The organism is Actinomycetospora sp. 2LY8.5, assembly GCF_057180585.1.
This window is the reverse complement of the sequence record NZ_JBXUHE010000028.1, coordinates 1-56,615: the sequence shown is the minus strand read 5'-3', so window position 1 is coordinate 56,615 and position 56,615 is coordinate 1. Positions and strand designations below refer to the sequence as shown.

Annotated in this window: 54 protein-coding genes and 1 pseudogene (1 of these 55 running past the window's edge); 15 read left to right on the top strand and 40 right to left on the bottom strand. The window is 72.4% G+C overall.

The window, feature by feature from the left end:
• Positions 1–1,153: the 3' portion of a TetR/AcrR family transcriptional regulator gene (locus tag AC2A1K_RS24700; RefSeq protein ID WP_483898988.1), read on the top strand. It extends 149 nt beyond the left edge of the window; 1,153 of the gene's 1,302 nt are visible here — the last part of the coding sequence; its start codon lies beyond the left edge, outside the window; the stop codon is at positions 1,151–1,153.
• Positions 1,154–1,162: 9 nt separating this feature from the next.
• A complete protein-coding gene (locus AC2A1K_RS24695; RefSeq protein WP_483898987.1) occupies positions 1,163–1,609 on the top strand; it encodes a hypothetical protein in 447 nt (148 codons plus the stop codon).
• 7 nt (positions 1,610–1,616) lie between these two features.
• Here the strand turns inward: AC2A1K_RS24695 and AC2A1K_RS24690 are convergent, their stop codons facing one another.
• The 10 genes from AC2A1K_RS24690 to AC2A1K_RS24645 form a co-directional block, all read right to left on the bottom strand.
• Entirely contained in the window at positions 1,617–1,829 is a 213-nt protein-coding gene (locus AC2A1K_RS24690; RefSeq protein WP_483898986.1) for a ferredoxin, read from the bottom strand.
• Positions 1,826–3,136 carry an NADH-ubiquinone oxidoreductase-F iron-sulfur binding region domain-containing protein gene (locus AC2A1K_RS24685; protein ID WP_483898985.1) on the bottom strand — a complete coding sequence of 437 codons (1,311 nt, stop codon included), beginning with the start codon at positions 3,134–3,136 and terminating at the stop codon, positions 1,826–1,828. Before AC2A1K_RS24685 ends, AC2A1K_RS24690 begins: the two co-directional genes overlap by 4 nt.
• 27 nt (positions 3,137–3,163) lie before the next feature.
• Positions 3,164–3,592, bottom strand: a complete 429-nt coding sequence (locus AC2A1K_RS24680) for a Rieske (2Fe-2S) protein (protein WP_483898984.1) — start codon at positions 3,590–3,592, stop codon at positions 3,164–3,166.
• Positions 3,582–4,730, bottom strand: a complete 1,149-nt coding sequence (locus AC2A1K_RS24675; RefSeq protein ID WP_483898983.1) for an amidohydrolase family protein — start codon at positions 4,728–4,730, stop codon at positions 3,582–3,584. The genes AC2A1K_RS24680 and AC2A1K_RS24675 overlap by 11 nt, the downstream gene beginning before the upstream one ends.
• Before the next feature lie 49 nt (positions 4,731–4,779).
• On the bottom strand, positions 4,780–5,883 hold the full coding sequence (locus AC2A1K_RS24670; RefSeq protein ID WP_483898982.1) for an amidohydrolase family protein: 1,104 nt from the start codon (positions 5,881–5,883) through the stop codon (positions 4,780–4,782).
• An 81-nt stretch (positions 5,884–5,964) separates the two neighbouring features.
• Positions 5,965–6,837 carry an alpha/beta fold hydrolase gene (locus AC2A1K_RS24665; protein WP_483898981.1) on the bottom strand — a complete coding sequence of 291 codons (873 nt, stop codon included), beginning with the start codon at positions 6,835–6,837 and terminating at the stop codon, positions 5,965–5,967.
• Positions 6,838–6,910: 73 nt separating this feature from the next.
• Positions 6,911–8,278, bottom strand: coding sequence for an MFS transporter (locus AC2A1K_RS24660; protein WP_483898980.1), 1,368 nt, complete (start codon positions 8,276–8,278; stop codon positions 6,911–6,913).
• Positions 8,279–8,505: 227 nt separating this feature from the next.
• Positions 8,506–10,116, bottom strand: coding sequence for a class I adenylate-forming enzyme family protein (locus tag AC2A1K_RS24655; RefSeq protein WP_483898979.1), 1,611 nt, complete (start codon positions 10,114–10,116; stop codon positions 8,506–8,508).
• Positions 10,117–10,411: 295 nt separating this feature from the next.
• Positions 10,412–11,563: an acyl-CoA dehydrogenase family protein gene (locus AC2A1K_RS24650; protein WP_483898978.1), complete on the bottom strand. Its 1,152-nt coding sequence runs from the start codon at positions 11,561–11,563 to the stop codon at positions 10,412–10,414.
• Positions 11,563–12,573: an acyl-CoA dehydrogenase family protein gene (locus tag AC2A1K_RS24645; RefSeq protein ID WP_483898977.1), complete on the bottom strand. Its 1,011-nt coding sequence runs from the start codon at positions 12,571–12,573 to the stop codon at positions 11,563–11,565. The genes AC2A1K_RS24650 and AC2A1K_RS24645 overlap by 1 nt, the downstream gene beginning before the upstream one ends.
• Before the next feature lie 90 nt (positions 12,574–12,663).
• On the opposite strand from AC2A1K_RS24645, the gene AC2A1K_RS24640 reads away from it, so the two are divergent.
• Positions 12,664–13,077, top strand: coding sequence for an LLM class flavin-dependent oxidoreductase (locus tag AC2A1K_RS24640; protein ID WP_483898976.1), 414 nt, complete (start codon positions 12,664–12,666; stop codon positions 13,075–13,077).
• 147 nt (positions 13,078–13,224) lie between these two features.
• On the opposite strand, the gene AC2A1K_RS24635 is transcribed toward AC2A1K_RS24640, so the two are convergent.
• From AC2A1K_RS24635 to AC2A1K_RS24610, 6 genes are all read right to left on the bottom strand, one after another.
• Positions 13,225–13,836 carry a TetR/AcrR family transcriptional regulator gene (locus tag AC2A1K_RS24635; RefSeq protein ID WP_483898975.1) on the bottom strand — a complete coding sequence of 204 codons (612 nt, stop codon included), beginning with the start codon at positions 13,834–13,836 and terminating at the stop codon, positions 13,225–13,227.
• Positions 13,837–13,944: 108 nt separating this feature from the next.
• Complete coding sequence (locus tag AC2A1K_RS24630; protein WP_483898974.1) at positions 13,945–14,871, bottom strand: enoyl-CoA hydratase/isomerase family protein; 927 nt, start codon at positions 14,869–14,871, stop codon at positions 13,945–13,947.
• Entirely contained in the window at positions 14,868–16,550 is a 1,683-nt protein-coding gene (locus AC2A1K_RS24625; protein WP_483898973.1) for an AMP-binding protein, read from the bottom strand. The genes AC2A1K_RS24630 and AC2A1K_RS24625 overlap by 4 nt, the downstream gene beginning before the upstream one ends.
• A gap of 23 nt (positions 16,551–16,573) precedes the next feature.
• A complete protein-coding gene (locus tag AC2A1K_RS24620) occupies positions 16,574–17,680 on the bottom strand; it encodes an acyl-CoA dehydrogenase family protein (protein ID WP_483898972.1) in 1,107 nt (368 codons plus the stop codon).
• Positions 17,677–18,846: an acyl-CoA dehydrogenase family protein gene (locus AC2A1K_RS24615; protein WP_483898971.1), complete on the bottom strand. Its 1,170-nt coding sequence runs from the start codon at positions 18,844–18,846 to the stop codon at positions 17,677–17,679. The genes AC2A1K_RS24620 and AC2A1K_RS24615 overlap by 4 nt, the downstream gene beginning before the upstream one ends.
• A 40-nt stretch (positions 18,847–18,886) precedes the next feature.
• Entirely contained in the window at positions 18,887–19,921 is a 1,035-nt protein-coding gene (locus tag AC2A1K_RS24610) for an aromatic ring-hydroxylating oxygenase subunit alpha (RefSeq protein ID WP_483898970.1), read from the bottom strand.
• A 183-nt stretch (positions 19,922–20,104) separates the two neighbouring features.
• On the opposite strand from AC2A1K_RS24610, the gene AC2A1K_RS24605 reads away from it, so the two are divergent.
• On the top strand, positions 20,105–20,947 hold the full coding sequence (locus AC2A1K_RS24605; protein ID WP_483898969.1) for a hypothetical protein: 843 nt from the start codon (positions 20,105–20,107) through the stop codon (positions 20,945–20,947).
• Between the two features lie 237 nt (positions 20,948–21,184).
• On the opposite strand, the gene AC2A1K_RS24600 is transcribed toward AC2A1K_RS24605, so the two are convergent.
• From AC2A1K_RS24600 to AC2A1K_RS24560, 9 genes are all read right to left on the bottom strand, one after another.
• Entirely contained in the window at positions 21,185–21,946 is a 762-nt protein-coding gene (locus AC2A1K_RS24600) for an SDR family NAD(P)-dependent oxidoreductase (protein WP_483898968.1), read from the bottom strand.
• Positions 21,939–22,976, bottom strand: coding sequence for a flavin-containing monooxygenase (locus AC2A1K_RS24595; protein WP_483899023.1), 1,038 nt, complete (start codon positions 22,974–22,976; stop codon positions 21,939–21,941). The genes AC2A1K_RS24600 and AC2A1K_RS24595 overlap by 8 nt, the downstream gene beginning before the upstream one ends.
• A 45-nt stretch (positions 22,977–23,021) precedes the next feature.
• Positions 23,022–24,263, bottom strand: a complete 1,242-nt coding sequence (locus AC2A1K_RS24590; RefSeq protein WP_483898967.1) for an LLM class flavin-dependent oxidoreductase — start codon at positions 24,261–24,263, stop codon at positions 23,022–23,024.
• Between the two features lie 57 nt (positions 24,264–24,320).
• Positions 24,321–25,085, bottom strand: a complete 765-nt coding sequence (locus AC2A1K_RS24585; protein ID WP_483898966.1) for an SDR family NAD(P)-dependent oxidoreductase — start codon at positions 25,083–25,085, stop codon at positions 24,321–24,323.
• Positions 25,082–25,939 (bottom strand): SMP-30/gluconolactonase/LRE family protein, encoded by an 858-nt coding sequence (locus AC2A1K_RS24580; RefSeq protein WP_483898965.1) that lies wholly within the window; start codon positions 25,937–25,939, stop codon positions 25,082–25,084. The genes AC2A1K_RS24585 and AC2A1K_RS24580 overlap by 4 nt, the downstream gene beginning before the upstream one ends.
• A 53-nt stretch (positions 25,940–25,992) precedes the next feature.
• The gene (locus AC2A1K_RS24575) at positions 25,993–26,337 is read right to left on the bottom strand and encodes a hypothetical protein (protein WP_483898964.1); all 345 of its coding nucleotides are present in this window, start codon (positions 26,335–26,337) and stop codon (positions 25,993–25,995) included.
• Between the two features lie 67 nt (positions 26,338–26,404).
• The gene (locus AC2A1K_RS24570) at positions 26,405–28,045 is read right to left on the bottom strand and encodes an AMP-binding protein (protein ID WP_483898963.1); all 1,641 of its coding nucleotides are present in this window, start codon (positions 28,043–28,045) and stop codon (positions 26,405–26,407) included.
• A gap of 24 nt (positions 28,046–28,069) precedes the next feature.
• The gene (locus AC2A1K_RS24565; RefSeq protein ID WP_483898962.1) at positions 28,070–30,193 is read right to left on the bottom strand and encodes a hydantoinase/oxoprolinase family protein; all 2,124 of its coding nucleotides are present in this window, start codon (positions 30,191–30,193) and stop codon (positions 28,070–28,072) included.
• Positions 30,190–32,517 carry a hydantoinase B/oxoprolinase family protein gene (locus AC2A1K_RS24560; RefSeq protein WP_483898961.1) on the bottom strand — a complete coding sequence of 776 codons (2,328 nt, stop codon included), beginning with the start codon at positions 32,515–32,517 and terminating at the stop codon, positions 30,190–30,192. The genes AC2A1K_RS24565 and AC2A1K_RS24560 overlap by 4 nt, the downstream gene beginning before the upstream one ends.
• Positions 32,518–32,942: 425 nt before the next feature.
• On the opposite strand from AC2A1K_RS24560, the gene AC2A1K_RS24555 reads away from it, so the two are divergent.
• Genes AC2A1K_RS24555 through AC2A1K_RS24540 form a run of 4 tightly spaced genes read left to right on the top strand, consistent with a single transcriptional unit; the run spans position 32,943 to position 35,219 of the window.
• Complete coding sequence (locus AC2A1K_RS24555; protein ID WP_483898960.1) at positions 32,943–34,031, top strand: DUF7064 domain-containing protein; 1,089 nt, start codon at positions 32,943–32,945, stop codon at positions 34,029–34,031.
• Complete coding sequence (locus AC2A1K_RS24550; RefSeq protein ID WP_483898959.1) at positions 34,000–34,572, top strand: nuclear transport factor 2 family protein; 573 nt, start codon at positions 34,000–34,002, stop codon at positions 34,570–34,572. The genes AC2A1K_RS24555 and AC2A1K_RS24550 overlap by 32 nt, the downstream gene beginning before the upstream one ends.
• Positions 34,569–34,922, top strand: a complete 354-nt coding sequence (locus tag AC2A1K_RS24545; protein WP_483898958.1) for a hypothetical protein — start codon at positions 34,569–34,571, stop codon at positions 34,920–34,922. Before AC2A1K_RS24550 ends, AC2A1K_RS24545 begins: the two co-directional genes overlap by 4 nt.
• A gap of 33 nt (positions 34,923–34,955) precedes the next feature.
• On the top strand, positions 34,956–35,219 hold the full coding sequence (locus AC2A1K_RS24540; RefSeq protein ID WP_483898957.1) for a PaaI family thioesterase: 264 nt from the start codon (positions 34,956–34,958) through the stop codon (positions 35,217–35,219).
• A 27-nt stretch (positions 35,220–35,246) separates the two neighbouring features.
• On the opposite strand, the gene AC2A1K_RS24535 is transcribed toward AC2A1K_RS24540, so the two are convergent.
• The 5 genes from AC2A1K_RS24535 to AC2A1K_RS24515 form a co-directional block, all read right to left on the bottom strand.
• Entirely contained in the window at positions 35,247–36,086 is an 840-nt protein-coding gene (locus AC2A1K_RS24535) for an SDR family NAD(P)-dependent oxidoreductase (protein ID WP_483898956.1), read from the bottom strand.
• 115 nt (positions 36,087–36,201) lie between these two features.
• Positions 36,202–36,666, bottom strand: a complete 465-nt coding sequence (locus tag AC2A1K_RS24530; protein WP_483898955.1) for a pyridoxamine 5'-phosphate oxidase family protein — start codon at positions 36,664–36,666, stop codon at positions 36,202–36,204.
• A 36-nt stretch (positions 36,667–36,702) separates the two neighbouring features.
• A complete protein-coding gene (locus AC2A1K_RS24525; protein WP_483898954.1) occupies positions 36,703–37,473 on the bottom strand; it encodes an SDR family NAD(P)-dependent oxidoreductase in 771 nt (256 codons plus the stop codon).
• A gap of 118 nt (positions 37,474–37,591) precedes the next feature.
• On the bottom strand, positions 37,592–38,323 hold the full coding sequence (locus AC2A1K_RS24520) for a tyrosine-protein phosphatase (RefSeq protein ID WP_483898953.1): 732 nt from the start codon (positions 38,321–38,323) through the stop codon (positions 37,592–37,594).
• A 153-nt stretch (positions 38,324–38,476) separates the two neighbouring features.
• Positions 38,477–39,490 (bottom strand): AraC family transcriptional regulator, encoded by a 1,014-nt coding sequence (locus AC2A1K_RS24515; protein ID WP_483898952.1) that lies wholly within the window; start codon positions 39,488–39,490, stop codon positions 38,477–38,479.
• A gap of 362 nt (positions 39,491–39,852) precedes the next feature.
• Here AC2A1K_RS24515 and AC2A1K_RS24510 point away from each other — a divergent pair, with 362 nt between their 5' ends.
• Both AC2A1K_RS24510 and AC2A1K_RS24505 read left to right on the top strand, forming a co-directional pair.
• Complete coding sequence (locus AC2A1K_RS24510; protein WP_483898951.1) at positions 39,853–40,926, top strand: TIGR03857 family LLM class F420-dependent oxidoreductase; 1,074 nt, start codon at positions 39,853–39,855, stop codon at positions 40,924–40,926.
• A gap of 4 nt (positions 40,927–40,930) precedes the next feature.
• The gene (locus AC2A1K_RS24505; RefSeq protein ID WP_483898950.1) at positions 40,931–42,514 is read left to right on the top strand and encodes an acyl-CoA synthetase; all 1,584 of its coding nucleotides are present in this window, start codon (positions 40,931–40,933) and stop codon (positions 42,512–42,514) included.
• Positions 42,515–42,613: 99 nt separating this feature from the next.
• On the opposite strand, the gene AC2A1K_RS24500 is transcribed toward AC2A1K_RS24505, so the two are convergent.
• Positions 42,614–43,378, bottom strand: coding sequence for an enoyl-CoA hydratase/isomerase family protein (locus tag AC2A1K_RS24500; protein WP_483898949.1), 765 nt, complete (start codon positions 43,376–43,378; stop codon positions 42,614–42,616).
• Entirely contained in the window at positions 43,375–44,250 is an 876-nt protein-coding gene (locus AC2A1K_RS24495) for a MaoC/PaaZ C-terminal domain-containing protein (protein WP_483898948.1), read from the bottom strand. Before AC2A1K_RS24495 ends, AC2A1K_RS24500 begins: the two co-directional genes overlap by 4 nt.
• Positions 44,251–44,359: 109 nt before the next feature.
• On the opposite strand from AC2A1K_RS24495, the gene AC2A1K_RS24490 reads away from it, so the two are divergent.
• A complete protein-coding gene (locus AC2A1K_RS24490; RefSeq protein WP_483898947.1) occupies positions 44,360–45,052 on the top strand; it encodes an enoyl-CoA hydratase in 693 nt (230 codons plus the stop codon).
• Positions 45,053–45,214: 162 nt separating this feature from the next.
• Here AC2A1K_RS24490 and AC2A1K_RS24485 read toward each other — a convergent pair whose 3' ends face one another.
• Together AC2A1K_RS24485 and AC2A1K_RS24480 are read right to left on the bottom strand one after the other, a co-directional pair.
• Entirely contained in the window at positions 45,215–46,261 is a 1,047-nt protein-coding gene (locus tag AC2A1K_RS24485) for a phosphotransferase family protein (RefSeq protein WP_483898946.1), read from the bottom strand.
• A gap of 118 nt (positions 46,262–46,379) precedes the next feature.
• Positions 46,380–46,958, bottom strand: coding sequence for a cupin domain-containing protein (locus AC2A1K_RS24480; RefSeq protein ID WP_483898945.1), 579 nt, complete (start codon positions 46,956–46,958; stop codon positions 46,380–46,382).
• A gap of 101 nt (positions 46,959–47,059) precedes the next feature.
• Here AC2A1K_RS24480 and AC2A1K_RS24475 point away from each other — a divergent pair, with 101 nt between their 5' ends.
• A complete protein-coding gene (locus tag AC2A1K_RS24475) occupies positions 47,060–47,302 on the top strand; it encodes a hypothetical protein (RefSeq protein ID WP_483898944.1) in 243 nt (80 codons plus the stop codon).
• 3 nt (positions 47,303–47,305) lie between these two features.
• Here the strand turns inward: AC2A1K_RS24475 and AC2A1K_RS24470 are convergent, their stop codons facing one another.
• A complete protein-coding gene (locus tag AC2A1K_RS24470; protein WP_483898943.1) occupies positions 47,306–48,451 on the bottom strand; it encodes a thiolase family protein in 1,146 nt (381 codons plus the stop codon).
• Between the two features lie 178 nt (positions 48,452–48,629).
• Between AC2A1K_RS24470 and AC2A1K_RS24465 the strand changes: the two genes are divergently transcribed.
• On the top strand, positions 48,630–49,733 hold the full coding sequence (locus AC2A1K_RS24465; protein WP_483898942.1) for a CaiB/BaiF CoA transferase family protein: 1,104 nt from the start codon (positions 48,630–48,632) through the stop codon (positions 49,731–49,733).
• A 127-nt stretch (positions 49,734–49,860) separates the two neighbouring features.
• Here AC2A1K_RS24465 and AC2A1K_RS24460 read toward each other — a convergent pair whose 3' ends face one another.
• Entirely contained in the window at positions 49,861–50,493 is a 633-nt protein-coding gene (locus AC2A1K_RS24460; RefSeq protein WP_483898941.1) for a TetR/AcrR family transcriptional regulator, read from the bottom strand.
• A gap of 68 nt (positions 50,494–50,561) precedes the next feature.
• Here AC2A1K_RS24460 and AC2A1K_RS24455 point away from each other — a divergent pair, with 68 nt between their 5' ends.
• Both AC2A1K_RS24455 and AC2A1K_RS24450 read left to right on the top strand, forming a co-directional pair.
• On the top strand, positions 50,562–51,587 hold the full coding sequence (locus AC2A1K_RS24455; RefSeq protein WP_483898940.1) for an aldo/keto reductase: 1,026 nt from the start codon (positions 50,562–50,564) through the stop codon (positions 51,585–51,587).
• Positions 51,584–51,952, top strand: a pseudogene (locus AC2A1K_RS24450) (NAD-dependent epimerase/dehydratase family protein); the annotation flags it as partial. The gene AC2A1K_RS24455 and the pseudogene AC2A1K_RS24450, both read left to right, overlap by 4 nt.
• Positions 51,953–52,276: 324 nt before the next feature.
• On the opposite strand, the gene AC2A1K_RS24445 reads toward AC2A1K_RS24450, so the two are convergent.
• Genes AC2A1K_RS24445 through AC2A1K_RS24430 form a run of 4 tightly spaced genes read right to left on the bottom strand, consistent with a single transcriptional unit; the run spans position 52,277 to position 56,478 of the window.
• Entirely contained in the window at positions 52,277–53,233 is a 957-nt protein-coding gene (locus AC2A1K_RS24445) for an acyl-CoA dehydrogenase family protein (RefSeq protein WP_483898939.1), read from the bottom strand.
• 16 nt (positions 53,234–53,249) lie between these two features.
• Positions 53,250–54,413, bottom strand: coding sequence for an acyl-CoA dehydrogenase family protein (locus tag AC2A1K_RS24440; RefSeq protein ID WP_483898938.1), 1,164 nt, complete (start codon positions 54,411–54,413; stop codon positions 53,250–53,252).
• 47 nt (positions 54,414–54,460) lie between these two features.
• Positions 54,461–55,582 (bottom strand): acyl-CoA dehydrogenase family protein, encoded by a 1,122-nt coding sequence (locus AC2A1K_RS24435; protein ID WP_483898937.1) that lies wholly within the window; start codon positions 55,580–55,582, stop codon positions 54,461–54,463.
• Positions 55,579–56,478: an acyl-CoA dehydrogenase family protein gene (locus AC2A1K_RS24430; protein WP_483898936.1), complete on the bottom strand. Its 900-nt coding sequence runs from the start codon at positions 56,476–56,478 to the stop codon at positions 55,579–55,581. Before AC2A1K_RS24430 ends, AC2A1K_RS24435 begins: the two co-directional genes overlap by 4 nt.
• Positions 56,479–56,615: the final 137 nt, after the last annotated feature.

Sequence of the window (56,615 nt, the reverse complement as noted above, 5' to 3'; positions counted from 1 at the left end):
GAGCCTCTATCACCACTTCCCCTCCAAGGAGGCACTGGCCGCGGAGCTGATCTCGGACTTCCACGCCGACCTCGACGCGCTCGCCCACGCGACCGGCCCGGACACCGGTGACGCCACCGACGACGTCGTCGCCTTCGCGGACGCCGTGGCACGGGTCGCCGAGCGCCACCGCGCGGCGATCCGGATGTCCGCCCTCGACGCCCCGTCGACCGCCGGCCCCGAGCTGCGGGACCTGCTGGGGCACGAACCGGCGGTCCTCGACCGACGCTGGGCCGAGCTGCTCGCGGCGGCCCGAGCCGGCGGACGGATTCGAGCCACCGTCGACGTCGCCGAGCTGGCCACCGTGCTCGGCCGGGCCGTGTTCGACCTCGCGGGCGACATGCAGGTGCAGGAGTTGCGGGCGACGGTCTCGTCGCTGGCTTCGCTGGTGCTCGGCGGGATCGCGAGCGAGCGTTCGGTTCCGACTCGGCTGGACGGTTCGGCGCCGCTGCACCTGGCCGTCGAGATCGCGGCATCGTGGGTGCGCGACGCCGACACACCCCGCGGACGGCGCGCGGAGATCCTCGACGCCGCCCGGGAGGAGTTCGCTCGGCGCGGCTACGCCTCGACCACCATGCGTGACATCGCACACCGGGCCGGGATCCGCCCCAGCAGCCTCTACCGTCACGTCGGGTCGAAGCAGGAGCTGCTCGAGGCGATCATCGACCGCTTCTCGGGTCGGTTGCTCGACGGCTTCGAGACGATCGCGACCGCGCCCGGAGCCGTGCTGGAGCGCATCGACGCGCTGATCAGGTTGATGGCCTCGGCGGGCGAGGTGTTCCGCCCGGAGTTCCTCGTCGTCAAGGACTGGTGGCGCACGCTCGCGCTCACCTCGGCCGACCCGCCGCCGCCGGAGAACGCCGCGCGGCTGCGCCTGGTGGGCGAACTGATCGAGAACGGGGTCCGGGCCGGCGAGCTCGTGCCGCCCCGCGACCCCGCACTGCTGCGCCGGGCCCTGCGCTCGACGCTCTGGGTGCCGCTGGGTGACGGGCCCGAACCCGCCGAGCGTCGACACCTCCTGCTGCGCGAGTGCGTCCTCTTCGGTGCCGCTCCGACCCCGACACCGCGCCCGGAGATCGTCGGCCGACCCGACGGACCGCCACCCGGCTGCTAGCGTCGGCGGGTGCGTCGTGCGGTGGTGCGCCTGGACCCGGATCCCACCGGAGCGCTCGAGGACACCGAGCTCGCCGCGGGAACGGCCGCGCTGGGAACCGTTCCCGACGTCGCTCTGCACGGACGCCGCGGGGCGCGGGATCTGGAGCTGCTGATCCCGGGCGCGGACGCCGCCGAGGTTCGCGCTCTCGCCGTCGGGCACTGCGCCGCCGCCTTCGCCGGGCAGGAGCCGGCGATCCGCTCGGTGACCTTCGTCAGTCGGGGCACCGACGAGGACGCCCTCGGTGTGCTCGCGGCGTTCGGTGTGCGTGCCGGGTTCGAGCGCGTCGAGGAGGCCGGTGAGGAGGTCGCCGTCGTCACCCTGCCTGCCGCGCACCGGCGCACCGTGCCCGAGAGCAGGCTGCACACGGCGCTCGAGGCCGCACTGAACTGTGAGGTCCGGTTGGTCTTCACCTGAGACCGGGTCAGCCCGCGCCGCGCCGGTCCTCGATCTCGACGATGGCGTGCGCGGGGCAGTCGAGCAGCGCCCGCCGGACGTCACCCTCGTCGCCGTCGGCGATCTCGCCGTCGCCGGTCAGCGAGGCGTAGCCCCACTCGTCGAGGGAGAAGACGTGGGGGGCGTACTCGGCGCAGCGCATGAACCCGTCACACACCGTCCGGTCCAGCTTGATCCTCATCCGGGACTCCCCGTCAGCTCGGGCCGGGTGTGCGCCTCCTCGACCGCGAACGGTCGCGGGGCGTCGCCGTGGTCGGGCTCGTCGCAGTGGGCACAGGGACGACGGCGGTGCACGTCGACGGCGGCCGGGAACTCCCGCAGCAGCGAGGCAGCCAGCTGGGCCGCCCCGTCGAGGGTCGCGCAGGCACCGCGTCGACGCAGGAACACCGACCAGTGCCGCAGCCGGTCGAGGTCCTCGTCGGTCGCTCGTGCCGCCCGCAGCGCGGTCAGGACGGCGCTCATGGCCGCGGTGCCGTTGAAGCACGAGCCGCATTGAGCAGCGTTCTCCCGGGCGAAGTAGGCCATCACCCGGGCGGCCACGGCGACCGGGCAGTCCTCCGGTCCGAGGACGACGACCGCTCCGCAGCCCAGGCCACTGCCGGACGCCGACAGCGCGTCGTAGTCCAGCGGCACGGCCCCGCCCGGGGCCCGGAGCAGCCCGGCGAAATAGCCGCCCATGAGGAAACCCGGTGAGCCCTCGGGTGCCCCGCCCAGCACCGCGACCGCGTCGCGCAGCGGTACACCGAAAGGGACCTCGTACAGCCCCGGCGTCGAGCACTCTCCGCCGAGGGTCATCAGGAACGTGCCCGGCGAGCCCGCCGTGCCGACGGCGCGGTATCCCTCGACCCCGAGCCGGACGAGCACCGGGAGGTTCGCCAGGGTCTCCACGTTCGACACGAGTGTCGGTCGCCCGTGCACACCGGACTCGAAAGGTCGCGGCGGCTTGTCGCGGGGCTTCGCGGGCCCGCCGTCGAGGTAGCGCACGGCCGCGGTCTCCTCCCCGGCGACGTATCCGGGCGGCACGCGGACCACGCGCACGTCGAGCTCGTCCGGCGGGTGCTCGACCAGGGCGGCCCGCACCGCACGCTCGGCGGCCGGATCGGAGAGGTAGACGTAGGCCAGGTCCGCGCCGACCGCTCCGGCGGCGTGCCGGACACCGTCGAGGACGAGATGGGGGCGCATCCGCATCAACCAGCGGTCCTTGATCGAGGTGGGCTCGCCCTCCTCCCCGTTGGCGACCACGACGGGCCTGCCGCCGCCCGCCCGGACGGCGCGCATCTTGCGCCCGGTGGGGAAGGCGGCCCCGCCGCGCCCGCGCAGCCCGGCCTCGTCGACGAGGCCGACGAGGGTTCCGGGATCCGCGGGTGCGCGGTAGCCGTGGCGTGCGTACTCGGCGAGCGTCTCGGCCGTGACCTCGGAGCGGACCAGCCTCGGTGATGTGCCGGGGAACGCACCCGTGCGCGGCGTACCCGGCCCGGCGGACCCCATACGATCTCCTCGCTCTGTCGGGGCGCGCTAGGCGCCGACGATGACCTCGCCGTCCTCGACCCGGACCGGGTAGGTGCGGATCGTCCACTCCGGTTTCACGGCCGTGGTGCCGGTGGCGAGCTCGAAACCCCACTGGTGCCAGGGGCAGTAGATCCACTCGCCGGGCTGGGTCAGGGCCGCGCCGCCGGGAGCCCGCGCGTCGGTGACGGTGCGCCCGCCGAGTCGCCCCGCGCACAGCGGGCCGCCCTCGTGCGGGCAGTAGTTCGCGATGGCGTAGAACGTGCCGTTCACGTTGTAGACGCCGACCCCGTGCCGCCCGATGGGCACCACCTTCGACGTCCCGGGACGAATCTCGTCGACCCGGCCGACCACGTGCTCGCGTCCCGCGGGCAGACGGTCGCGGACGGGGACCGGTCTCGCCGGCGCCCCGGCCGCCCGGGGTGCCTCAGTGGACACGCTTCTGACCCTCGAGGGCCGGCACCGTCGCGGGCAGGTCGTAGAGACGGAGACCGTTGGCGAACATGATGGCGTCGCGCATCCCTTCGGGGATGTGCTTGACCACCCAGGAGGGGTCGTCGAAGGTCCAGTGCGGGTAGTCCGTGGAGAACAGCAGCAGCTCGTCGGCCCGCATCAGCTCCATCGCCCGGGTCAGCTCGAGCTTGTCCTCGGGATAGTCCAACGGCTGGGTGGAGAACCAGATGTGGTCGCGGACGTACTCGGAGGGACGCCGACCGAGGTGCGGCAGGTCGCCACGACGCAGCTCGTAGATCTTGTCCATCCGCCACATCAGCGGGAGGATCCAGGTGAAGGCGTGCTCGATCAGCGCGATCCGCAGCGTCGGGAAGCGCTCGAAGACCCCGTCGAACACCAGGCTCATCACCTGGTTCGCCGCCAGCAGCGAGTAGGTGACCATGAAGTCGTGGTTGTAGCTCGGCCACCCGACCGGCGGGCGGGGCGCGTTCTCGTACTGCCCCCGACCGAGGTGGCACGCCACCGTGATGTCGTGTCGGGTGGCCGCCGCCCAGATCGGGTCGTAGCGCGGATCGCCCCAGGACGGCCGGGGTTCGGCGTGGATCAGCACCTGGGACATGGCTGGGTGGCCGGCCCAGTGCTCGATCTCGCGCGCGGCACCCGCCGGATCCTCGATCGCGACGTAGATGGACCCGCGCCAGCGACCGTGCCGGTTCGCGGGCCCGGTCAGCCAGGTCGCGTCGAGCCACCGGTTGGTGGCGGTCGCCGACGCCGACGCCACCTCCGGCACACGGTGGCCCCGGGCGAGGGGTTCCAGCACGGCGAAGTCGCAGCCGGCCTCCAGCACGACGTGGCGGAACGCCATCTCGGGGTCGCTGCCGGCGAAGTTGCCGTCGCCGGGGAACGCGTCAAGACGCATCGCCATCGCGTGTGCGTAGTCGGGCGCGTCGTAGGTGATGGTGTCACCCACCGGGTGCGACAGCAGCGCGTCCCGGAAGGCGTCCGGGACGAACTCGGTGAACTCGCCGATCCGCGGGACGGGATGGACGTCCGAGTCGACCACCCGGACCGGCACCATGCGGTTCGCCTCGGGGACGCGTTCCCGGACCTCGGTCAGGGTCATCTCTGCTCCTTCTCGCGGGGACTCAGGGCTGGACTCAGGACCCGTGGGCTCACGGCTGGAGGCTCACGGCTGGGCCGTGCGTCGTCGGCGTGGCCACCTCGATCCCGTAGAGCGCTGCCGCGTTGCGCCACAGCACCTTCTCGCGCTGCTCGGATCGCAGACCCGCGGTCGTCGCGGCGGGGTCGCCCGCGTGCCAGTGCGGGTAGCTCGACCCGAACATGACCATGTCCTCCTTGCCGGTCATGCCCAACCACTCCGCGGCGACGGCGTCGTCGTCCGGACCGTCCACCGAGCTCGTGACGAAGCGGACGTGTTCCGACAGGTAGTCGCTGGGGATGCGCGGCGCCCACGGTGTCTGCTCGAGGTGCGGGCGACCGAACGTGTCCATCCGCCAGATGAACGGGGTGACCAGGTCCGCGCCGCCGTCGGCCCACACCACCGTCAGGTCGTACTTCTCGAAGACCCCTTCGGCAATCATGTTCATCAGGTGGTACAGGTAGTTCAGCGCCATGAACCCGAGGTACTGCGGGTAGGTCCGGGTGTTGCCCGACGGCGTCGGCGAGACGTCCACCCCGCTGCCCACCTCGATGTGCACGGCGACCGGCAGCCCCGCGGCGGCGGCCGCCGCCCAGATCGGCGCGTACCTCGGGTGGCCGTAGAGATCCCGGGTCTGCAGGGGCAGCCCGATCTGGACCATCCGCGGATGGTCGGACCACCGCTCGATCTCCCGCACCGCCCCGGCCACGTCCTCGACGTCGATCCGGATGGTGCCGCGGAACCGCTCGGCCCAGGTCCCGGCGTCGAGCCAGCGTTCGGCGAGCATCTGGTTGTGCGCTGCCTTGACCGCCGAGTTCAGATGCCGATCGGGCAGGTTGCCGGGCGTCATGGTGTGCACGATCGCGACGTCCACCCCGCGCTCGACGAACAGGGCGCGACCGACCAGTTCCGGATCCGATCCGGCATGACCACCGCCGTCGACCTCGGCGGAGCCCAGGTACTCACCACCGGGCGCGCCGTAGAAGTCCATCTCGTAGTCCGGGATGCCCCGACTCGCGAACGGCTCCCGGAGGTAGCTGCGCAGATCGTTCTTCGAGGCGAAGAACGCATGCACGCTCGCATCGATGAGCGGGGTCCGTCCGTCGGGTTCGGTCATTCGACGTCGCCTCCCAGCGCGACCTAACTTCTGTTCGCAGAGTAGTGATGGTCACCCGCCCGGACAAGGGCGGCCCGACACTCACTCGTCGAAGAAGGCCAGCAACGTGGGCGCAGCCTCGACCCAGGGATCGAACAGGCTGCCGCGGCCCTCGGCGGCCGCCTTCGAGGCCTTCTCCCAGGCGTCCTCGGCCCAGGGAGGTTCGATCAGTCGAGAGTCCTTGATCAGGCAGTGGACGTCCATCGACGTGCGCTTCGGGTGATCGACGTCCCGCTCCCCGCCTCGGATGATCAACGTGGGCACGCGGACGTCCTCGAACTCCCAGTCGGCGACCCCGGGGATCGGTTCGTTGGGCTTCGGGATGAACGCGTCGAGCCAGCGCGTCATCACGCGTTCGAACTCCTCGGCACCGAGCGCGAGCAGCCGGTCCCGGTTGCGGGGGTTCGCGGCCACGAGATCGGCCCAGCTCCCCGCGGGACCCGAGAGCTCGAGGATGCCCTCGATGCCCGAGCTGCGGACGGTGCGCAACTCGGGCATGACGTACACCATCGCGAGGTTCATGGTGCTGAACGTCCCGCCGACGATGGACCAGACCGCGAGCTTGCGGACCCTCTCGGGGTGGAGCATCGAGAACACGATCGAGTCGCGGGCCCCGCCGGACCCGCCGGCCGCGATGACCCGCTCGATCCCGAGCCCGTCGAGCAGCCCGGCGAGGGTGTCCACACGCATGTGCGACTCGCTGCGCCCGTAGAGCTGCACGTCGGAGGCCCCGCAGTTCGGCCGGTCCCACAGCAGGACCCGTTTCCCGCCCGCGGCCAGGGCGTCGGCGAACGGGCGGATGCCGGGATGGTCCTTGCCGAACCGTCCACCGGGGGTGACCACCACGACCTCGCCGTCCTCGGGGCCCACGAACTCGTAGACCACCACTCCGCCGTTGACCTCGATCTCGGGCACGTGCTCCTCCTCGCCTGTCGATCCTCTGGGCCCCGGATGGCACCGGGGCCGGGGTGGACCGGCCCGACCCGCGTCACGCGGGCGTGACCGGCTCCTCGGGGGTGTCCTTGGGCCGTGCGGCGCCCGCCACGTCGGCCCCGGCCGGGTGCACGTCGTCCACCCGGTCGACGGAGCGCAGCGCGTAGTTCGGAGGGCGGCTGGCGACGGCGACGGCGACCGAGACCACGAGCAGGCCGGTGACCAGGTAGATGGGGATCGTGAAGCTGCCGGTGGCGTCCACGAGCAGCCCCGTCACGAACGGTCCGAGACCACCCATCACGCTCACCACGACGGTGCCGATGCCGAAGGCGCGCGAGAAGTCGCGCGCGCCGAAGTAGCGGCTCAGCGCGGTCGGGATCGTCGGCACGAGGAGCCCGTACCCGGCGCCGAAGAGGACCGCGAACAGGTAGAGCAGGACCTCGCTGCGGGCCAGGAGGAACACGACCGAGCCCACCGTCATGGCGACGGTGGCCCCGATCAGCACGTAGTACGGACTCACCCGGTCGCTGAGCCGGCAGAACACGATCCCGGACACGGCCGCGACCCCGCCGGAGATGCCGAGGGCTCCGGACGACGCGATCGCACCCACGCCGATCGTGTCGAGGTAGGTCACCTGGTGTGCGGCGTAGACCCCGAGCGCCCAGGACTCGATGCCGAAGACCGTGAACAGCATCCAGAACAGCGGGGAGCGCACGATCTGCCCGGCGGTCTGCTGCGGCGTCCCCATGTCATCGGCGACCCCCCGCTCGGGGATCACCCGTCCCTCGACGCCGTCCACCCACTGACCGACGTCGCGCGGCCCGTTGCGCAGCGCGAGCGCGGGCAGCGCGAGGACCAGGATGATCCCGGCCAGCACGTACAGGGCCGTACGCCAGCCGAACGCATTGATCAGCACCGCCATCAACGGAGCGAAGATCAGCCCCCCGAAGCCGGCACCGGAGTTGACGAAGCCCATCACCGTCGCGCGTCGGGCCAGGAACCATCGCTGCACGACGGTCGCGGCCGGGAGGTGACCCATGAACGCGTCGGCGAGGCTGAGCGCGACGCCGAAGACCACGATGAACTGCAGCGGGCTGGTCACCATGCCGGTCAGCGCGGTGAACGCCGCGGTCCCGATGCCGCCGCTCACCACCACCGGACGGATCCCGTACCGCGACACCGCCCACCCGGTCAGCGGATTGATGACGACACCGAGCAGGCCGCGGATGAGCAGGGCCGTCGAGGCGACGGCGATGCCCCACGTCACGTCCTTGAGCATTCCGGCGAGCAGTGGCCCCGCGACGAAGTACACGGCCCCGATGGCGGTGCCGTACTGGAGCCAGGCGATCCCGGCCTGCGGATATCCGCGGAAGGCGATCAGGTCTCGCGCCGCGAAGCGCGGGGTCTGTACGGCGACGGGCATGACGAACCTCGTTCGGCGTCGGTGACGGCGTCTCTCACACGGGGACCGGGATGTCGATCGGGCCGGTCGATCGCGCGGCGCACCGGCGCAAGAGCCGTGCGGGTGCGCTCCCCGGCGCGATCGACACGTGGCGGCTGTGAAGGTGCGACCAGAAACTTGTTCGCATCAGCAGTGGCGAAGTTAACAAGTGCGGTGACCTCGGGCAAGGCGTTCCGCGGACGGATTTCTCAGGTTTCCCCGGCGACGTCGTCCCCGGAGTTGAACCGATCGCGCAGGACGAACCGTTGGACCTTGCCCGAGGCCGTCATCGGAAGCTGGTCGACGAACCGCCAGACCACCGGGATCTTGAAGCGCGCGACCTCGCCGGCGAGGTACGCGCGAAGCTCCTCCGCGGTCACCGTCGACCCCGAGGCCCGGACGACGGCCGCGGCCACCCGCTCCCCGAGGCGCTCGTCGTCCAGTCCGACGAGGACGGCGGTCCGGACCCCGGGGTGCCGGAACAGCACGTCCTCGACCTCGGCCGGATAGATGTTCTCCCCGCCACGGATGATCACGTCGCGGACCCGGCCCCGGAACGTGACGTCCCCGTCGGCGCTCATCGAGCCGAGGTCGCCGGTGCGCAGGAAGCCGTCCGCCGTGATGGTCTCCGCGGACCGCTCGGGCATCCGCCAGTACTCGCGCATGACGTAGGGGGACCGCGTCTGGATCTCCCCGACGGCGCCCCGCAGGACGATGTGACCGGACTCCGGGTCGACGATCCGCAGGTCGGCCCCGGCGACCGGACGGCCGACGGTGGTCGCGACGGTCGCCGCGTCGGACCCGGGCGCCGTGGAAGTGATCATCGGGCACTCCGACTGGCCGTAGGTGTTGATCACGGGCGCGCCCAGCTCGGCCTGGATGCGCTCCACCAGAGCCGGGGTTGCGGTCGCCGCCCCCATCGCGACCGAGCGCAGCCCCGCCGAGCCCGGCCCGAGGTGGTCCATCGCGTCGATCACCATCGTGGGGACCCCGCCGATCCGCTTCACCACGCCCTGGTCGAGCAGAGCCATCGTCTCGGCGGGCACGTACTTCTCCACGACGACGAACGCGCCCGCGTCGACCAGCGCGCCGAGGATGACGAAGCAGGACCCACCGATGTGGTGGTACGGCACGGGGTTGAGCCACACGTCCTCGTCGCCGACGACGTCGTGGCGGTTTCGCGTCAGGGCGGCGTTGAGCACCGCCCGGTGGGTCAGCAGCGCACCCTTGGCCCGCCCGGTCGTGCCCGAGGTGAACTGGATCAGGAACGGGTCGTCGGGCCCGACGGCGGGCAGCGTGCCGGCCACTCGCCCGACCGCCCACTCGTCGACGCGCCCGAGCTCGATCACGCGGTCCGCCCCGCAGCACTCCCGCGCCCGCGTGGCCAGGCTCTCCCCGTCATGACCGGCGCCCGCCACGACGAGCACCGGCTCGGCCAGCTCCGCGGCGTGTCGCACCTCGGCGTCGGTCCATCCGGTGTTGAACGGAGCGATCACCAGCCCGGCCAGAGCACACGCGCACTCGAGGACGATCCACTCGACGCTGTTGCGCGACCAGATCGACACCCGCGAGCCGGGCGCGGCCGCACCGGCCAGGGCTCGGGCGAGAGGCCACACCCGCTCGCCGAGCTCGGCGTACGTGACCGGCACCAACCGACCGTCGACCTGTCGGTAGAAGAAGGGCCGCTCCGGGTGTGCGACCACCTGCCGATCCAGCACGTCGGCGACCGACTCGTCGAGCAGCTCGTCGATCCGGTCGGCCGTCCACACGGCCAGGCCCGAGCCGGTCGTCTCCCGAGCGGTCGTCGTCTCCGCAACCATGCGTGTCTCCCGTCCCGATGAAGGCGCCATCTCCGGTGTCCAACTAGGTGGTCGGTTTCACCATCTTGGAACACACGCTCACCCCGGCGCAACGCCCAGGAGCAGCTTCACCGGGCAGGCGTCGGTCCGGACTCCTCGACCCCGGAGCAAGGAGGCGCTAGGTTGCTGACCGCAGAGTTGGTTATCGTGAGGTCCGGCGAGGAGGGCTCGGCCGGGGATCACGACGTCGTGCTGAACCAGATCGCCGAACACGCCCTCGGCCCGCCCGCCTCCTGACCATCCGGTCGAGGTGCGATCAGCGGCGGCTGCGGGGGAGCCCGAGACGTTGCTCGGCGATCAGCCCTCGCAGGATCTCGCTCGTCCCCCCGTACAGGGTGGCGATCTGAGCCTCACGATAGAGCTGCTGCAGTTCTCCTGCGGCGGGGGCGCCCGCGGACCCCGGATCGAGCAGGGCGCGGGCACCCGCGGTCTCGAGCAGCGCCCCGGCCCCGCGCACCAGCGCCTCGGTCCCGTACACCTTCGCGATCGCGCCCTCCACCGCACCGCCCCGCTCGCCCGATCGCGACCAGCTGGCCCGCGCACCCAGCAGCCGGGCCGCCTCGGTCTCCGCGACGACCCGGCCCAGCCGGCTGAGCACCCGGGGGTCGCGCGAGCGTCCCGACTCGTGGGCCCACGAGATCGCCGCGCGCACCAGCCGGCGCAGTTGCGCGGCGAACTCGCCACCGCGCTCGAAGGCCAGCGCGAGGCTGACGATCCGCCAGCCCTCGCCCTCGTCGCCCACCCGCGCGTCGTCGCCCACCCGCACATCGGTGTAGAAGGTCAGGTTGGTGCGCTCCCCGCTGAGGGTGTGCACGGGCGACACCGAGAAGCCCGGCGCACAGGTCGGGACCAGGAACGTCGTCAGCCCGGCGTGCTTGGCCACGGTCGGGTCGGAGCGGGCGAGAAGGAACACGTAGTCCGCCTCGTGGGCGTGGGTCGTGAAGTTCTTCTGGCCCGTGATCCGCCAGCCGTCCCCGTCGTGCACGGCCGCCGTGCGCACCGCGGCCAGGTCCGAGCCGGCGTCGGGCTCGGTGTAACCCAGGCTCAGCAGCATTCGTCCCGCACGGACCGCGGGCAGCACCAGACGCTTCTGTCCGGGTGTGCCGACACGGCGAACGGTCTCGGCGACGACGAGGGTGACGGCGAGGCCCTCGACGGGTGCTCCGGCCGCCGCCAGCTCCTCGTAGAGCACATCCACCTCGGCCCGCTCCCACCCGGCCCCGCCGTCGGCCACCGGCCACGCCGCGCCGACCCAGCCGCGTCGCGCGAGCGCCCGGTGGAACTCTCCGTCGTGATAGGTGCCGGTCGCCGCCACCCGGGCCCGGACGTCGTCGGTCAGGTGCTCGGCGAGGAAGTCCCGGACCTCGCCACGCAGTCGCTCACCGCGCTCGTGCATCGAGAAGTCCATCAGGATGCTCCGACCATCGACGTCCTCCCGATCTCCTCCCAGAGCGTCTCGGGATCGCCGGCCACGAGCGAGCACGCCTTGGCACGACGCACGAAGAGCTGGGCGTCGTACTCGAGGGTGAAGCCGTAGCCGCCGTGCACGTGCAGACACGTCTCGGCGGCCCGCACGGCCGCCGCGGCGGCGACCGCGAACGCGACCGCGGCGGCGGCCGACCACGCCGGGTCCTGGCGGTCGTGCCGCCAGGCCGCTTCCAACGCGAGCAGCCGGGCGCCGTCCACGGCCGACACGGCGTCGGCAAGCTGCTGCTGGAGGGCCTGGAAGGAGCCGATCGGGACCCCGAACTGCTCGCGCTCGCGCGCATAGCGCCCGGCGACCTCGAGCGCCTCGGCCCCGAGGCCCGCGCACGAGGCCGCCGCCCCCAGCCGCCATCGCCCGCGGGCCCGCTCCCACGCCGCGCGGGCCGCCTCGCCGGTGGCCAGGACCCGGCGCCGGACGTCGGGCCCCCGCAGGGGCCGGTCGGCCGCGGCCAGGAATCCGAGGTCCGGCCGGGCGCCCGGTGCCTCCCCGCGCACGAGCACCCACGCGTCCTCGTCGAGCGCGAGGATCGCGTCCGCCACGGCTCCGCCCGGCACGAGGACCGCCACCCCGTCCTCGGCCGCGGCCGGGGCCACCAGCACGATCTCCTCGTCGCCGACCGCCCTCGCGCCGGCATCGGCCAGATCGGCGAGCTCGCGGGCGGCGACGGCCGCCTCGACCAGGGGCACGCACATCAGGCGCCGTCCGGCGAGCTCCGCGACGAGGGCGAGCTGCAGCATCCCGCCGCCGCCACCCCCGCGCTCGTGCGGGACGACCATGTCGACGATCCCGAGGGCGTGCAGGGTCGACCACAGCGCCGGGTCGAAACCGCTCGCGAGGGCCCGGCGCACCCGCGCCACCGACGACTCCCGGTCGAGGACCCGTGCGAACGTCGCGACCAGGCTGCGCTCGTCGTCGGAGAGGTCGAGGTCCACCGTGTCCTCCCGCGGCCGCGTCAGCGATCCCAACTGTTTAGTTGACTATTCCTCGCCCGCCGTGTGAGGTCAACTCGACCGCGCGCAAAGGTGCTCGACCAGGCCCGAGGCGCCGAGGACGCCGACGTCGACCGACTCCTGCTCGCCGACCACATCGTGCTCGGCGAACAGCTCGGCGAGTACGCCGACCCGAGACGCGGCGGCCGCACCGCGGCCGCGCAACCGACCGGGCCCGACGGCCACTGGCTCGAACCTCTGACCACCGTCGCCGCCATGACCGCCGTCACCGACCGGCTGCGCTTCACGACCACGGTCCTGCTCGCGGCACTGCGTCGTCCGATCGTGCTGGCCAAGACCGTCGCCACCCTCGACGCCCTCTCCCGCGGCTCGCTCCGGGTGGCCGCGAACCTGATGGTCCACCGCCGCGAGGACGGCGGTGCGGACCTCGCGCGGACCTTGCGCGGACCTTCGCCCCGGTACCCCACCTCCTGGCGCACGGTGTGACCGACTTCCACGTGATGCCACGGATTCCGGACACACGGCAGGCGACCGCCGACGAGCTCGGCGGCTTCGTCGAGCGCTTCGCCGAGCTGACCGGCTGAGCAGCGTGCGTGTCGGGTGGGCGAGCGCCGCCCTCGCCGCACGATCGCCTCACCGACGGTCGAGCGCGGGCGCCATCTCCGGTGCGGCCAGGCCCTGCATCACGAAGTCGGTGATCTCGTCGACCAGCGCGTCGTCGCCGCGGTCGGCGGGGCGCCGGTACCAGTCGGGGATGTAGGACAGGATGCCGATGATCGAGTACAGGATCGTCGGAGGGTGGATCGAGCGGAACTCGCCGGTCCGCGCTCCCTCGGCCAGCAGCGACTTGACGAACTCCTCGTAGCGGTACATGCGCTGACGCAGCGACTTCGCCTGCTCCGGTTCCAGCGCGAGGTCGATCCACGGCAGCTCCCGGAAGAACACGACGAGCTCGTCGGGCTGGGCCGCCGCCATCGCGACCTGCTCGCGCACGAAGAACCGCATGCGCTCGAGCCCGGTGCCGGTCAGCGGGACCCGACCGAGCAGCTCGAGGGTCGCGTCGATCCGGTCCGAGAGCAGTTCGTAGAGGATGGCGCTCTTCGAGGGGTAGTAGTGATACAAGGTCCCCTTGTTGAGCCCGACCTCCTCGGCGAACTGGTCCATCGTCGACCCGTGATAGCCACGCTCGCGCAGGATGCGCGCCGCGGTAGCTCGGACCTCCGCCCGGCGTGACGGCCTAGGCACTGCGCACCGACCGGATCAGGGCAACCTCAGGCATCGACCGGTTTCCTTCCTCCGCACCGCACGGAGATCAGGATACTCGGCCGACCGGTTGGATGGGCGAGACGGCACTCACGGCACAGGCCCCCCGGCGGCCACCTCCGGCGCCCGATCGGCGCGGCCGAGGACACGAGCGCTGAGCCGTTCGAGCGCGGCGCGGGTCTCCGGGTGGTCGAACGCCACCACCTGAGCCCCGTGCTCGGCGCGCAGCTGGTCGCCCAGGTGAGGGGCCCACGCGCGACGCAACAGCCGCTTGCTCAAACGCACGCCGATCGGCGGCATCGATGCGATCCGCCCGGCCGTCTCGAGGGCGCGTCGCTCGAGGTCGTCGGGCGCCACGCACTCGGACACCAGTCCCAGCTCCCGGGCCTCCGTCGCCGTGATCAACCGTCCGGTGAACATCAGCTCGGCCGCCGTGGAGGCGCCCACCAGCGCCGGCAGCAGCAGGCTCATCCCCAGCTCCGGGGCCAGACCCGCCGGGGCGAACGACGTCGAGAGCCGAGCGGTCTCCGACGCCAACCGGATGTCGTGCAGGAGGGCGAGACCCAGCCCGCCGCCGACCGCCGCGCCGTTGAGGGCGGCGATCGTGGGCTTCTCCAGCTCCCACATCCGCAGGGCCCAGCGTCCGGCGTTGCCGAGCTCGTCGGTGACGGTCTCGTGGGCGGAGTATGCCCGCAGGCCCTTGTCCCCACCGATCGCGTCGCTGCACAGCAGCTCACGCGCCGGCAGGTCGGCCACCCGCTCGAAGTCCGCGACGTCGGCGCCGACGCAGTAGGTGTCGCCGACGCCGACGGTCACGACGGCCCTCACCCGGTCGTCGCGGCCGGCCTCGTCGAACGCCTCGGCCAGCTGCCGGAACAGGGAGCCGCCGACGGCGTTGTGGCGCTGCGGTCGGTTCAACCGCACGAGCATGACACCGCCCTCACGCTCGACGAGAACGTCAGTGCTCCCGGTGCTCCCGGTGCTCCCGGTGCTGTCGCTCTCGGTGCTGTCGCTCACGGTGCGGCCTCGCCGGCCGGCGACCCGTGGCGCTGGTCGCGGGGCACGACCGGCCCTTCCGCCTCGAGATCCCAGGTCCCGTCGGGCACGCCCTCGTCCCGCAGGACGTGCTTCATGATTCGCCCCAGGGCGTTGGCGGGCAGGGACTCACGCAGCTCGACGTACCGCGGCACGGCGAAGTACGGGACCTTGTCGCGAACGAAGGCGACGAACTCGGCACCCGTCAGCGCCGCGCCCGCGGCGAGCACCAGGCTCGCCTTGATGTCGTCGTCACCGAGGCCCGAGGGCACCGCGCTCACCGCCACGTCGGCCACCGCCGGGTGCTCCCGGATCACGCCTTCCAGCGCGAGCGACGACACGTTCTCCCCGCGCCGGCGCACCACGTCCTTGCGACGGTCGACGAACGTGATCGTGCCACCCTCGTCGGCCTTTCCGAGATCGCCGGTGTGGTGCCACAGATTGCGCCGCGAGGTCGCGGTCTCGTCCGGCTTGCGCCAGTAGCCGCTGAACATCGCCTCCGGGACGCGCGGGCGCGCCACGATCTCGCCGCTCTCGCCGGGCGCCACCTCGACGTCGTCGGCGTCGACGACCCGCACGTCGAGCAGCGGGGAGGGGAGGCCGGACGAGGATCGCCGTCGCGGCCCGTCCGGGTCGGTGCACAGCACCGGGACGCACTCGGTCTGCCCGTATCCCTCGGCCATGACCGGAGTGCGGAAGCGGCGCTCGAACTCGAGCTGGCGCTCCGGTGCCATGGGGACCCAGGTGGCGAGCCGGAACGCGTGAGCCCCGTCGTGGGGAGCGGGCGGCTGCTCGAGGATCATGTTTCCCATCGGCCCGACCCCGACGAGGACCGTCGCGTCCGCCGTGGCCGCCTCGGTCATGAACGTCGACGCGTGGAACTCCGGAGCCACGACGATCGACGCCCCGTTCACGAGCGCGGTCATGAACGTGACCATCTGTCCGCTGGTGTGGTACATGGGGAAACCGGTGTAGATCCGGTCCCCCGGCACCGCCCACCGCACCGCCCCGTAGGCGCGGCCGACCGAGACGTAGTACCCGGTGCTGAGCATGCAGCCCTTGGCCGCGGCGGTGGTGCCGGACGTGTACATGATCGAGACGAGATCGCCGGGCCGGGCTCGCGGGTCGAACGTGGTGCGCTCGGTGAGAAGATCGCTGTACGGCACTGAGGCCGCCCCCGGGCCGTCGACGGCCACCACGTCGCGCACCGGTGAGTCGGCGAGGTGCGGCCCTGCCGCCGCGAGGCCGGGGCCGTCGGCGATGAGCACGGACGGGTCGCAGTCGGTGAGCTGGTCGGCGAGGAAGGCGCCCTTGAGCCAGTAGTTGAGCGGCACCTGGACCGCGCCGAGCTTGGCCACCGCGATCAGGATGTCGACGGTCTCGAGACGGTTGGCCAGGAGCCACGCCACCCGGTCGCCGCGCCCGACTCCGAGCCGCGCGAGGCCGGTGGCCAAGCGGTCGCTGCGCTCGTCGAGCTCGGCGAAGGTGAGCCAGTCGGTGCCGACCGCGACGAACGGCGCCTCCGGCGTGGCCTCCAGCCGAGCACGGAACACGGTGTCGACCGTGCGCGCGTCGCGCACCGCGGCCGGGACCCCGGTGTCCTCCCCCGGACCCGCCGGGTCGGTGCCCGTCGCCTCGACCATGCCGGACGTGCCGGTCACGTCCCTCACGTCCCTCACGTCCCTCACGTCCATGGGTCCCCCTCCCCCCGGCACACGAGCGCCCGCGCGATCTCCCGCAGTCGGGGCCCGCTGCGTCCGAAGCGCAGCTGCATGGACTTGGCCCGGCGGAAGTGGTGGTGCAGCACGTGCTCGGTGGTGGTGCCGATACCGCCGTGCACCTGGGCCGCGGTGAGGACGATCTCGACGTAGGAGCGGCCGGCCGTGAAGGCGGCCACAGCGCAGTTCACCCAGCGGTCGGTGTCCAGGACGGCCAGGTCCAGCGCCTCCGCGCAGGCGAGCTCCGCGGCGTCGGCGGCGATGGCCATCCGGGCGAGATGGTGACGGACGGCCTGCTTGGCGCCGATCGGCGCGCCGAACTGCTGGCGCTCGCGGGCGTACCGCGCCGACATCTCGAGCACGGCCTCACCACCACCGACCATGGCGGCGGCCCGCAGCAGGTCGGCCCGCCCCACGGCGCGCGCCGCGTCGTCCGTGGCCGCCACGACGCCCGTGCCCGGCACCCGGAGCCCGCCGAGGTCGACCAGGGCCACCGATTCGTTGTCGGTGCTGCGCGCCGGGACGACCCGATCACCCAGCTCGTTCCGGTCGACGGTGAAGCACAGCGAGCGGTCCCCGCCGTCCAGGGGGACGAGCACCACCACGATCTCGGCCTGCTCGGCCCACTCGACCACCACCGGCGGTCCGGACAGGAGGTAGCCGTCGCCCTCGGCGGCGGCCGCGACGACGGGGTCGGCGGGAGCCACCAGCGCCGCCGGGACGCCGTCCACCGCGATGCGGGAGCAGGCGGCGTCGGACCGGCCGTCGGTGTCCAGCGCCCGCAGCACGGTGCCGGCCCGCATCGTGGCCAGCAGCGGCGAGGCGTACGCCGCCCGCCCGGCCTCGCGGGCGACGGTCGCGGCGTCGGCGAGCGAGCCACCGGACCCCCCGACGTGCGCGGGCTGATCGATGGCGGTCCACCCGAGCTCGGTCATCCGGCGCCAGCGGTCCGGTTCGTACTGCGCCGCGGACCCCTCGACCCGGTTCAGGTGCTCGTTGTCGACGAAGCTCGAGAAGAACGACCGAGCGGTGGCGGCCAGGGCGGTCCGGTCCTCGACCTCGGTCACGGTCATCGGGGCATCCCCAACCTGCGCGTCGCGATGATGTCGAGCTGGATCTCGTTGGTTCCCCCGCCGAAACGCCAGACCGGCGAGGACCGCAGTCCCCGCTCGAGATGACCGCCCGCCGGCGCCTCGTCGTCGCCGAGCGCCAGCGTCCCCCGCTCCCCGACGAGGTCGAGACCCGAGTCGCAGACACGCTGGCGCAGTTCCCCCCACCAGATCTTGTTGACCGACGCCTCGGCGACGGGGACCTCCCCGGCGGTGAGCATGCGCGCGCCGCGGTGGGCGAACATCCGGCAGATCTCCACGTCGACCGCGAGCTCGCCGATCGTCTCGAGCGCCCGGACGGACTCGGGCCCGTCGCCGTCGAGCAGGCCCTCGTCCGCCGCCCAGTCGGTCAGCTGGCGTAGTTCCCAGCGCGGCTCGTTGTGGTAGAACATCCGTTCGAAGTTCAGGGCCGTGGTGACCGCGTGCCAGCCCTCGTTCTCGGCACCGATGCGCTCGCGCTGCGGAACGCGGACGTGGTCGAGGAAGAGCTCGTTGGTCTGCTCGCCGCCCTGGGTCAGGATGGGCCTGACGGTGATCCCGGGCGCGTCGAGCGGGACGACGAGCACGGTGATGCCACGGTGCCGGTCGGCCTGCTCCCCGGTCCGGACCGCCAGCCAGACATGCGTGGCCTCGGTCGCACCGGTGGTCCACACCTTCTGGCCGGTGACGACGTAGTCGTCCCCGTCGAGCACCGCGCGAGTGCGCAGCGCGCCCAGGTCGCTGCCGGCGTCGGGCTCGCTGTAGCCGATCGCGAGAGTGATCTCGCCCCGCAGGATGCCGGACAGGTACCGGGCCTTCTGGTCGTCGTCGCCGAGCAGCGCGATGGCCGGGCCGACCACGTTGAACGTGGAGAGCCCGTTGGTCAGGCGCCGGTGGTAGAGCTCCTCGGCGAACAGCCAGTGGTGTATCGGGGACAGGCCGAGACCACCGACCTCCCGGGGCCAGGCGACGCCGAGCCACCCGTCCTGTCCCAGCCTGCGCAGGAACCGCCGACCGGCGTCGCGCGCCTGCATCGGATCGTCGATGTTCTCCCGGCGTGCGGCCTCGACGAGGTCGGCGTCCAGACCGTCGAGGTAGGACCGGAACCGCGAGAGGAACTCGCGGTGCTCCGGGTCGAGCGTCGCCTGCACCCTGGTCGTCCCTTCGTTGCTGGCCGCCGCGGTTCCTCGGTCAGGCGCTCTCGGCGTCGATGACCGTGCGCGTCTCGGCGTACGGCCCCTCTCGGTAGAACTGCCGCGACCACCGCCGGAAGCGGGCGTAGTGCTCCTCCTCGCCGCCCGCGAAGGGTGGGTGCTCGATGTAGCGCTGGTTCTCCCAGATCGCGAAGTCGTTGCGGATCTGGCCCTTCTGGAAATCGAGCATCCGCTTGGCCACTCCGGTGGGTTCCGCGCCCGTGCTGCCGGGCTCACGGTTCGTGGTGATCGTGTCGAACAGTTGCGAGTGCTCCCGGTCCACCGGCGTCGTGGCGGTGAGCTGCGAGGTGATGAAGTCGCCGAGAACGAACCTCGCGTTCGACAGGCCGAGCCCCCAGGCCTCGGTCTCGATCTCCCCGATGACCGGGCCGTTCGGCGTCATCCAGGTCGCCGGCTTGCCGTGACCGAACACGAACTGGATCCGGGTGTGGAGGAAGTGCCCGTCCTCCTTCCACAGCAGGGGCACGCCGGACTGGCCCGCGCCGTGCACCCACATGAAATGGTGGTAGTCAGGGGTGTTCTCCACCGGTGACTGGGGCACGATCTTGCGGACCCCGATGTGGTCCGCCCCGTGGGGATAGACGGGGTAGTAACGCTCCTCGTCGAGGAACTCCGGCACCCCCGGCCATTCCCACCACGGCTCGCGACCGAACGCGTCGTACCAGGTCAGGATCAGTCCGGCGATCTCCCGGACCGGCCACTGACGCAGGCTCACCCGCCGGTACTCGTCCGGCGCGTACGGGATGCGGTCGAGCACACCGTCCGGCCGCCACATCCAGCCGTGGAACGGGCACTCCAGGCAGCCGTCCTTGACCTTGCCCCCGTACCCGAGATGCGCCCCGAGGTGTGCGCAGTACGCGTCCAGCAACGATGCCGTGCCGTCCTCGGTGCGGAACAGCACCAGCTCCTGGTCGAAGTACTTCACCGGTCGGACGTCGCCCGCGGCGAGCTCGGCGCTGAACCCGATCTGGTACCAGCCGGTCGGATGGACCTCGTAGGGCCAGTCCTTCATGTGCGAGTCCCCTCAGCGGATTGAAGCCAACCGTATGGTTGGCTATCGTGCCAAGAGCGCGGCCTCCCGTCAACGACGCGGAGGGAACCCCACGACGGCGCAGGAGGCCGGGAGACCATGCCGGGGATACCGACAGCGGAGACGGGCCGGCGGTCCCGGACGGACCGGCCGGAGCGCGACCTGGTGCTGCTGGGTCGCGACTCGCGGGTGATCGTCCGGCTCTCGCCGGTCGGTCGCGACGATGCGCGTACTGCCCTGCTGGTGTTCCTGTCCTCGGGCGAGACCTACCGGGCCGTCACGCGGTCACCCGAGGAGCTCGGGGTCCCCGCCGTGGGTGGCACGGCCGTGCGCCTGTCGTCGGTCGCCACCCCGGCACCGGTGCCGTCCTGGTCGCACCGTCCCGTTCCCGACTCCCCCGTGGGTCACGTCCCGCTGAACCTGGACCTCGTCGTGGAGCCGGTCGCACGAGGTGACGACGGACGCGGCGGCGACCCGGGCCCGCCCACCGCCGGCCCGGCGATGGTCACGGTGTCGGGCAGCGTGAGCGTCGGCAGCATCGTGCACGGGCTCGCCGGGGCGGGATGGTCGTCCCCGGCGGTGCGCGGCGAGCCGCGGCTGCGCGTCCACGCCGCGTTCGCCGACGGGTCGGGGCTGCTGGCGGCGGCGACGTCGAGCGCGGACGAGACCGAGGTGACCGTCGCCGACCGCGGGCGGGTCCGGACCCGGCCCGGCCGGCCCGTCGTCGAGGCCGGCTCGTCCGGGCCCGTCCGTCGTCTGCGGTGGGCGGGCGGATGGCCCGGACCGGTGCACGGCGAGGTCCGTGACCCGGGGCAGTACGTGTCCGAGTCCCGCCCCGCCGACACCGGCGCCGGGCAGCCCATGGTCTGGACCTGCACGCCCTTCGTCCTCGTCCGGGCCGGGACGTCCGGGCTGGGGCTGGTCGAACGAACGTGCGCGATCGAGCCCAACGCTCCTGACAACGCTCCTGACAAGGCCTGGGGCCCGGATCTGCCGGACCCCTACTGAGCGCTCACCCGAGCGACTCGGCGCCGGACGGGGACCGATCAGAACGGCACGACGCGGCGCAGCCGGCTGACGCGGGCGGGACAGCGGCGCGGCCGGCGCGGGCGTGTCGAAGCCGTGGAGCCGCCGGGCCGGGCAGGCAGCTCGGCCTGCACGCCGGCGCCGGTGACCTGCCCCCGTCCTCGCGCGAGGTCGTCGGGCCCGATGCTCGTACGGCGAACGCCGGGGCCTCGGCGCGACTCACGACGACCCCATCCAGACTCCCGAGATCATGCCACCGTCGACCACGAGCTCGCTGCCGGTACAGAAGGAGCTGTCGTCCGCGGCGAGGAACAGGACCGCCCGGGCGATCTCGTCGGCGGTGCCGGGGCGACCCATCGGGATCTTCGGTACGACGGCGTCCAGGATCCCGCCGCCGTCGGCGAAACCCTCGCCCTCCAGCATCGGCGTGTCGACGACGCCCGGATTGACCACGTTCACGCGGATGCCGCGCCCGACGAGCTCGTGCGCCGCGGCCCGGGTCATCCCGTTGACCGCGAACTTGCTGGCGCTGTAGGCGAACAGGCCGGCCTGGCCGGTCAGGCCGTCGACCGACGACACGTTGACGATGGCCCCGCCCGGGGGCATCACGGCGGCGACCGACCGCATGCCCAGGAACACCCCGATCTGGTTGACGTCGACGACCCGGCGGTAGCGCTCGGTCGTCGTCTCCACGAGCGTCCCCAGCTCGAGCACACCGGCGTTGTTGACCAGGACGTCGAGCGCGCCGAAACGGTCACGGACCTGGGCCACGACCTCGACCCACCGATCCTCGTCCCGGACGTCGAGGCGGGCGAAGAACGCCCGGGCGCCGAGCGCCTCGACCAGTGCCCGGCCCTCGTCCTCGCGCACATCGGTGACCGCCACGTGGGCGCCCTCGTCGACGAAGAGCCTGGCCTCGGCCGCGCCCTGCCCGCGGGCGGCTCCGGTGATCAAGGCGGTGCGCCCGTCGAGCCTACCCATCGTGTGCCACCGGCGACCTGTCGCTGCGCATCGCCACGTCTCCCGCCCCGGTCCTTCCGAAAGCGAATCCGTCGTATCCGTCGGCGACGATCCGGTCGCACTCCTCGGTGTACGTCCCCAGTCCGCCGACGTAGATCGGGAACACGCGCGGCTTCCCCGCCACGTTCGTACCGAGGTAGTACGAGGACGCGGCCCGGGGGAACAAGGTCTGCGCCGCGGCCTCCTGCACGGTCGCGGTCCATCGTTCCTGGGCCGCCGCTGTGGCCTCGACCGTGTCGTACCCCTCCCTGCGCATGTGGGCGATGCACCGGTCCAGCCACTCGACGTGCTGCTCGATCGCCGTGACCATCGTGGCGAGCACCGACGGGCTCCCCGGCCCCGTGACGGTGAACAGGTTCGGGAACCCGGCCACGGCCAGCCCGAGGTAGGTCCGCGGCCCGTCGGCCCACGCGTCGCCCAGCGACACACCGTCCCGCCCACGGATGTCGATCCGCTGCAGGGCCCCCGACATCGCGTCGTAGCCCAACGCGTAGACGATCATGTCGACCCGGTGCTCCGTGCCGTCGCGAAGCCGGATCCCGTCGGCCGTGATGCGGTCCACGGGGTTGGCGGCGACGTCGACGAGGGTGACGTGCTCGCGGTTGAACGTCTCGAAGTACCCGTTGTCGACACAGACCCGCTTGGTCGCGAACGGGTTCTCGCCGGTCGGGCACAGTCGCTCCGCGAGCTCCGGATCGTCGACCTTGTCCCGGATCTCCGGCTGGCCGGGATACCTCTCGGTCCACGTCCACTCCTGGTCGAGCTCCGGGGAGAACGAATAGGAGTAGTCCATGCTCTCGACGTCGCATCGTGCACCGGGATACGCGTTCCAGTACCACGTGCCCCCGATAGCCGGGGCCGCCTCCAGGACGCACACCCGCAGACCCTGTGCACGGAGCCGGTGCAGTGCGTACAGACCAGCGAATCCGGCCCCGACCACGACCGCGTCGCACGTCGCGCAGCGCTTCCCGTCCGGTGGCCGGTCCTCCATGGCGATCACACCTCCTCGTGCGGCAGGAGAACGTCGCCGGCGACCTCAGCGGAACTCGGGGATCACGTGCTCACCGAACAGCTCGACCTGGCGCAACAGCTCGTCGGTCGGCGTGAACCCCTGCTGCGGGGTGCCCATCCAGCCCATCCACTCCGGTTCGACGACCTTCAGGATGTTCTCGATGCCGCGCTTGACGTCGTCGACCGTGCCGCTGATCCCGAGGCTGACCTCCTTCATCCGCTCCCAGGTGTTCTCCTTGGTGGGCAGCGGTTGGTTCGGCCACTTCTCCTCGTCCTCGGGCATCCGGAGCACGACCTGGTAACCGTACTTCTCGTAGTAGGCCTGCCACGGCTTCTCGATGTAGCGCACCGCCATCTCGTCGGCCTTCGACTTGCTGTCGGCGATCGAGAAGAACCGCAGTGTGCCGAGGCCCTCGCCCAGAGCGAGGTTGCGCCCGTGCTTGGCGGACTCGGCCTGAAACAGTTCGGCGGCCTGGAGGTACTTGTCCGGGCGCGGCTGGAACGACCACGGCAGCGCGTCGTTCGCGGCACATTCGACCATCGTCCGGTCGCTCAGCGCGAACGGATACCACAGGGGCGGGTGCGGTTCCTGGTACGGCGACGGCACCACGGAGACCGCCCGGACCTCGTTGTTCTCGTCGAGCTCGCCGTCAGCCCCGTACTGACGCGTCCAGTCGTGCTGCACCCACGGGATCCCGTCGTACGGGTACGGGATGCTGTAATCCAGGACGTCGGAGTGGTAGCGGACCGTGTCCTGGGTCCAGCACATCTTCATGATCTTCAAGACCTCGTTGAAGACCTCGCGGTTCGCCTGATCGTCACGGGATCCGTCACTGGTCGCGCCGTGGGCGTGCCCCAGCTTCTGCGACAACGTCTGCACCCACCGCGTCTGGTAACCGCGCGCGATCCCCAGTGCGAAACGACCCTTCGCCAGCTGATCGGTCATCGCGACCCGCTCGGCGAGCCGGACCGGGTCGTGGGTCGGCAGCACGACGCCGAGGGGCGCGAACGTGATCCGCTCCGTGCGCGGCAGCAGGTCCGTGATGAGACCCAGCGGGTCGGTGGCGTACTCGTAGCCCTCGGAATGGAAGTGGTGCTCGCTGAACATCATCGCGTCGAAACCGACCTGATCGGCCAGCGTCGCGAGCGAGCGAATCTCCTCGAGCGACTCCTGGTACGCCTCACGATCGCGTCCGATCGGCCTCTTCGCGGCTCGGGCCTCGAAACCACCCGTGGAGCTGCCGGTACTGAAGAACGCGAACTTCATCGATCCTCTCCCTTTCGAAACACCGGGTTGATCCGAGCTGACGGCCTGCGGGCCCCGTCAGCTGTTGCGCATGCGCATCCAGGCGAGCGAACGGAGCCGCGCGCCGCCTTCCACCTCGAGGGACACACCGTTGATGTATCCGGCCGCGGGCGAGAGCAGGAACAGCGTCGCGTTGGCGATGTCGACGGCCTCGGCGACCCGACCCAGCGGGTTGGCGTCCCAGGCGGGCCCACCGGTGGCGTCGATGTACTGCTGCGTGCGCGGGGTGCGGGTCCAGTCGGGAAGGACCGCGTTGGCCCGGATACCGCCCGGGCGCATCGCCGCGTTCGACCGCATGTAGCCGTCGATGCCGCTCTTGGCGACCGTGTACCACGGTGCCCCGGCTCCGTAGCGCGGTCCCTGCACCGACGACAGGTAGACCACGGACCGGTCGGGGACGTCGACCGCGTCCAGCCACGCCTCCGTCGGGATCCTCATGCAGTCGAGCGCCAGCGTGACGGCCTCGGTGAAGGGTCTGTCGACGAAGCTGGGTGGACCGGCGACGGCCGCGAGCAGCCGGACCGGCCCGAGGGCGTCGACGGTCTGTCGCCAGGCGTCCCCGACGGCCTCCGGGTCGGCAGCGTCGACGCCCACACCGATCGCGCGGCCCCCGGTCTCCCCGATCCGCGCCGCACACTTGGCGGCCGCGTCGCCGTCGAGGTCCCAGGTCGCGACCGCCAGTCCGACGTCGGCCGCACGCAGTGCGACCGCCTCGCCGATGCCGCTGCCCGCTCCGGTCACCACGACCGGCTGGCCCGGCTCGAAGCCCAGGAAGTCACTCATCGCTGATCGTCCCTCCGTCCGGGGATCTCGACCCGGGTCGTCTCGATGGCGCCCGTCGACCGGCCCTGATGGAACCGCTCGAGGGTCGTGCGGGCGGTGGCGCAGAACAGCGTCCGACCGTCGTCGCCGCCGAGGGCGACCGTGACCGCCCAGCGTCCCGGCGTCGGGACGGTCTCGAGGATCTCCCCGCCGTCGGCCACCCGCACGAACTCCTCGGCGAAGGGACACCCCGCCCAGACCGCGCCCTGCGAGTCCAGGCAGATCCCGTCGGGAGCGCGCTCGGCGAGGTCGGCGAACACCCGGCGCTCGCCCAGCGAGCCGTCGTCGTGGATCGGGAAGGCCGTCAGCCGGTTGGCGAAGGTCTCGGCCACGACCAGTGTCCGCCCGTCGTCGGTCACGGCCATCCCGTTCGGGAAGCTCAACCCCTCCGCGACGACCTGGACCTTCCCGTCCTCGGTCACCAGCCCGACCGCGGTGGGGCGCAAAGCGTCCCCGCCCTCGTAGGAGGGGTCGTAGCCGAAGGAGCCGAAGTAGGCACGGCCTCGGGCGTCGACGATCAGGTCGTTGATCGGACCGATGCAGGCGTGGCCGACGTCGGCGTGCAGGCCGGCGTGCTCGGCTCCGAGCCGGACGACGAGGCGGTCGGTCATCGAGGCGGCGACCGGCGTGCCGTCGGGCAGGAAGCCGAGACCGGAAGGCTGCCCGGGGACGTAGGCCCGGTCGGTGAGCGTTCCGTCCGGCGCGACGCTGGCCACGCGGCGCGTGACGAAGTCGGAGAACCACAGCTCTCCCGCATGCCAGCGGATGCCCTCCGGAAAGCCGAGGCCTCCCACCAGCTCGGTCAGGTCGGTCACGAGATCTCGGTCCTTCCGCGGCGACGGGTCGGTCGGGAGTCCTGAACGGGTCATCAGGGCCGTGCCGCGCCCTCGATCGGCACGTAGAAGTCGACGGAGAGATCCGGGGAGAGCGCCTCGGACAACGGCATGCGGCCCTCGTCGAGCGCCGCCTTCATGTTCGCGGCGACCGTCTCGAGATCCTCGGTGTCCACCTCGTAGATCGCCAGATAGCGGAACGGGGAGGCGCTGGAGCCGGCCATCGGACGGACGTCGCTGAGGGCGTAGCGGGTGGCCGCCGCGAAACCGTCGACGGCCACCACGTCGTCCAGATGCTCCTCGGAGTACCAGCGGTTGTACTCGTCGTCCTGCTCCGGCGTGGTGGGGTTGGTCCCGACCACCAGAAGCGCCTTCGGCATGGCACAGCCTCCGTTGCCCGCGCGATCAGTTAATCATTTAAAAGATGGCAGTCGTTCAACGGCGACGTCAAGAGGCCGGGCCGGTCGAGCGCCGGTCGGACCGGCCGACCACGAGCCCGCGGCGGGTCAGGTCGACGGTGGCCTCGGTGTGGGCACGCGCCCGCAGCCGGTGCTTGAGCACCCGCCCCACGGCGTTGACCGGCAGCTCGTCGAGGACCTCGAGATACCGCGGAACGGCGAAGTACGGCAGCTCCGCGCGGAAGAACTCGAACAGGTCCTCCGGTGTGACCCGGGCTCCGGGCTCGAGGACCAGGCACACCTTGATGTCGTCCTCGCCCAGATCCCCGGCGACGGCGTGCACCGCGACGTCCCGGACCGCGGGGTGGGTCCGCACGGCTCGCTCGAGCTCGAGGGACGAGACGTTCTCCCCGCGCCGTCGCAGCGAGTCCTTCACCCGGTCGACGAAGACCAGGGAGCCGTCCTCGACGAACCGCCCGAGATCTCCGGTGTGGTGCCAGAGGTTGCGCCAGCGCTCCAACGTCTCGCTCGGGCGCCGCCAGTAGCCGGAGAACATCGAGTACGGCTCGCGGGCCCGCACGACGATCTCCCCCGCCTCACCGGGCGGCAGCACGCGGTCGTACTGGTCCACCACGGCGACGTCGAGCCACGACATCGGCCGGCCGCCACCACGGAGGTTGCGGGGGTACCGGGTCCCGTTCATCGTCGCCGGCAGGACCTCGGTCTGGCCGTACCCCTCGCTCATCACCCGGACCCCGAAGCGCTCCTCGAAGCGCACCACGTCGTCGCCGACCAGGGGGAAGAACACCGCGTGGTCGAGGGTGTGGTCCCGGTCGTCGTCGCGGGGCGGGGTGGCCAGCAGGGCCAGGGCCATGGCCCCGACCCCGTAGATCTGGGTGGCGCCGATCGCACGGGCCCGATCGAGGAGCGTCCCGGCCCGGAACTCAGGCTCGAAGCAGACCCGGCCACCGGCGACCAGAGCGTCCATCAGCCCGGCGATGGCGGCGCCGTGGTAGAGCGGCAGCGGGCACAGCGAGACGTCGTGCGGGACGAACCAGCCGTGCTCCAGGTGGCCGGCGGTCATCCCCACCAGGTAACCGCTGCTGATCATGCATCCCTTGGGCAGACCGGTGGTGCCCGAGGTGTAGAGGATGCAGGCCAGGTCGTCGGGGGATCCGCGCCGCGCCCGCTGACCCGGATCGGGATCGGTGAACAGGTCGGCGAAGGTCGGAGCCTGGTCCGGTCCCGGGTCGAGCGCCACGACCGGCCGGCCCGCGAGGGCGGGGTCGGCGTCCGCGATCGCACGGACCGCGGGCAGGCCGTCGGCGTCGGCGATCACGACCGCCGGGTCCCCGTCGCACAGCTGGTGGCGCAGGAACTCGCCGCGCAGGTAGATGTTGAGGGGCACGTGCACGGCGCCGAGCAGGACACAGGCGAACAGCAGCTCGACCGCCTCGGGACGGTTGCCCATCACCGAGGCGACCCGGTCGCCCTCGCCCACCCCGAGCCCGCGCAGGCCGGCAGCCAGCCGCTCGGCCCGCTCGGCGACCTCGGCGCAGGTGAACCACTCCCCGCCGCACGAGAACAGCAACCGGTCCGGATTCTCCCGGGCCCTCAGGCGCAGCAGCGCGGCCGCCCCGCCGGCCGCGGGGAGGTCCGCCGTGGTCGGGGTGGCCGACCGCCCCGTCATGTCGGCCCCGTCATGTCGGCCCCGTCATGTCGTGACCACCAGGTTGTTCCAGGGGTCGACCGTGGCGCGCTGACCGTCGCGGAGGGCGAGCGTGGTGTCCGGGAACTCCACGATCGCCCGCCCGTCGACGACGGACCCGACGGTGAGCTCGGGACCGGAGTACAGCGGGGTCCGGACCGGTTCGGTCCCGCGCTCGTACCAGATCACGTCACGCTCCCCCACGGCCCGCGCCGTGGTCGGCGGTGCGCTCGTCACGACCGGAAGCCCGGCATGCGCGGTCGCCGCGGACGCCGTCACCCGCATCGAGGTGATCACGAAACCGGCGTCGGGATACCCGCTGTCGGGGCCGAAACGATGCCGGTACTCACGCTCGAAGGCGGCGACGAGCTCCTCGGGCTCCACCCGCACCCCGGGCGTCCGGGGCACCGGCACCAGCAGATGGTTGACCTGCAGGGCGTAGCGCATCTCGACGTGGCGTGTGTAGACCGGTCCGGCCGCCCGCACCTCCGCCGGGAGCTCGGCGGAGAGCTCGTTCTCGATCGAGGTCCACTCCCGGTCGAGCTCGGCGGCGTCGAACGGCGAGGACATCAGCGCCGGGCGGTCCCGGACCACGACCGCGTCCGCGGAGGCGACGCCGAACGCCGACCACCCCGCGGCGAGCTCGCTCAACGGCACCACCACCGTGCCGATACCGAGATCGCGGGCGACCGCGGGACAGTGCGTCGCCCCGGCTCCGCCGTAGGCATACATCCGGCAGCGTCGTGGGTCGTACCCCTGATGGACGCTGGCACGCCGGATCGCGTCGGCCATGTGGCCGTCGAGGATGCGCGCGGCGGCGGCCGCGGTCTGCTCGGCGGTGAAGCCCAGCGGCGCGCCGGCTCGGGCGAGCGCCGCGCGGGCCGCGTCGACGTCGAGCTCGAGCCCCCCGCCGAGGAAGCGTTTCGGGTCGAGCAGGCCCAGCACGAGGTCGGCGTCGGTGATCGTGGCCTCCCGCCCCCCACGGGCGTAGGCGGCCGGCCCGGGAACCGCACCGGCGCTGCGCGGCCCGACCCGCAGGCTGCGGGTCTCGGTGTCGAACGCGACGATGCTGCCCCCGCCCGCCCCGACGGACCGGACGTCGAGGGTCGGGACGAAGTACTCGAAGGGACCGTGGCGCGTCGTCGACCGGGTCACCGGGCGGCCGTCGCGGATCACCCCGACGTCGAAGGTCGTCCCGCCCATGTCCGCGGTGATCACGTCGACCGGCTCGCCTCCCGCGAGCTCTCCCGCGAGCCGCCCGGCGCCGATGAGCCCGGCGACCGGCCCCGAGTCGATGGTCAACAGCGGCCGTCGGCGGGCCGTGTCCACGTCGACGAGGCCACCGGCGCAGGTCATGATCGCCAGCCGTCCGTTGTACCCCGCGGCGGCCAGTCGGGACTCGAGCTCGCTGAGGTAGCCCGAGGTCTCCGGACCGATCATCGCGTTGATGACCGTGGCCACGGTCCGCTGGTACTCGCCCGGACGCGGCACGAGGTCCGAGCTCACCGAGACGAACGCCTCCGGGGCCTCCTCCGCCACGAGCCGCGCCAGCCGCTGCTCGTGGCGGGGGTCGACGGTCGACCAGAGCAGGGCGATCGCGAAGCTCTGCACCCCGTCCCGGATCATCGATCGCACGGTCCTCCGGCACGCGTCGTCGTCCATGTCGACCACGACGGTGCCGTCGGCGGCGATCCGCTCGTCGACCTCGCGCACGAGGTGACGCGGCACCAACGGCTCGGGCTTGGTGTGCCCGGCCAACCGGGCGATGGTCTGCGGGTCGGCCTCCGCCATCCGGTGTCCGGCCTGCATGAACCCGAGGGTGTCGGCGTGCCCGGCCGTGCAGAGCAGACCGGTGAGCGGCGTCCGCCGCTCGACCAGCGCATTGGTCCCGACCGTGCACCCGTGCAGCACGGCCTCGCTGCGGGCCAGCAGCTCGGGGCCGTCCAGCCCGATCCGCTGCGCCGCCGCGGCGACCGCGTCGAGGAAACCTTCCTGGAAGCCGGGCGGGGTGGAGGGAGCCTTGCCGATGACGAGCCGCCCGGAGGGGTCGAGCACCACGCAGTCGGTGAAGGTCCCGCCGACGTCGACGCCGACCACGAAACCCCCGTCGATGGTTCCGGGGGACGTCACGACAGCACCGCCTCGGCCAGCACCGGCTCGCCGGCCCGGGCGATCTCGGTGGTCATCAGGGTCTGGCACCCCGGGCAGCAGTAGCGCCGGAAGACCATCTCCTCGTCGAGGAACACCCGCGGATCGCCGTTGCCCGGCACCGTGTCCAGGCCGGACTCGTCGATCAGCAGGCCGAGCTTGGGGTCGGCCCCCCGGTCGGACAGAACCGTGTCGCACCGAGCGCAGGCCACCACGCGCCGGCCCTCGTCGTCGCGCTCGTGCAGGTACTCGTGCACGACGCCCGGCGGCGCGCCGGAGACCGGTGTCGCCGGTCGGTCCGGTGGCGCGCCGAAACGCGCGACGACCGGATCCCAGCCCGCCCGCTCCGCGCGGATCGCCGCCCGACGTGCCTCGGTTCCCGCGTCGTCCACCCGCCCGGACCCGTCGAGGACGACGCCGTGGACCTCCGGCGCCGCTCCCGCGGAGAGCCGGCCGTCGGCCACGTCGGCGGCGACGCGCTCCGGCTCGCGCTCGAGCGGGTCGCCGTACCCGCCGCCTCCGCCGACGACCAGACGCAGCACGTCGCCCTCGCGCAGCGGCGTGCCGTTGGACTTGCCACGCAGGCGGGTCCGCACCTCGCACGTGAGCTCGTCGACGCTGCGCGGCATCCGGCCGCGCGCCCACCGGTCCGCGACGTCGGTGCCGGCCAGCACCTGGTAGTGCGCGGTCGGTGCGGGATAACCGCCGAACAGGCCCATCGCCTGGTTCGTCGAGATCGACTGCCCGGCGGCGTTGGTGATGATCTCGATCGCGGCCGCGCGGAAGGGGGTGATCGCGACGTCCATGCCCACGCCGCCGCGGTGGCGGCCCGCCCCACCGGTGTCAGGCGCCTCGCGGCGGTGCAGGAGCAGGATCGGGTAGAACTGCTCGCTGTCCTCGACATTCGGCATGCGGATGAGCGGAATGGACGAGGACCCGCAGGTCGACACGCCGTCGGAGTGCGCGCGCGCCGCCCCGCCGAACCCGCACGCCTCGACCAGGGCGGTGCCGAACGCCCGCCCGTGCGCGTCCGCGCCGGCGATCACGGTCAGCGGGGTGTCCGGGCCGGAGGTCGTCAGGTCCTCGCGCAGCTCGTCGTCGCAGACCATCAGGCGACCGAAGACGTTGCGGAGCCGCTCGTAGGAGCTGCTGATGTTGAGCACACCGCCGCTCACGGCCGCCGGGTAGTCGCAGCACGTCAGCTTCCCGGGCCACGGGCGGAAGTCGATCTGACGCTCGGCGCCGCCGATGGAGAACGTGTGCTCGTGGAGCAGTGTCTGGGCGATGACGCCGAGCGTGATGCCCACGAAGTTCATGTAGGTGAAGCCGTTCGGCCCCGCCATCTGGTCGTCGGTGCCGGCGTTGTCGATGACGAGCCGGGACCCGCGCTTCTCGACGTTGACCTGGACGCGGTGCGTCGTGCGGTCACCGGGCAGGTTCTCGTCGAAGTAGAGCACGTCGCTGCGGACCCCGTCGGGCACCCGCTCGAGCTTGCGGACGAACGCGGCCTGGGCGTTGTCGAGGATGCGTCGCATGGCGGCCTTCACCGTCGCCGCGCCGAACTCGTCACAGGCCTCGCGCAGCCGCGCGGCGGCGAACCGGCATCCCGCGAGCTGCGCCCGCAGGTCGAGCGCCACCATGTCGGGCATGCGCGACTGGCGCCGGTACATCTCCTCCAGATCGGTGCGCAGGACTCCCCCCTCGACCACCTTGAACGGGCGGAACATCACCGGATCGCTGTACACGTCGGGGGCGTTCTGCGGCCAGCCTCCGGGGACGATCCCGCCGAGGTCGTACTGCTGGGCCGCGTTGGACACCCAGGCGAAGAGCCGACCCTCGACGAACACCGGCATCGCGATGCAGACGTCCATCTGGTGGGACGCGCCGATCCAGGGGTCGCTGGCCAGGAACGCATCACCGTCGGCGATCCCGGGCCGTTCCCCGAAGTGCTCCATCACGTAGCGCACGACCAGCGGCGCACCCGCGTTGAGGTACTGGATGAACGGCGCGCTCATCACGATCTCGCCGTCCTCGGCGAGCAGGGACATGTTGAAGTCCTGCGCCTGGAAGATCGGTGAGCCGGACATGCGGGTGAGGGTGTCGCCGTGCCCGATGTTGATCGTCCAGAGCCGGCTGCGGAGGACCTCGAAGGTGACGGGGTCGAGGTCCTCGTCGGTCTCGGTGGCGAGCGGCAGCGTCGCCGCGATCCGGTCCCGCCAGCCCGGCGCGGGCCGGTAGCTGTGCACCCGTCCGTCCCACCGGATCGCGTCGTAGGGATCGGGCGGGGACGCCGTGCGCTGCTCCATCGAGACTCCCGGTTCGGCGCCGCCGGCGCAGGTCCCGGCGACACGGTGACGCGTCTTGACCAACTGTAGAGTTGGCTAAGCTAGAGACGACGCCAGGAGGAGTCAAGGTTGTGCTGGCCCTCGCAGTTGCGCCACCATGCCAAAACCAACTCTATAGTTGGCATCTGTCTGGCCACCGCGGGTCACGAGTCGTCGATGACGAGGAGGTCGACGTGCTGCGCCACCACATCGCGGTCGGCGCCGCCGCGGATCCCGTCGAATGGTCTGCCGGGTGATCGTCGATGCGCTGCTCGACGGCCGCGGTTCCGCTTCGTCACCGAGGTCGCCGAGCGCGGGGGCGCTCCGGCGCCGCGCGGTGGGGAGCTCGCCACCGTGCCCGACCTCGTCCCCGGGGACGTCCCCGAACCCCACCGGAGGTGATCACGATGTCCCTCTTCGCCGGCGCGATCGCGGACGTCCACGAGTTCCGTCACCCGCCGGGCACCGACCCGGACCACAACGAGAGCACCTACTACAACTTCGCCTGCCCGTCCTCCGGCGTGGTGGGCTGGCTGCGGATCGCCGTCCAGGCCAACCGGCCCGCCGGACAGGCGACGCTGCTGGTGTTCCTGCCCACCGGCGAGACCCTGTTCGCCTTCCACCGCGCGCAGGAGGTGGACGCGGACCGGCTCGCGGTCGGTCCGATCACCGTGGCCGTCGAGGTCCCCCACCAGCGGCAGCGTCTCGCCTTCGCGGGCGAGGTCGCCGTGCTCGGCGACGGCCGGGCGCTGGTGGACCCGGGGGACGCGCTGCGCGCCGCGCCGCGCCGGACCGCGGCGGTCACCTTGACGGTGACCGGCCGGGGCGAACCGTTCGGGTCGGACGGCACCGACCCGCAGACGGTGCTCGAGGAGACGATGTCCCTCGGGCACTACGAACAGTTCGTGCGCGCCACCGGCGAGATCGCGGTCGACGGCCGCCCCGCGGTGACGATCGACGCCCGCGGGCTGCGGGACCACTCCTGGGGTCCCCGGGACTGGGCAGGACCGTTGGGCTACCGCTGGATCACCGCGGTGCTGGCGGACGGGACCGAGACCATGGTCCTGGAGGTCCGCCGCCGCTCGGGGACGACGACGCGCACGGGCGCCGTGTACCGCGACGGCACGGCCCGGCCGGCCGAACTGCTCGACCTCGAGGAGAGCTGGACCGCCGACGGCTTCACCCGTGAGCTGCGGTACTCGATCCGGTACGACGGCGCGGTGCGTTCCTACACCGCCACCGTGAGACGTCCCGACCAGCACGTGCCGCTGCGACACCGCCGCAGCGATCCCGGCGGCGGCGAGCTGTGGACCCGGATCGGCTACGGGCCGTACCACGTCCGCCGCGACGACGGCTGCACCGGACTGGCGCTGGGCGAGGTCCTCGACCAGCTCGTCGACGGCCTGCCGCTCGGGATGTCCGGGACACGATCCACGACGACCGACACGAAAGGCGAGACCCACGATGGAGTCCGAACTCGACGAGCTGCGCCGTGAGGTGCGCAGGCTGCGCGACCACGAGGAGATCCGCCGGCTGCTGTACCGCTACGCCCGGGGCGTCGACCGGGCCGATCGGGACCTGATCCGTTCGGTCTACGCGCCCGGCGGCACGGACCGGCACGGACCGTTCGACGGACCGGGCGAGGACTTCGCCGCGGTCGTCGTCGACGGGGCCCACGCGGTCTGGGACCACGTCGGCACCCACCACATCACGAACATGGTCGTCGAGATCGACGGTGATCACGCCCGGGCCGAGGTCTACTTCCTGGCGTTCCACCCGCACGCCGACAACGACAGGCCCGAGCTGGGCGTGATCTCGGGCCGGTACCTCGACGTCCTCGAGCGTGCGAACGGTCGCTGGGGGATCCGGCGGCGGGTCGTCGTCTCGGACTGGACCCTCAACCACGTCGACGGGCCGGAATGGGAGCGGACCACCGAGCGGGCGGGCTACCTGGGCGGTCGCCACGGCGGCGAGGACCCCTCCTACGAGTTCTTCGCCGTCACCGAGGCCACCGCGCCGGGGGCCGCCGCACGATGACCGACGGGGCTGACGCGGCGCCGACCCCGACTCCGCACGTGCCGTTGAACCCGCACTGGGCCCGGTGGAGCTCCGAGGCCGCCTCCCGGGCCGCCCCGGGCTGGTCGGACATGATCGACGAGCTCCGGGAGCTGCAGGACGCCGTCGCGGCGGCGGTGCCCCCGGAGCCCGCCGTCCGGGAGGCCGCCCGGCTCGTCGCGCGAGCGCGCCGCCTGCTGGCGCCGCACGCGGCGCCGGCCCGCGATCAGATCTTCGGGCGGATGCTGGGGTCGACCGGCCGGGGCCAGACGCTGGCTCCCCCGTTGCGGGTCGTCGACGCGACCGCGCAGGCGTTGGTCGCCACGACGTAGTTCGGAGCCTTCCACTCGGGCAGCAACGACGCCGTGCACGGCGGAGCGATCTGCCTGGTCCTCGACGAGGCGATGGGCCGGCTCGCGGACCTCGCCGACCGGCCCCGGTCCCGGACGGCGACGTTGGAGGTGCGCTTCCGCGACGTCACGCCGCTGCGGACCGTGCTGACCGTGCGCGTGCGCCTCGCCGGCCACGAACGGCGCAAGCGGTTCCTGGAGGCCACGCTGCACGACGGCGAGCGGCTCTGCGCCCAGGCCACTGCCGTGTTCGTGGAACTGCTCCCGGGCCAGCGGTGACTCGGGCCAGCGGCGGCTCGGGCCGGGTCAGCTGACAGGGCGGACCGCTTCGACCGGCACCGTCCACTCCGACGGATCGAGGATCTCCGGCAGGTGCTCGGCGATGTCCTCGACGGAGGCCGCCGGGTTCTCGTAGCCGACCGTCTCGACGATCATGTTGCGGGCGTACCGACCCGCCGCGGCGAAGAGGATCTCTCCGCTGAGCTCGCAGGACTCGTGGCACAGGTAGGCGACCATCGGAGCGACCCGCTCGGGCGACATCTTCTGGTGCACCTCCTCGGGCAGCATGCCCCTGGTCATGTCCGTGGCCGCCCCCGGGGACACGAGGTTCACCGCGATCCCGTCGCGTGCACCCTCCACGGCCAGCGTCCGCCCGAGACCGATCAGGCCGGCCTTGGCGGTGGCGTAGTTCGCCTGACCGCGGTTGCCGAACATGCCCGCCACGGAGGTGGCCAGGACGATCCGCCCGTAGTGCTGCTCCCGCATGACGCCCCATGCCGCCCGGGTCAGCGAGAGGATGCCGTGGAGGTTCACGTCCAGCACCTGCGTGAGCTCCTCGTCGGACATCCGGCCGAACGATCGGTCCCGGACGATGCCCGCGTTGTTGACCACGATGTCGAGCCGCCCGAAGGTCTCGATCGCCGTCCGGACCAGCTCGCGTGCCGTCCCGGGGTCGGCGACCGAGGCGTCGTAGGGGACCGCCTTGCCACCGTCCTGCTCGATCTCGGCGCAGACCTGCGCGGCCGGCGTGCGACCGGAGTCGGTCGTGCGGTCGAGATCGTTCACGACGATCCGCGCGCCGCGCGCCGCGAGGAGTCGGGCGTAGGCCCGGCCGAGGCCGCCGCCCGCCCCGGTCACGATGGCCACTCGGTCGTCGAACCTCAAGGGGGAACTCACCGGTGCGCCTCCGGTCGTGTCGGGTCCTGTGTCGATGCCACCCACATCATAACCAACCGTATAGTTGGCCTGAGAGTCCGCTCCGTCACCCCCGCGATGCCGAGCGCAGGCGAATCTTCCGGTTGTCCCAGCTGGTCACCCGACCGAACACGATCCGCAGGACCGCCAGGCGTTCGTAGTGCGCCGCGACGGCACCGGGGAGGTCCTCGTCGCGGTGCAGACGGTCGGCGAAGCGTTCGCCGAACGTGGCCACGACGCGCTCGCACAGGTCGGGGTCGTCGACCTGCCCGGCCTCGGCCTGGGCCAGGACACCCCGCAGGCCGGCCCAGTCCTCCCCGTCGTGGACGAGCAGGCTGACCCGGGCGTCGCCGGCGATGTTGGTGATCCGGCGGGACCGTCGCGGCGTCCGGACGTACACCTCGCCGTCGACGACGACGTACCAGACCGGCAGCGGCACCGGCCGCCCGTCGCGGCGCACGGTCGCCAGCACCGCCGTGCCGCCGGCGCCCAGGAACTCCTCGATCTCCCGCGGCGACATGGACACGCCCATCCCGGGTCCTCCCTCTCGTGGACGCCGGCCCGGTGATCAGCGCGGCGCGAAGCGGATGCCGCCGTCGAGGCGGACGACCTGACCGTTCATGTAGTCGTTGGTCAGAAGGTGGCGGGCCAGGTCGCTGAACTCCTCGGGACGGCCGAAGCGCCGGGGGAACACGACCCCCTGACCGATCGAGTCCTTCGTCTGCGGCGTGGCGCCCTGCCACGGTGGCGTGTCGAGCAGACCGGGGGCGATGGTGTTCACGCGCACCCCGACCGCGGCGAGGTCCCGAGCGGCGATCAGCGTCATGCCGATCACGCCCGCCTTCGCCGACCCGTAGGCGATCTGACCGCTCTGCCCCTCGTACCCCGCGATCGAGGCGGTGAGAACGATCGCCCCGCGCTGCCCGGACTCGTCCACGGGGTCCTGCTCCGCCATCGCGGCGGCGGCCAGTCGCAGGGTGTTGAACGCCGTGACGAGGTTGTTCCGGACGGTGTCCTCGAACATCGCCAGGGGATGCACCCGGCCCGACCTGTCGACGACCCGGCAACCCCCGCCGCCGCCGGCGCAGGCCACGACGGCGCGCAACGGGCCCCGGACGACTGCCGCCTCGACCGCGCCGCGCACGTCCGCCTCCTCGGAGGCGTCCCCTCCCACGCCCACGGCACCGGCGCCGAGCGAGGCCGCGACCGCTTCGGCCTTCGCGGCGTCGAGGTCGAGCACGACCACGGCCGCGCCGCTCGCGTGCAACCGTCGCGCGCTCGCCTCCCCCAGACCGGACCCGCCGCCCGTGACGAGCACGCTCGCACCGTCCAGCTCCACCGCGTCGCATCCTCCAGGTCGCCCGGGGCGGATCGGCCGAGAACGACGACCCTTTAACCAACCTCTTGGTCGGCAACCTAGGAGTGCGCCACTCGCGGTGTCAAGCGGGCACGTCCGGTCACGACGGGACGCCGGCCAGGCGCTCCACCCACCGCTCGAGGTCGACCGGCGAGGCGCCGTGATCGAGCAGCCATCCCGTCGCTCCGCCCGGGTGACCGTCCACCACGTCGAGGACGTGCTCGATGGCTTCCGGAGTGCGCAGGACGCCGGGAACATCCCGCAGCCCGGCCGGACGCCCGGACACGGCGAGCCGCTCGACGATCCGGGACTGGTTCTGCTCGGTGCGCCGGTAGTCGGCGACGATGGCGGTGCGCCGCACCCCCGCGACCCTCAACAGCAGCGCGACCACCACTCCGGTGCGGTCCCGCCCGGCGGCGCAGTGCACGAGTACCGGCGGCTCGCCGGCCACGGCGGCGTCGACCGCTTCCGCGATCCGCTCCGGGTGCTGCTCCAGCCACCCCCGGTACAGCGCCGCGAACCAGGCCGGGGCGCCCCCCGCGGCCGGGACCACCGTCCCGGCCGCACCGGCCGCCGCCACGTCCTCGGTCAGGGCGATCGGCCGCACGACCGTCGGCCCGCCGGCCAGCGGATGGGCCGACCCGACACGCTCGGGCCCGGACCGCAGGTCCAGCACCGTCCGCGGTGGCCAGACCGGGAGCCCATGGGGCGGCGGATCGTCCGGGAGCGGCGCATCGCTGCGGTACAGGATCGCGGCCCGGGTGGTGCGACCGTCCTCGGTGGGCAGGCCACCGACATCCCTGATGTTGGACAAGCCGACGGCGAGCGTCATCTCCAGCCTCCTGTGTGCACGGGTCCGGCGGTCACGCGCTGCGTGCACCGTGCGGGCGACGGGCACACGATCGATCATGCGCGCGCTCCGTCGGGCGCACCGTGACGCCACGGTGAACACGTCACGTACTCGGTGCGTCGCGGACCCGGTTGGTCACCGCCCGGGGCGAGCTGCCGCGGTCGGGCGTCGACCGCCCCCGGACGGCGTCGCCGTCGATCCGCGCGCTGCGGCGCGAACCTCGCTGGGAGTCGCCCCGAACCGCTCCCGGAAGGACCGCGCGAAATGGCTCGCGCTGGCGAACCCGCACCGTGCCGCGATCACCGACATCGCCTCCTGCCCGTCGACGAGCAGGGTATGGGCCCGTTCGAGCCGGCGGCGCCGGACGTAGCCCCCGAGCGTCTCGCCGGTCGCCTCGTAGAGGCGGTGCGCCGTGCGAACCGAGAGACCGTGGGCCGCCGCGATCGCCGCCGGGGAGAGCGGGCTGCCGAGTCGCTGCTCGATCCAGTCGTCCACGACCTCCCGCAGCACGCGGGGCGGCGACGGGCCGGGCCCACGCCCCACGGCCCCCACGAAGAGCTCCACGACGGCGTTGCGCGCCGCGGTGGCCGTGGCGCCCTCCAGGACGTCGGCCTCGTGTGCGAGCACATCCAGGTAGGCGAGCAGCAGTCGGGTCGCCGGGGCCCGCGAGTCGAGGACCGCGCCCGGCCGCCACCCCGACCCCCGGGGCGCGGCCTGCTCCACCACGGCCAGCGGGACGATCAGGTTGCGCTTGCTCATCTCGCCGGGGACGGCATAGCGCACGGGGCGGCGGCTGTCCCAGACGACGACCGCGCCCTCGGTGAGCTCGAGGTGGTCGTCGCCCTGGACGAACCGCTCGACACCGTGCCGCAGCTGCAGCACGCCGACGTACTCCCCCGTGGCCGCGGCGATCCGACTCCGGCCACGGTCACCGTGACACGGCATGCAGGTGCAGTCGAGGATGGCCACGTCGTCGATCCACTGCCGGCGTATCCGGGCCCGGAACGGGCGTGGGTCGGCCTCGGCGTCGGGGCGACTGGTCACGTCGAGATGAGTGACCGAGGCGACCTCCTCCCAGTGCGCGGCGCGCTCACGCTCGTCGACCCGGTCGAGGTCGACGGTCTCGACGCCGTCGTCGGTCCGGCCCACCCGTCTCACCTTCCGGTCGGCCGCTGCCACGTCGCCCCGCTCGGGACGTGGCGCGCACCGAGGCGGACCGACGATAGAGGCAACCCTCGGTGGAGACCAGAACCAACCGTCACGACGGTTCGGACGACGGGGTCCGACGTCGACGAGGTGTCGGGCACGCCGGCGGGGCGCCGTGCGGACGACGGCACCGGGCCCCGCCGCACCGATGTGACCTGGATGACAACGAGGGCTCCGCACGCTAGGTTAACCAACTCATAAGTTGGCATCGTCCGCGAACGCGGGACGGAGGACGCGGGATGCAGGTCGCCGAGCTGACCCCCTGCTGGGTGACGGATGTCCGGCGCCCTGGAGACCCTGGCGCCATGACCGACCCCGTCGCCGAGCTCGGCTTCTACACCCTCGCGGGACACACCGACACCCCGCGCGACCTGATCGACGAGGTGCGCTGCGCCGAGGAGATCGGCCTCGGCGCCGTCTTCGTCTCCGAGCGGTGGAACACCAAGGAGGCCGGCGCGATCGCCGGCGCCCTCGGAGCGGTCTCCGATCGGATCGCCGTCGCGACGGCGGCGACCAATCACACCACACGCCATCCCCTGATCACCGCGTCGTACGCGACGACGATGCACCACCTCACCGGCGGCCGTTTCACGCTGGGCATCGGCCGCGGCGTCAAGCCGCTCTTCGAGGCGTTCGGGCTCCCGCCGATCACCACCGCCGGGATGGAGGACTTCGCCGGGCTCATGCGCCGACTCTGGCGCGGCGAGACCGTGCGCGACCACGACGGCCCCGCGGGTCGGTACCCGGCGCTGCGGCTGATCGGCTCCGCGCCGCCGGCCGAGATCCCACTCGGCCTCACCGCCTGGGGTCCGGCGACCTGCGCCCTCGGCGGGCGAGCCTTCGACCAGGTGGTGCTGCACACGTTCTTCGCCGACGCGACGGTGGACCGCTGCGTGCGTGCGGTCCGCGAGGGCGCCGAGCGGGCGGGGCGCGATCCGGACTCCGTCGCGGTGTGGTCGGTCCTCGCCACGATCCCGCCGGGCACCGACGGGGACTCCCGGCTGATGAAGGTGGTGGCCCGGCTCGCCAGCTACCTGCAGATCCGCGGGTACGGCGAGGGCCTCGTGGCGGCGAACGCCTGGGACCCCGCGGTCCTCACCCGCTTCCGGGCGGATGAGGTCGTGTCGAGCTTCGGCACCGATCCCATCGACCAGCACGCCACCTCCGACCAGCTCGAGCACATCGCCGCGCTGCTGCCGGCCGCGTGGTCCGCGACGGCCGCGGAGGGCAGCGCGGAGCAATGCGCGGCGACCGCGCGGCGGCAGCTCGACCTCGGGGCCGACGGCGTGATCCTGCACGGCGCCACCCCGCGCGAGCTCGCACCGGTCGTCGCGGCGTACCGCGAGAGCAGGCACTCCCCCATCCGCCACGAGGAGTAGTCGGTTGTACCCCGGAACCTTCGCCGCCACGACTCCCACCCGGCCCGCGATCATCATGGCGAGGTCGGGCGAGACGGTCACCTACCAGGCCCTCGACGACCGCTCGCTGCGGCTCGCCCGGCTCCTCCACGACCGCGGACTGCGTCGCGGCGACCGCGTCGCGATCCTCGCCGAGAGCCACCCCCGCTACTTCGAGGTGTTCTGGGCGGCGGTGCGCAGCGGCCTGTATCTCGTGGCGGTGAACCGACATCTGGCCTTCGACGAAGCCCGCTACATCGTGCGCAACAGCGGAGCCTCGGCGTTCGTCTCGACGATCGAGCTCGCCGGGACCGCGGGACGGATGCTCCCGGAGCTGGACGGTTGTCCCGTCCGGCTGGTGATGGACGGAGCGACCGCCGGGTTCGAGCCGTACGAGGACGCGATCGCGCGCTTCCCCGCGCAACCGCTGGCGGAGCAGTGGCGCGGGGACTATCTCCTCTACTCGTCCGGCACGACGGGGCGGCCCAAGGGCGTGATGAGGGGTCTGCCGGACGCCCGCGTCGACGAGGTGCCCGGCATCGTCTCGCCGATGGAACGGCACGTGCTCGGGATGGGCGAGAGCACGGTCTACCTCAGCCCCGCCCCGCTCTACCACGCGGCGCCGCTCGGGTGGTGCAGCGGTGTCCACGAGCTCGGCGGGACGGTGGTCGTGATGGAGAGCTTCGACGCCGAGCTCTTCCTGGCCGCCGTCGAGCGGTACGCCGTCACCCACACGCAGGTCGTGCCGACGATGTTCGTGCGAATGCTGCGGCTCCCCGAGACCGTCCGTCATCGGCATGACCTCTCGAGCCTGGAGCAGGTCGTCCACGCCGCCGCGCCGTGCCCGCCCGAGGTGAAGCGGCAGATGATCGCCTGGCTCGGCCCGATCGTCTCCGAGTACTACTCGTCGACCGAGGGCAACGGCTTCACCTTCATCACCTCGGCGGAATGGCTGGCGCACCCGGGCTCGGTCGGCAAGCCGCTGCTCGGCGAGCCGCACATCTGTGACGCGCTCGGTGACGAGCTGCCCCCCGGCGAGATCGGCACCCTGTACTTCAGACGCCCCGATCTCACCTTCGAGTACTTCGGCGACCCCGGTAAGACGGCGTCCAGCCGCCACCCGGACCATCCCGACTGGACCACCCTCGGCGACGTCGGCTACCTCGACGAGGAAGGCTATCTCTACCTCGTCGACCGCGGTTCCTTCACGATCATCTCCGGCGGGGTGAACATCTACCCGGCCGAGATCGAGTCGTGCCTGATCACTCACGACGCGGTCGCCGACGTCGCGGTGTTCGGCCTGCCCGACCCGGAGATGGGCGAGTACGTGCACGCGGTCGTCGCGCTCGAGGCCGGGCACGAGCCCTCGGACGATCTCGCCGCCGGGCTACGCGCCTTCGCCCGCGAACACCTCGCCGGCTACAAGGTGCCCAGGACCGTCGACTTCCGCAGCGAGATGCCCCGCCTCCCCACCGGGAAGCTCGCCAAGGGACGGCTGCGCGACGAGTACGCCACCCCGCCACCGGCCACCGGTGCGCCGGCGACCCCGGAGGCCCTGGAGCCGCGGTGACGAGCGACCCCGTCCGGCCCGCGCTCGTTCCCCCGGTCACGGGCGAGAGCGTGCACGAACCCGACGGCGTGCCGTGGAGCGAGAGGTGTGCTGGAACGCTCACCGGCCCCGGAACACCGGCGAACGCTTCTCGGCGAACGCCGTGAACGCCTCGGCGACGTCCTCGGTGGCCGTGGTCACCGAGGAGGCCGCCGCCTCCGCCTCGAGGGCGTCGTCGAAGGCCGTCGTGAACGCGGAGTCCAGCAGCCGCTTGGTGAGCGCCAGGGCGATCGGCGGGCCGTCGGCCAGGCGCCGCGCGAGACCGGTCGCGGTGGCCAGGAGGTCGTCCGGCGCGGTCACCTCGGCGACGAGGCCGAGCGCGCGCGCCTGCTCGGCCGACACGGTCTCGCCCAGCATGGCCAGGCGCTTGGCGGTGTGCAGGCCGACGACGCGCGGCAGCAGCCACGTGCTACCGAAGTCGGGGGACAGTCCGCGCCGGACGAAGACCTGGCAGAAGCGGGCCGCGGTCGAGGCCACCACCAGGTCGCAGCCGAGAGCCAGGCTCATGCCGGCCCCGACCGCCGGACCGTCGACCGCCGCGACGCAGGGCTGCGGGAGCCGGTGCAGGGCACGGGCAGCGTCGTGGATCCGGTCCATCATCGCCAGGGCGGATCCCTCGGGAACGCCGCCCGAGAGGTCGGCGCCCGCGCAGAAGGCGCCACCGGATCCGGTGATCACGACCGCGCGGTCGCCGGCGGTCCCCGCGATCTCCAGAAGCGCGTGCTGCAGGTCGAGGAATCCTCGGGGCGTGAGCGCGTTGCGCACGGCGGGCCGGTCGAGCGTGACCTGCACGAGACCGGCGTCGCGCTCCACGACGACGGTCACGCGCCCTCCTCGCCCGCTGTCACGAGCTCGCCCGCGGCGAGGGCGGGCGCACCGTCGCGCTCGTCGACACCGGTGTCGAACAGCCATCGCCCGTCCTCCCACCACACCGAGGTTCGCAGCGTCTCTCCGGGCAGCACGACACCGCTGAACCGGGCCTCCACGCTGCGCACCCGGTCCACGTCGCCGTCGAGGACCTCGTCGACGATCGCCCGGGTCACCACCCCGTAGGTGCACAGACCCTGCAGGATCGGCCGCGGGAAGCCGGCCGCCGCGGCGACCTCGGGGTCGCTGTGCAGTGGGTTGCGGTCTCCCAGCAGGCGGTAGAGCAGGGCCTGCTGGGGCAGCGTCGGCGTGACGATCGTGTGGTCGGGGGCCCGGTCCGGGGGACCCGGCGGCCCCGCAGGACCTCGGCGGCCACCGAACCCACCCTCGCCGCGGGCGAACATGCGCATGCTCGAGGTCCACAACGGCGTGCCGTCGGCCCCGGTCGCGTCGGTGTCGACCACGAGCACCGCAGCCGAGCCCTTGTCCTGCAGGCCGGCGACGCGGGTCCGGGTGGTGGCCTTCCCGTCTCGCGGGATCGGGGCGTGCACCTCGACGCGCTGGCTGCCGTGCAGGATGGCGTCGAGATCGATGTCAACGCCGGGATAGACGACCCGAGGAGGCCCGGAGGTACGCAGCATCGGCGCGACCACCGCGAAGGTCGGCAGGACCTCCGTGCCGCTCTCGGTCGCGTAGCGCAGCTCTCGCGGGTCCAACGGATCCCGGCCGGCACCCAGCGCAAGGTGGTAGTGCAGGACGTCGGCGGCGTCCCAGGCGATCTCGTCGACCGTGGGCGGTGCGGCCAGCGCGGCCTGCGGATCGATCGGCATCCGACACTCCTTCGTCGTGCTCGAGCCGCTCCGGAAGGGCGGCACCCGACTCCTCGACACGTTACCAACCAACCGGTTAGGATAAAGGTCTCGTCCACGGAGGTTCGGCATGAGCGGCCTGGTGGTCCGCGAGGACCCGACCGACGGCGTCACGCTGCTGACCCTGAACCGGCCTGCCGAGCGCAACGCGCTCTCCGCCTCGCTGCTGGCCGAGCTCGACGAGCACCTCGCCGTGGCGGCGACCGCTCCGGCCACGCGGGCGGTCGTGATCACCGGTGCCGACCCGGCGTTCTGCGCCGGTGTCGACCTCGACGAGATCGCCCGGAGTGCGCGGTTCCCCGACGACGCGATCCAGCGGTTCCACCGTTCCCCCCGGCCGCTGGTCGCCGCGGTGAACGGGCCCGCCGTCACCGGCGGCCTCGAGCTCGCGCTGGCGTGCGACGTCCGCATCGGCAGCGAGCGCGCCCGCTTCGCCGATTCGCACGCCCGCTTCGGGTTCACCCCCGTCTGGGGCATGTCCGCCCGGCTCCCGGAGGTCGTCGGTCCGGGCTGGGCGCGCCAGATCTCGCTCACCGGGATGTTCGTGGACGCCGCGACCGCACTGCGGATCGGACTCGTCAACGAGATCGTCGAGCACGGCCGTCTCCTCGACCGTGCCGTCGAGCTGGCGCGGGCGATCGCGGCTCAGGACCCGGACGCGGTCCGCGCGATCCGAGAGCTCTACGACGTGGCACGTGACGACGGCAGCAGGGCCGCGCTCGCGGCCGAACAGCGCATGTCCTCCGCGCGGCCGGTTCGCTGACCCGATTCGCTGACCCGAGGAGCCGGCGGAGCCGAACAGGTACCCGGCGATGCGACGGACCTCCTCGTCGATGAAGCGGTCGAGCTCGGCGAGCAGTGCCGTCGTGTCGCGCACCTCCGGGGTCACGGCCGGTCGGACACCGTTCCTTCCATCGGTCTTGTCTCACCCGGCGCGCAGCTCGTTCCGCGCCGCGTCCAGTAGCAACCGACTCTGCTCCCCGGCACTCGCCAGCTGATCGCCGGAGCCGTCGTCCCCCATGTGCCCGTCGCGGTACCGGGCCCGGATGCCGGCGAGGGTGCACGCGATGCGCCATCGCGAGAAGGCCAGGTGGAACGGCAGGTCGGAGAGGTCGCGCCCGGAGCGCCGGCGGTAGAGCTCGATCAGCTCGCTCCGCGACGGGAACCCCGCCAGTGCGGTGGGGCTGGGGAGGGCCGCGGCCGCCTCGTCGCCCGGCTCCCGCCAGGAGCACGCCATGAACGAGAGGTCGACCAGCGGGTCGCCGGTCGTCGCCAGCTCCCAGTCGAACACCGCCCGTACGGTGCCGTCCGACCCGAAGGCCACGTTGCCGGGCCGATAATCGCCGTGCACGATGCCGATCCGTTGCGCCGGGATGCGGTCGGCGAGGAGATCTCCGATCTCGTCGATCTCGGCCAGTTCCGACGGTGCCCAGCGCTGCACCTGGCGCCGCCAGCGGCGCAGCTGGCGCTCCACGTATCCCTCGGGGCGCACCAGCTCGCCGAGGCCGACCGACTGCGGCTCCACCTCCTGGAGCCGGACGAGTGTCTCGATCAGCTCCTCGGCCGCGCGACGGCGCGCCGCGACCGCGAGGGGCTCGGCGTCGGCCTCGTCGGCCAGCACGATCCCCTCGACGAACCCGCAGACGTAGAACTCCGCCCCGGTCACGTCGGTGTCCGTGCAGTAGGCGATCGGAGGCGCGACCGGCACGCCGGTCCCGGCCAGCGCCGAGATGAACGCCCACTCGCGGTGCATGTCGTGTGCGGTGCCCAGGACTCCGCCTGTCGGCGGGCGGCGCAGGGCGTAACGCACCCCGGCGGCGTCCGTGACCGCATAGGTGAGGTTCGACCGCCCCCCGGCGACCCATGTGAACTCGAGCGGGGGGGCCAGGGCCTCCACGTGCTCGGCGAGCCACCTCTCGACGCCTTCGGGGGCGATACCCGCCAGCCGTGTCGCGGAGGCCGTCACTGCCATCCTCTCCCTCGACGACGCGCACCGGCACCCGGTCGGCCGCACTCGTCCACGAACCAAACCAACTAAACGATTGGCAATGTCGGCCGACGACGTCGCGCGAGCGACCCGCCGGCACACCTCAGTCCGACGTCGTGGAGCTCAGACCGGCACTCTGGTCGCTCGTCACCATCTGACGCACCCACTCGGGCTGCGTCCGTCGCCAGACCTCCGCCATCTCGTCCCCGATCTTCACGAAGGATTCCCACTTGGCGAGGTCCTGGTCGAGAGTGTTCATGTCGAAGGAGCTCACCATCCGGAACTCGAGGACCTCGACACCTCCCGGCCCCGCGCGATAGGTGTACGGCCGGTCGCTGGGCACGAAGAGACCGTCGCCGGCGGTGATGGTCTTGCTGCCCATACGCAGCTCACCCTTGAGAACGTAGTAGAGGCAGTCCCCGGCGTGCTTGTGCCGAGGCAGGGGGAAGTTCTCCCCGAACCAGGCGTGCACGAGACTGAACCCGTTCGACGCCTCGTCCCGGAACAGCACCCGAGCACAGTTGCCGAGATACAACGAACTGCGACCGATGAGGTCGATGACTTCGGCGCTCAACGGCGTGGGCGTCATCGCGCCGCTCGTCAACAATTCCGCGGCCCCGTCCGCGCCGAACCACTCGATCATGCGTCTCCCCGCCGTCGGGAGCTCGTCCTCGAGTTCCACCCTCTCCTGAACACCAGCCACGAGCACTCCCCTCACATCCGACGGGTTCCTCTGGTCCCGCGCAGTCTTTGAAACGTAGCCCAACGACTGGTTAGTTGGCTATGCTCCGCCGTCGGAATCTCGATGCCACGCTCCAGCACGAGGAGGTCGACACCGGCGAGGTCGTCGAGGCGGGGCGGGATCTCGTCGAACGGCAGGGCGTCGACGCGATCGTCGTGTCGTTCCTCTGGTCGTCACCTACCCGGACGTCCTGCTGGCCCGCGGTCGGCACCAGGAGTCGCCGGCGCTGGGGCGGCCCTCACCCGGCGCTCGCGGGGGTACCGGTGGACCGTCCGGTCATCTGACCGTCAGAGCAGCTCGAGCACGGTCGCGTTCGCCTGGCCACCGCCCTCGCACATGGTCTGCAGGCCGTAGGCGATGCCGCCGTCGCGCATGTGGTGCACCAGCGTGGTCATCAGGCGGGCCCCGGAGCCGCCGAGCGGATGCCCGAGCGCGATGGCCCCGCCGAGCGGGTTGAGCGCCTTCGGGTCCGCTCCCAGCTCGGCGAGCCAGGCCAGCGGCACCGGCGCGAACGCCTCGTTGACCTCGAAGGCTCCGATCCGATCGATCGACAGGCCGCTGCGGGCCAGGGCCTTGCGGGTCGCCGGGATCGGGGCGGTCAGCATGATCACCGGGTCCGCCCCGGCGAGCACGGCGGTGTGGATCCGGGCCAGCGGGGTCAGGCCGAGCTCGGAGGCCCGGTCCGAGGTCGTCATGAGCAGCGCCGCCGACCCGTCGGAGATCTGCGACGAGTTCCCCGCGGTGATGGTGCCGCCGTCCGGGCGGAACGCCGGCTGGAGCCGCCCGAGGGTCTCGACGGTGCCGCCCCGGCGGATGCCCTCGTCCGCGCCGACGACCGTGCCGTCGTCGCACACCACCGGCGCGATCTGTGCGGCGAACCGGCCCTCGTCCTGGGCGGCCGCGGCCTTCTCGTGGCTGGCCAGCGAGTACTCGTCCAGTTGCTGTCGCGACAGTCCCCAGCGCTCGGCGATCATCTCGGCGCCGACCCCCTGGTGCGGCGCCGTCGGGTACCGGTCGGTGAAGCGCGGGCCGAACGGGTCCTGCCCTTGCAGCGCCGCACCGATCGGTACCCGGCTCATCGACTCGACCCCACCGGCGACCACGACGTCGTAGTGGCCCGCGACCAGCCCGGCCGCGGCGAAGTGCACCGCCTGCTGGCTCGAGCCGCACTGCCGGTCGACGGTCACCCCGGTGACCGACTCCGGCCAGCCCGCGGCCAGGGCGGCCGTTCGCGCGATGTCCAGGGTCTGCTCCCCCACCTGCCCGACGCAGCCCCAGACGACGTCCTCGACGAGGCCCGGCTCCACGCCGGCGCGTGCCACCAGCTCTCCCAGCACGTGCGCCGAGAGGTCCACCGGATGGACGCCGGAGAGCCCGCCGTTGCGCTTGCCCACCGGAGTCCGTACGGCTTCCACGATCACCGCGTCACGCATCTCGCCATCTCCTCCGCGGAAAGCCCGTCGACCTTTTCCCAACTGTATGGTTGGCTAAGGTAGGTGTCGCGGGACCCGGTCGTCAACACACCACGGCCGTGACCCGCCCCGCAGCCGGTCACGAGCCCACGGGCGAGGTCCGCGGCGCCGGCCCGGTCATCGACGAGAGGAACCGAACGTGGCGGGACCGTTGGCGGGACTGAAGGTCGTCGAGCTCGCCGGGATCGGGCCCGTCCCGCACGCGGCGATGGTCCTGGGCGACCTCGGCGCGGACGTCGTCCGGGTGGACCGGCCCGGCGCCGACCCGTCGACCGGCCTGCCACCGCATCGGGACCCGGTGCTGCGCGGGCGGCGCCGGATCGAGAGCGACCTCAAGGATGCCGCCGATCTCGAGGCGGTGCTGCGGTTGGTCGAGCAGGCCGACGTCCTCGTCGAGGGCTTCCGTCCCGGGGTGGCCGAACGGCTCGGCATCGGACCGGCGGAGTGTCACGCGCGTAACCCCCGCCTCGTCTACGCCCGCATGACGGGATGGGGCCAGGAGGGTCCGCTGGCGCCGAGCGTCGGTCACGACATCAACTACATCTCCCTCACCGGGGTCCTGCACGCGATCGGACGCGCCGACGAACGGCCGGTGCCGCCGCTCAACCTCGTCGGCGACTTCGGGGGCGGGTCGATGCTCCTGGTCATCGGCGTGCTGGCCGCGGCGTGGGAGGCGCGACGGTCCGGCGAGGGTCAGGTCGTCGACGCGGCCATGGTCGACGGGGCGGCGCTGCTCGCGCAGATGGTGTGGAGTCTGCTCCCCACCGGCGGCTGGGTCGACGAGCGCGAGGCGAACCTGCTCGACGGCCACGCCCCGTTCTACGACACCTACCGCTGCGCCGACGGCCGGCACGTCGCGGTCGGCGCGATCGAGCCCCGGTTCTACACGGCGCTGCTGCGCGGGCTCGGGCTCGCGGACGCCGACCTCCCGGCCCAGCACGACCGCGATCGGTGGCCGGAGCTCACGACCCGGTTCGCGGAGGTGTTCACCACCCGGACACGCGACCAGTGGGCGGCGGCGTTCGCGAACACCGAGGCCTGCGTGACGCCCGTCCTCGCGTTCGGCGAGGTGCCCGACCATCCGCACGTCGCCGCCCGTGGCACCGTCGTCGATCGGGACGGGGTGCTGCAGGCGGCCCCGGCTCCCCGGTTCTCCCGCACGCCCACCCGGCTGCCGGGACCGACGTCGGGACCCGTCGGCGCCGCCGAGGTCCGGCACGGTTGGTCCCACGGGGTGCCGTGAGGACGTCCGTCACGGGCTCGCCGCGGGCGCGGCACGTCCGTGGGCGCCGGCCGCGCGGTTCGATGAGAGGCGCCGGCCGGGGAACGGACCTTCTGGCTGGTCGGCCACGGTCGCGATCATCCGAGCATCAGCTCCGAGACGTCGAGCTGCCCCCGTCGGCGGAGCGAACGCCGAGCGCTCCGGTCCAGAGGTGGGTCAGCGCGCCGCGGAGGCGCTCCGGGTCGTCGAAGGGCGGGACACCGCAGGCCGCGAGGTAGTAGAGCCGTTCGCTCGCCCAGGTCAGGCCGGCGGCCACGGCGACGGGGTCGACGTCATCCTCGAGGCCGCTGCGGGGACGGTCGGACTCGATCCGGGCGGCGGTGCGCGCGGTGAACCGGTCCATGTGCTCGCGCCAGAGCGAGGCCAGGTCCGGGTCGGTCGGCCATGTCTCGACGACCGCGCGTAGGACGGGGGCCTCGGCGCGCCACAGGGCCACGCCGCCATCGATGGCGGCACGGATCGCTTCGGGCCGCCCGCCGTCGTCCCCGGTCGCCCAGCGACGCCCGTGCTCCTGGGCGCGCTCGAGCGCGAGGCGGGCGAGTTCGCGGAGAACCTCGTGCTTGTTCTGGAAGTAGAGGTAGAAGCTGCCGCGAGCCACCCGGGCCTCGGCGAGCACCTCGGCGATCTGCAGCTCGGCGAACGTCCGTGACTCCAGCAGTCGCTCGGTCGCCTCGAGTATCCGGCGGCGCAGGTCCGCCTCGTCCCGGCGTTGTCGTGGCACGGGGTGGCACGGTACGCGATCCCGCGTCTAGACTCTAAATCTAGACGAAGCGTTCAGGGGAGTGACTGATGAGGTACCGGACGTTCGGGCGGAGTGGTCTGCGGGTCTCCGAGTTCGTGCTCGGGGCGATGACCTTCGGAGAGGACTGGGGGTGGGGCACGTCGCAGGACGAGTGCCGCCAGATCGTGGACGCCTATCGCGACGCGGGCGGCAACATGATCGACACCGCGAACGGCTACACCAACGGTGCCAGCGAGCGCATCGTCGGCGAACTGGTCAGCGGCGACCGTGACAGCTGGTTGCTGTCGACGAAGTACACGCTCACCGTCGACGGCACCGACCCCAACGCGGCGGGGAACCATCGCAAGAGCATGCGCCGGTCGTTGGAGCAGAGCCTGCGCCGGTTGAACACCGATCATGTGGACGTGTTCTGGGTGCACATCTGGGACGAGCGCACGCCGGTCGAGGAGACGATGCGAGCCCTCGACGACGCGGTACGCGCAGGTCAGGTGCTCTACATCGGAATCTCCGACACGCCGGCGTGGGTGGTGTCGCGCGCCCAGATGCTGGCCGAGCTGCGGGGCTGGACGTCGTTCGTGGGCCTCCAGGTCCCCTACAGCCTCACCAGTCGCGACGTCGAACGCGACCTCCTGCCCATGGCCGACACGCTCGGCCTGTCGGTCACGGCGTGGTCGCCCCTCGCGGCCGGGGTGCTGAGCGGGAAGTTCACCCGCGGCGACCACCAGAGCCCGTCACGCCTGGAGGCAGCCGACGTGCCCGAGCGCGACCTCGAGATCGCCCGCGAGGTCGACACGGTCGCCGACGAGCTCGGGGCGAGTTCGTCCCAGGTGGCGCTGGCTTGGACCACCGCACGCCATCCGGCGTTGCACCCCATCCTGGGCGCGCGCCGCCTCGACCAACTCACCGACAACCTGGGCGCGGCCGGGCTCACGCTCCCCCTGGAGCTGCTCGAGCGCCTCGACCGGGTCGGAACCGTCGAGCTGGGGTTCCCGCACGACTTCATCGTCTCGACGCGCGAGTTCGTCTACGGCCCGGTCGGGGCCTCCCTCGTTGGACCAACGCTCGCACGATGAGGGTGCTGATGACCGGGGCGACCGGCTATCTCGGCGGGGCCATCGCCGACACCGTGGCGGCCGACGGCCATGCCATCATCGCCACCGCCCGCTCCACCGCAGCCGTGCGGGCACTCGCGAACAGGGGGTTCGACCCGGTCGCGGCCGATCTGGCCCACCCCGAGCCCCTCGCCTCGGCGATCACGACCGTCGACGCCGTCGTCCATGCGGCGTTCGGCCGCGTCGGCGTCGACGACCCGGCCCTCGCGGGCGCGCTCGAGCAACGGGCCGTGCGGGCCATGCTGACAGTCCTCGGCCGGCGCCCGTTCATCTACCTCAGCGGCGTCGGCGTCATCGGCCCTACCGGCCCACGCCCCGCGACCGAGACCGATCCGGTGACCGCACCCCCGTGGATGGCCTGGCGGCGCGAGCTGGAGCTGGCGACCACGGCAGCCCCGACCGGGATGGTCGTCCGTCCCGGACTCGTGCACGGACGCGGCGGCGGATTCGTCCTCACCGGTCTAATCGCAGCCGCTCGGGGGGCTGGGGCCGCGCGTTACATCGCTCCAGGCGAGAATCCCCGCGCACCCTCCATCACCGAGGACCTCACGAACGCCTCATACCGCTCACCGGAGTCTCGACGTGGTCCTGCGTGGGGTGACGAGTCCTCGATCCACTCCGAGCCCGGGAACCGCCACGGCCGAGCGACGTCACCGAGACGCGAACGGGCTCGTGAGGGACTCGCTCTCCATGGCCTCGAGCAGGGCGGCCTCGGCCCGCGATCGCCCCCAGGGAAGGCGGCGGAGGACCTGGCTGTGGCGCGAGAACCACGACAGGTCGGTCTCGTCGCACAGCCCGGTGGCCCCGTAGGCCTGATGACAGACCCGGAACACCACGTCGGCCGCCTCCAGCGCGGTCAACCGCAGCGCCACGGCGTCCGTCCACACCTCGGGTCGACCCTCCCCCAACGACCACGTGGTGTAGTGCGCCATCTCGATCAGCCCGGCCAGGGCGACCTCGGCGTCGGTCAGCGCGAAACGAACCCCTTGGAAGCTCGACAGCGGCGACCCGAACTGGTGGCGCTCCGTCACGTAACGATAGGTCGAACGGGCCGCCGCCGACACCGTCCCGATCAGGGTCCAGCACTGCAGGAGGAGCAGCAGCGCTACCCGTCGTCGCTGGTCGTCGGGCTGCCACTGTCCCACCGTGACGTCGGCGACGAACGGGCCGGTCCGGGTGCCGATCGCGAGGCCCTCGTCGGTGACGGCGGCACGCGAGCTCCCGTCGACGGCGAGCCAGGACATCCCGAGACCCGCGTGCGAGATGCGTGGCACGACCGGGTCGACGTAGGCGATCGCGTCCGCGTGCTCGGTACCGGCGGCGGCGAGACGCTCGGCCACCGGATACGGCAGGGCGACGGCGCCGGCTTCCCGGCACGTGATCGCGGCGACGGCGAGCTGCGTGGGGTCACCCAGCGGATCGATGTCCCAGACACCGAGCTGCTCCAGCAGGGCGCCGATCTCACGTCGACCTGCGGGGTCGGCCTCGGCGGAGCGGGCGAGTTCGAGGCCACCGGCGCGAGACAGCGCGGCACTCACCGCCGCGCCGAAGTCGGCGACCTCGGTCGGGACCTGCTCGACCACCGGGTGAGCCACCGAGTCAGCCACCGGGCCAGCCACCGAGTCAGCCACCGAGACCTCCGAAGATCGATCGGGCGAGCAGGATGCGTTGGACCTCGACGGTGCCGGACGCGACGGTCGCGGCCTGGGAGTAGCGCCAGAAGTCCTCGACGGCACGGACGAACAGGTTCTCGCGCCGATCCGTGCCGAGCGCCTCCGCGCCCACGATGTCCATCAGCACCTCGGCCACTTCCTGATCCAGCTGCGTCACCGCGATCCTGTACGCCGCGGCCTCCGACGGGTGGACGGGTCCCGAGGTCTGCTTGTCGATCACGCGATAGGCCATCAGGCGAGCGCGACGGCAGTGCACCAGCGCAGCCCCCCAGCGGTGGCGCAGCGCCTCCGGCAGACCCGTCCATCGCTGGTCGCCGAGCGCGACCGGAGCGTCCCGGAGCAGCCGCTCGCTGCGGGCGTAGCGGGCGATCCCCACGCGTTCGTGGGCCAGCGCTGCGCCGACGAGAGCCCATCCCTCGTCGACGCTGCCCAGGACGTCCTCGGCCGTGACCTCGAGGCCGTCCAGGAAGACCTCGTTGAGGTGGTGCGGGCCGAGCATGGAGGCGATCGGGCGGACCTCGATGCCCGCGCGGTCCATCGGGACCAGGAAGACCGTGAGGCCGCTCTGCTTACGTCCACCCGTCGTGGTCCGGGCCAGCAGGAACATCCAGTCCGCCATGTCGGCGTAGGAGGTCCACACCTTCTGCCCGTGCACCGTCCAGCCGGTGTCGTGCGGGACGGCTCGGGTCCGCAGCGACGCCAGGTCGGAGCCGGCCTCGGGCTCCGAGAACCCTTGACACCAGACGACGTTGCCGGTCGCGATCGCCGGCAGGTGACGCTCGCGCTGCGCCGGCGTCCCGAACTCCATGATGGCCGGCCCGACCCAGTTGACGCCCATGTACTGCGCCCCGCGGGGCTCGAAGCTGGCCCACATCTCCTCGCGGAGGGCGGCCAGCTCCCAGGCCGACCCGCCCAGCCCACCGTGCTCCTCGGGCCATGCGAGGGCGAGCAGCCCCTTCTCACCGAGCGTCCTCGAGAACGCCTGGGTCGTCTCGAAGTCCCGTGGGTCGTCGGTGAAGCCGCCGTGGAAGTCGGCCGGCACGTGCACACTCACCAGCGTCCGGAGTTCCTCGCGCAGGCCCGCGGTTCGTTCGAGCTCCGCGTACGGGATCATCACTGGCTCCTTCGGCCGGTGCAGAGGAACGATCGACAGGCATCGGGTCAGCCGGCGCGATCGTCGCCGAGTCGCTCGGCGATGCGCGCCCTGTGCTCCCGCCGGTCGCCGAACACGGCCGCGTTGAGCAGAGCGCGCTTGAGGTGGATGTGCATGTCGTGCTCCCACGTGTACCCGATGCCACCGTGGAGCTGGACGCCCCGCCCGGCGACCCAGGCCCCGGCCGCGCAGCCGAAGTCCTTCGCCATGGACACGAGAACGGTGGCGTCGCCGCGTCGTCGGTCCAGGGCCGCGGCCGCCTCGTCGACGAGTACGCGGGTCTGCTCGGTCGCGACGAGCATGTCCGCCGCCTGGTGCTTGACGGCCTGGAAGGACCCGATGGGGCGGCCGAACTGCACACGCTGCCCGACGTAGTCGGTGGTGATCTCCAGGACGCGCGTCGCGATCCCCAGGGAGTCGGCCGCCACGGCGAGCGCCGCACGGTCCGACACGCGCGCCGCGACCTGCTCGGCGGCCTGCCCCACCCCCAGGACGGCCTCCGGTGGCAGGGCGACCCGGTCGAGACGGACCCGGGCCAGATCCCGGGTCCGGTCGACGGCGGGACGGTGCTCGACGGACACACCGGTGCTCGCCGTCGCGACGACGCCGAGCACCGGGCCGTGCTGCACGTTCCGGGCGCCCACGACCAGCACGTCGGCCGACGAACCGTCGAGGACGTGCGCGACGTCGCCGGACAACGTCCACCCGGGCCCGTCCGGGGTCGCGGTCACCGCCACCGAGGCGCCTCCGGACCCGAGTGCCACCGCCCCGCCGAGCTGTCCCGCCGCCAGAGGGGCAAGCCACCGATTCCGGACGGTCTCGTTCTCGGTGTGCAGGAGGGCAGCGGCACACGCGGCGCTGCCGAGAACTCGGCATGACGCCGAGGCCCGGCCGCAGCCTTCCTGAAGCTGGAGCGCCTGCGCGAGTGAGCCGCCTCCCCCGCCGAATTCCTCGGGCACGTCGATCCCGAACAGACCGAGCGCGGCCAACTCGTCGTCGAGCGCCGGGTCGCGGCCACGTCCCGCCTCCAGGCCGGCGTGCACCGCCGCCGAGGAGGAGCGTTTCGCGAGCACGCTCTCGACGACGTCCCGGACATCCCGGAGGTCCGGAGCGATGGGCAGGATCGTCACGCCGGCCTCGGCTCTCGAGGCAGGCCCAGCCCGCGCTCGCCGATGATCGTTCGTTGGATCTCGCTGGTGCCCCCGGGGATCGTCCACTCCCAGGACGAGATGTAGTCGAGCAGCCACGCCCCGGATTCCCAGCCGCCGCTCGCGGCGCGCGTGGTCTGGATCTGACCCTCCAGGCCGGACACCGACACGCCGAAACCGGTGAGGTCCTGGAGCAGCTCGCTGTAGACGAGTTTCGTCATCGAGGACAGGACCCCGGCGTCAGCGGCGGGGAGCCCGTCGTCGAGGCCGCGGGCCACCAGCAGTCGCAGCGCCCGTAACCGGGTGGCGAACTCGGCGAGGCGGTCGGCGATCTCCGCGTCCGCGGCCCGGGGCAGGGACGGGTCGCGATCCGGAGCGTCCAGTTCGGAGCGCAGCCAGCCGAACCCCGTGCTCAGGCGCTCGGTCAGCTCGACCATCGTCGCACCGCGCTCCGAGTTCAGCGTGGACTGCGCCACCCGCCAGCCGTCGTTCTCCGGACCGACCAGGTGGGAGACCGGGATCTCGACATCGGTCAGGAAGATCTCGCAGAAGTGCTCCTCGCCCGTCGACTGACGGATCGGTCGGACCTCGACCCCCGGGGTGCTCATGTCCATGAGGAGGTAGGACAGGCCGCGCCCACGACTGGCCTGCGGGTCGGTGCGCACCAGCAGCAGGCACCACTGCGCGTACATGGCGAGGCTCGCCCAGGTCTTCTGGCCGTTCACGACGTAGACGTCGCCGCGCCGTCTCGCCCGGGTGCGCAGGGCCGCGAGGTCGGACCCGGCGCCCGGCTCCGAGAAGCCCTGGCACCACACCTCGCCCGCGCGGATGGCGGGCAGGTGGCGGTTGCGCTGCTCCTCGGTACCGGCGACGAGCACCGTCGAGGCGGCTGCCTAATGCTTCTGTCAAGCGGCTTGGACCGGCCGATGGTCGAGACGGTAAGGCTGGCGGGTGCGCAACATGGCGTGCAGGACGTTGACCCGCCGGCGAGCGAGCGCAATCACGGCTTGTTGAT

Excerpts from the sequence above, each read along its gene's own strand:
- AC2A1K_RS24690 (WP_483898986.1), bottom strand. The coding sequence starts at position 1,829 with ATGAGGATCAAGCTGGACCGGACGGTGTGTGACGGGTTCATGCGCTGC.
- AC2A1K_RS24685 (WP_483898985.1), bottom strand. The coding sequence starts at position 3,136 with ATGGGGTCCGCCGGGCCGGGTACGCCGCGCACGGGTGCGTTCCCCGGC.
- AC2A1K_RS24675 (WP_483898983.1), bottom strand. The coding sequence starts at position 4,730 with ATGACCCTGACCGAGGTCCGGGAACGCGTCCCCGAGGCGAACCGCATG.
- AC2A1K_RS24670 (WP_483898982.1), bottom strand. The coding sequence starts at position 5,883 with ATGACCGAACCCGACGGACGGACCCCGCTCATCGATGCGAGCGTGCAT.
- AC2A1K_RS24660 (WP_483898980.1), bottom strand. The coding sequence starts at position 8,278 with ATGCCCGTCGCCGTACAGACCCCGCGCTTCGCGGCGCGAGACCTGATC.
- AC2A1K_RS24655 (WP_483898979.1), bottom strand. The coding sequence starts at position 10,116 with ATGGTTGCGGAGACGACGACCGCTCGGGAGACGACCGGCTCGGGCCTG.
- AC2A1K_RS24650 (WP_483898978.1), bottom strand. The coding sequence starts at position 11,563 with ATGGACTTCTCGATGCACGAGCGCGGTGAGCGACTGCGTGGCGAGGTC.
- AC2A1K_RS24620 (WP_483898972.1), bottom strand. The coding sequence starts at position 17,680 with ATGACCGTGACCGAGGTCGAGGACCGGACCGCCCTGGCCGCCACCGCT.
- AC2A1K_RS24610 (WP_483898970.1), bottom strand. The coding sequence starts at position 19,921 with ATGAAGGACTGGCCCTACGAGGTCCATCCGACCGGCTGGTACCAGATC.
- AC2A1K_RS24600 (WP_483898968.1), bottom strand. The coding sequence starts at position 21,946 with ATGGGTAGGCTCGACGGGCGCACCGCCTTGATCACCGGAGCCGCCCGC.
- AC2A1K_RS24595 (WP_483899023.1), bottom strand. The coding sequence starts at position 22,976 with ATGGAGGACCGGCCACCGGACGGGAAGCGCTGCGCGACGTGCGACGCG.
- AC2A1K_RS24590 (WP_483898967.1), bottom strand. The coding sequence starts at position 24,263 with ATGAAGTTCGCGTTCTTCAGTACCGGCAGCTCCACGGGTGGTTTCGAG.
- AC2A1K_RS24585 (WP_483898966.1), bottom strand. The coding sequence starts at position 25,085 with ATGAGTGACTTCCTGGGCTTCGAGCCGGGCCAGCCGGTCGTGGTGACC.
- AC2A1K_RS24575 (WP_483898964.1), bottom strand. The coding sequence starts at position 26,337 with ATGCCGAAGGCGCTTCTGGTGGTCGGGACCAACCCCACCACGCCGGAG.
- AC2A1K_RS24570 (WP_483898963.1), bottom strand. The coding sequence starts at position 28,045 with ATGACGGGGCGGTCGGCCACCCCGACCACGGCGGACCTCCCCGCGGCC.
- AC2A1K_RS24560 (WP_483898961.1), bottom strand. The coding sequence starts at position 32,517 with ATGGAGCAGCGCACGGCGTCCCCGCCCGATCCCTACGACGCGATCCGG.
- AC2A1K_RS24555 (WP_483898960.1), top strand. The coding sequence starts at position 32,943 with ATGTCCCTCTTCGCCGGCGCGATCGCGGACGTCCACGAGTTCCGTCAC.
- AC2A1K_RS24550 (WP_483898959.1), top strand. The coding sequence starts at position 34,000 with ATGGAGTCCGAACTCGACGAGCTGCGCCGTGAGGTGCGCAGGCTGCGC.
- AC2A1K_RS24545 (WP_483898958.1), top strand. The coding sequence starts at position 34,569 with ATGACCGACGGGGCTGACGCGGCGCCGACCCCGACTCCGCACGTGCCG.
- AC2A1K_RS24530 (WP_483898955.1), bottom strand. The coding sequence starts at position 36,666 with ATGGGCGTGTCCATGTCGCCGCGGGAGATCGAGGAGTTCCTGGGCGCC.
- AC2A1K_RS24520 (WP_483898953.1), bottom strand. The coding sequence starts at position 38,323 with ATGACGCTCGCCGTCGGCTTGTCCAACATCAGGGATGTCGGTGGCCTG.
- AC2A1K_RS24510 (WP_483898951.1), top strand. The coding sequence starts at position 39,853 with ATGACCGACCCCGTCGCCGAGCTCGGCTTCTACACCCTCGCGGGACAC.
- AC2A1K_RS24495 (WP_483898948.1), bottom strand. The coding sequence starts at position 44,250 with ATGCCGATCGATCCGCAGGCCGCGCTGGCCGCACCGCCCACGGTCGAC.
- AC2A1K_RS24490 (WP_483898947.1), top strand. The coding sequence starts at position 44,360 with ATGAGCGGCCTGGTGGTCCGCGAGGACCCGACCGACGGCGTCACGCTG.
- AC2A1K_RS24485 (WP_483898946.1), bottom strand. The coding sequence starts at position 46,261 with ATGGCAGTGACGGCCTCCGCGACACGGCTGGCGGGTATCGCCCCCGAA.
- AC2A1K_RS24475 (WP_483898944.1), top strand. The coding sequence starts at position 47,060 with ATGCTCCGCCGTCGGAATCTCGATGCCACGCTCCAGCACGAGGAGGTC.
- AC2A1K_RS24470 (WP_483898943.1), bottom strand. The coding sequence starts at position 48,451 with ATGCGTGACGCGGTGATCGTGGAAGCCGTACGGACTCCGGTGGGCAAG.
- AC2A1K_RS24455 (WP_483898940.1), top strand. The coding sequence starts at position 50,562 with ATGAGGTACCGGACGTTCGGGCGGAGTGGTCTGCGGGTCTCCGAGTTC.
- AC2A1K_RS24440 (WP_483898938.1), bottom strand. The coding sequence starts at position 54,413 with ATGATCCCGTACGCGGAGCTCGAACGAACCGCGGGCCTGCGCGAGGAA.